This window comes from Paenibacillus sp. YSY-4.3, assembly GCF_054767475.1.
Map to the genome: position 1 here is coordinate 1 of NZ_BAABMC010000007.1, position 57,671 is coordinate 57,671.

53 protein-coding genes, 1 rRNA gene, 3 pseudogenes and 1 riboswitch (1 of these 58 running past the window's edge) are annotated in these 57,671 nt (G+C 43.8%); of the genes and pseudogenes, 29 read left to right on the plus strand and 28 right to left on the minus strand.

What is annotated here, in order from left to right; all coding sequences use genetic code 11:
• Nucleotides 1–2: 2 nt before the first annotated feature.
• Nucleotides 3–119 (plus strand): 5S ribosomal RNA (gene rrf, locus ACYUJT_RS19645).
• 157 nt (nucleotides 120–276) lie between these two features.
• Here rrf and ACYUJT_RS19650 read toward each other — a convergent pair.
• The gene (locus ACYUJT_RS19650; protein ID WP_460325411.1) at nucleotides 277–1,026 is read right to left on the minus strand and encodes a helix-turn-helix domain-containing protein; all 750 of its coding nucleotides are present in this window, start codon (nucleotides 1,024–1,026) and stop codon (nucleotides 277–279) included.
• 351 nt (nucleotides 1,027–1,377) lie between these two features.
• Here ACYUJT_RS19650 and ACYUJT_RS19655 point away from each other — a divergent pair, with 351 nt between their 5' ends.
• The 6 genes and pseudogenes from ACYUJT_RS19655 (at nucleotide 1,378) to ACYUJT_RS19680 (ending at nucleotide 4,798) form a co-directional block, all read left to right on the plus strand.
• Nucleotides 1,378–1,533, plus strand: a complete 156-nt coding sequence (locus ACYUJT_RS19655; RefSeq protein ID WP_460325815.1) for a lanthionine synthetase LanC family protein — start codon at nucleotides 1,378–1,380, stop codon at nucleotides 1,531–1,533.
• Entirely contained in the window at nucleotides 1,464–1,763 is a 300-nt protein-coding gene (locus ACYUJT_RS19660) for a cysteine peptidase family C39 domain-containing protein (RefSeq protein WP_460325413.1), read from the plus strand. Before ACYUJT_RS19655 ends, ACYUJT_RS19660 begins: the two co-directional genes overlap by 70 nt.
• An 88-nt stretch (nucleotides 1,764–1,851) precedes the next feature.
• The gene (locus ACYUJT_RS19665; protein WP_460325415.1) at nucleotides 1,852–2,487 is read left to right on the plus strand and encodes a copper amine oxidase N-terminal domain-containing protein; all 636 of its coding nucleotides are present in this window, start codon (nucleotides 1,852–1,854) and stop codon (nucleotides 2,485–2,487) included.
• Between the two features lie 250 nt (nucleotides 2,488–2,737).
• Entirely contained in the window at nucleotides 2,738–2,968 is a 231-nt protein-coding gene (locus ACYUJT_RS19670; protein ID WP_460325417.1) for an XRE family transcriptional regulator, read from the plus strand.
• A 376-nt stretch (nucleotides 2,969–3,344) separates the two neighbouring features.
• Nucleotides 3,345–4,344, plus strand: a pseudogene (locus ACYUJT_RS19675) (NADP-dependent oxidoreductase).
• Nucleotides 4,345–4,462: 118 nt separating this feature from the next.
• Complete coding sequence (locus tag ACYUJT_RS19680; protein WP_460325419.1) at nucleotides 4,463–4,798, plus strand: DUF1801 domain-containing protein; 336 nt, start codon at nucleotides 4,463–4,465, stop codon at nucleotides 4,796–4,798.
• A 182-nt stretch (nucleotides 4,799–4,980) separates the two neighbouring features.
• On the opposite strand, the gene ACYUJT_RS19685 is transcribed toward ACYUJT_RS19680, so the two are convergent.
• The gene (locus ACYUJT_RS19685) at nucleotides 4,981–6,957 is read right to left on the minus strand and encodes an ATP-dependent DNA helicase (RefSeq protein ID WP_460325421.1); all 1,977 of its coding nucleotides are present in this window, start codon (nucleotides 6,955–6,957) and stop codon (nucleotides 4,981–4,983) included.
• A gap of 175 nt (nucleotides 6,958–7,132) precedes the next feature.
• Between ACYUJT_RS19685 and ACYUJT_RS19690 the strand changes: the two genes are divergently transcribed.
• Both ACYUJT_RS19690 and ACYUJT_RS19695 read left to right on the plus strand, forming a co-directional pair.
• On the plus strand, nucleotides 7,133–7,978 hold the full coding sequence (locus tag ACYUJT_RS19690; RefSeq protein ID WP_460325424.1) for a S1C family serine protease: 846 nt from the start codon (nucleotides 7,133–7,135) through the stop codon (nucleotides 7,976–7,978).
• A gap of 110 nt (nucleotides 7,979–8,088) precedes the next feature.
• Nucleotides 8,089–8,610, plus strand: a complete 522-nt coding sequence (locus tag ACYUJT_RS19695; protein ID WP_460325426.1) for a hypothetical protein — start codon at nucleotides 8,089–8,091, stop codon at nucleotides 8,608–8,610.
• 220 nt (nucleotides 8,611–8,830) lie between these two features.
• Here the strand turns inward: ACYUJT_RS19695 and ACYUJT_RS19700 are convergent, their stop codons facing one another.
• Nucleotides 8,831–10,396, minus strand: a complete 1,566-nt coding sequence (locus ACYUJT_RS19700) for a histidine kinase N-terminal 7TM domain-containing diguanylate cyclase (RefSeq protein WP_460325428.1) — start codon at nucleotides 10,394–10,396, stop codon at nucleotides 8,831–8,833.
• Nucleotides 10,397–10,709: 313 nt separating this feature from the next.
• On the opposite strand from ACYUJT_RS19700, the gene ACYUJT_RS19705 reads away from it, so the two are divergent.
• Together ACYUJT_RS19705 and ACYUJT_RS19710 are read left to right on the plus strand one after the other, a co-directional pair.
• Nucleotides 10,710–11,567, plus strand: a complete 858-nt coding sequence (locus ACYUJT_RS19705) for a S1C family serine protease (protein WP_460325430.1) — start codon at nucleotides 10,710–10,712, stop codon at nucleotides 11,565–11,567.
• 154 nt (nucleotides 11,568–11,721) lie between these two features.
• Nucleotides 11,722–11,994, plus strand: coding sequence for a hypothetical protein (locus ACYUJT_RS19710; protein ID WP_460325432.1), 273 nt, complete (start codon nucleotides 11,722–11,724; stop codon nucleotides 11,992–11,994).
• A 440-nt stretch (nucleotides 11,995–12,434) separates the two neighbouring features.
• On the opposite strand, the gene ACYUJT_RS19715 is transcribed toward ACYUJT_RS19710, so the two are convergent.
• On the minus strand, nucleotides 12,435–12,779 hold the full coding sequence (locus ACYUJT_RS19715) for a winged helix-turn-helix transcriptional regulator (protein ID WP_460325434.1): 345 nt from the start codon (nucleotides 12,777–12,779) through the stop codon (nucleotides 12,435–12,437).
• Nucleotides 12,780–12,874: 95 nt separating this feature from the next.
• On the opposite strand from ACYUJT_RS19715, the gene ACYUJT_RS19720 reads away from it, so the two are divergent.
• The 4 genes and pseudogenes from ACYUJT_RS19720 (at nucleotide 12,875) to ACYUJT_RS19735 (ending at nucleotide 15,998) form a co-directional block, all read left to right on the plus strand.
• Entirely contained in the window at nucleotides 12,875–13,627 is a 753-nt protein-coding gene (locus tag ACYUJT_RS19720) for an MFS transporter (protein ID WP_460325436.1), read from the plus strand.
• A 34-nt stretch (nucleotides 13,628–13,661) separates the two neighbouring features.
• Nucleotides 13,662–14,597, plus strand: a complete 936-nt coding sequence (locus ACYUJT_RS19725; protein WP_460325817.1) for an alpha/beta hydrolase — start codon at nucleotides 13,662–13,664, stop codon at nucleotides 14,595–14,597.
• 331 nt (nucleotides 14,598–14,928) lie between these two features.
• Nucleotides 14,929–15,129: pseudogene (locus tag ACYUJT_RS19730) on the plus strand (low molecular weight phosphatase family protein); the annotation flags it as partial.
• Nucleotides 15,130–15,440: 311 nt separating this feature from the next.
• Nucleotides 15,441–15,998 carry a dihydrofolate reductase family protein gene (locus ACYUJT_RS19735; RefSeq protein WP_460325437.1) on the plus strand — a complete coding sequence of 186 codons (558 nt, stop codon included), beginning with the start codon at nucleotides 15,441–15,443 and terminating at the stop codon, nucleotides 15,996–15,998.
• A gap of 797 nt (nucleotides 15,999–16,795) precedes the next feature.
• On the opposite strand, the gene ACYUJT_RS19740 is transcribed toward ACYUJT_RS19735, so the two are convergent.
• The 3 genes and pseudogenes from ACYUJT_RS19740 to ACYUJT_RS19750 form a co-directional block, all read right to left on the minus strand.
• The gene (locus ACYUJT_RS19740; RefSeq protein ID WP_460325439.1) at nucleotides 16,796–17,356 is read right to left on the minus strand and encodes a pyridoxamine 5'-phosphate oxidase family protein; all 561 of its coding nucleotides are present in this window, start codon (nucleotides 17,354–17,356) and stop codon (nucleotides 16,796–16,798) included.
• A 32-nt stretch (nucleotides 17,357–17,388) separates the two neighbouring features.
• Nucleotides 17,389–17,679: pseudogene (locus ACYUJT_RS19745) on the minus strand (class I SAM-dependent methyltransferase); the annotation flags it as partial.
• 181 nt (nucleotides 17,680–17,860) lie between these two features.
• Nucleotides 17,861–18,772, minus strand: coding sequence for a helix-turn-helix transcriptional regulator (locus ACYUJT_RS19750; RefSeq protein ID WP_460325441.1), 912 nt, complete (start codon nucleotides 18,770–18,772; stop codon nucleotides 17,861–17,863).
• Nucleotides 18,773–18,874: 102 nt separating this feature from the next.
• On the opposite strand from ACYUJT_RS19750, the gene ACYUJT_RS19755 reads away from it, so the two are divergent.
• The 3 genes from ACYUJT_RS19755 (at nucleotide 18,875) to ACYUJT_RS19765 (ending at nucleotide 20,299) form a co-directional block, all read left to right on the plus strand.
• Complete coding sequence (locus ACYUJT_RS19755; protein ID WP_460325443.1) at nucleotides 18,875–19,339, plus strand: VOC family protein; 465 nt, start codon at nucleotides 18,875–18,877, stop codon at nucleotides 19,337–19,339.
• A gap of 106 nt (nucleotides 19,340–19,445) precedes the next feature.
• Nucleotides 19,446–20,015 (plus strand): YdeI/OmpD-associated family protein, encoded by a 570-nt coding sequence (locus ACYUJT_RS19760; protein WP_460325445.1) that lies wholly within the window; start codon nucleotides 19,446–19,448, stop codon nucleotides 20,013–20,015.
• A 20-nt stretch (nucleotides 20,016–20,035) separates the two neighbouring features.
• Entirely contained in the window at nucleotides 20,036–20,299 is a 264-nt protein-coding gene (locus ACYUJT_RS19765) for a hypothetical protein (protein ID WP_460325819.1), read from the plus strand.
• A gap of 17 nt (nucleotides 20,300–20,316) precedes the next feature.
• On the opposite strand, the gene ACYUJT_RS19770 is transcribed toward ACYUJT_RS19765, so the two are convergent.
• The 3 genes from ACYUJT_RS19770 to ACYUJT_RS19780 form a co-directional block, all read right to left on the minus strand.
• Nucleotides 20,317–20,835, minus strand: coding sequence for a GNAT family N-acetyltransferase (locus tag ACYUJT_RS19770; protein WP_460325447.1), 519 nt, complete (start codon nucleotides 20,833–20,835; stop codon nucleotides 20,317–20,319).
• 85 nt (nucleotides 20,836–20,920) lie between these two features.
• Nucleotides 20,921–21,235, minus strand: a complete 315-nt coding sequence (locus tag ACYUJT_RS19775) for a DMT family transporter (RefSeq protein WP_460325449.1) — start codon at nucleotides 21,233–21,235, stop codon at nucleotides 20,921–20,923.
• A gap of 3 nt (nucleotides 21,236–21,238) precedes the next feature.
• A complete protein-coding gene (locus ACYUJT_RS19780) occupies nucleotides 21,239–21,574 on the minus strand; it encodes a DMT family transporter (protein WP_460325451.1) in 336 nt (111 codons plus the stop codon).
• A gap of 101 nt (nucleotides 21,575–21,675) precedes the next feature.
• A riboswitch (guanidine-I (ykkC/yxkD leader) is annotated at nucleotides 21,676–21,774 on the minus strand.
• Between the two features lie 175 nt (nucleotides 21,775–21,949).
• Here ACYUJT_RS19780 and ACYUJT_RS19785 point away from each other — a divergent pair.
• Complete coding sequence (locus tag ACYUJT_RS19785) at nucleotides 21,950–22,954, plus strand: copper amine oxidase N-terminal domain-containing protein (RefSeq protein ID WP_460325453.1); 1,005 nt, start codon at nucleotides 21,950–21,952, stop codon at nucleotides 22,952–22,954.
• Between the two features lie 17 nt (nucleotides 22,955–22,971).
• On the opposite strand, the gene ACYUJT_RS19790 is transcribed toward ACYUJT_RS19785, so the two are convergent.
• Entirely contained in the window at nucleotides 22,972–24,201 is a 1,230-nt protein-coding gene (locus ACYUJT_RS19790) for a copper amine oxidase N-terminal domain-containing protein (RefSeq protein ID WP_460325455.1), read from the minus strand.
• A 236-nt stretch (nucleotides 24,202–24,437) separates the two neighbouring features.
• Here ACYUJT_RS19790 and ACYUJT_RS19795 point away from each other — a divergent pair, with 236 nt between their 5' ends.
• Nucleotides 24,438–27,011 carry a glycosyl hydrolase gene (locus ACYUJT_RS19795; protein WP_460325457.1) on the plus strand — a complete coding sequence of 858 codons (2,574 nt, stop codon included), beginning with the start codon at nucleotides 24,438–24,440 and terminating at the stop codon, nucleotides 27,009–27,011.
• 64 nt (nucleotides 27,012–27,075) lie between these two features.
• On the opposite strand, the gene ACYUJT_RS19800 is transcribed toward ACYUJT_RS19795, so the two are convergent.
• Complete coding sequence (locus tag ACYUJT_RS19800) at nucleotides 27,076–27,513, minus strand: hypothetical protein (protein ID WP_460325459.1); 438 nt, start codon at nucleotides 27,511–27,513, stop codon at nucleotides 27,076–27,078.
• Between the two features lie 422 nt (nucleotides 27,514–27,935).
• On the opposite strand from ACYUJT_RS19800, the gene ACYUJT_RS19805 reads away from it, so the two are divergent.
• The 3 genes from ACYUJT_RS19805 (at nucleotide 27,936) to ACYUJT_RS19815 (ending at nucleotide 31,410) form a co-directional block, all read left to right on the plus strand.
• Entirely contained in the window at nucleotides 27,936–29,510 is a 1,575-nt protein-coding gene (locus ACYUJT_RS19805; RefSeq protein WP_460325461.1) for a S10 family peptidase, read from the plus strand.
• 69 nt (nucleotides 29,511–29,579) lie between these two features.
• Complete coding sequence (locus tag ACYUJT_RS19810; RefSeq protein WP_460325463.1) at nucleotides 29,580–30,281, plus strand: response regulator transcription factor; 702 nt, start codon at nucleotides 29,580–29,582, stop codon at nucleotides 30,279–30,281.
• On the plus strand, nucleotides 30,271–31,410 hold the full coding sequence (locus ACYUJT_RS19815) for a HAMP domain-containing sensor histidine kinase (protein ID WP_460325465.1): 1,140 nt from the start codon (nucleotides 30,271–30,273) through the stop codon (nucleotides 31,408–31,410). The genes ACYUJT_RS19810 and ACYUJT_RS19815 overlap by 11 nt, the downstream gene beginning before the upstream one ends.
• A gap of 136 nt (nucleotides 31,411–31,546) precedes the next feature.
• On the opposite strand, the gene ACYUJT_RS19820 is transcribed toward ACYUJT_RS19815, so the two are convergent.
• The 6 genes from ACYUJT_RS19820 to ACYUJT_RS19845 form a co-directional block, all read right to left on the minus strand.
• Nucleotides 31,547–32,323 (minus strand): ABC transporter permease, encoded by a 777-nt coding sequence (locus tag ACYUJT_RS19820; RefSeq protein WP_460325467.1) that lies wholly within the window; start codon nucleotides 32,321–32,323, stop codon nucleotides 31,547–31,549.
• 23 nt (nucleotides 32,324–32,346) lie between these two features.
• Nucleotides 32,347–33,123, minus strand: coding sequence for an ABC transporter ATP-binding protein (locus tag ACYUJT_RS19825; protein WP_460325469.1), 777 nt, complete (start codon nucleotides 33,121–33,123; stop codon nucleotides 32,347–32,349).
• A gap of 17 nt (nucleotides 33,124–33,140) precedes the next feature.
• Nucleotides 33,141–34,151, minus strand: coding sequence for an ABC transporter substrate-binding protein (locus tag ACYUJT_RS19830; protein WP_460325471.1), 1,011 nt, complete (start codon nucleotides 34,149–34,151; stop codon nucleotides 33,141–33,143).
• Nucleotides 34,148–35,599: an aryl-sulfate sulfotransferase gene (locus tag ACYUJT_RS19835; protein ID WP_460325473.1), complete on the minus strand. Its 1,452-nt coding sequence runs from the start codon at nucleotides 35,597–35,599 to the stop codon at nucleotides 34,148–34,150. Before ACYUJT_RS19835 ends, ACYUJT_RS19830 begins: the two co-directional genes overlap by 4 nt.
• Nucleotides 35,600–35,633: 34 nt before the next feature.
• The gene (locus tag ACYUJT_RS19840) at nucleotides 35,634–36,176 is read right to left on the minus strand and encodes a MarR family winged helix-turn-helix transcriptional regulator (RefSeq protein ID WP_460325475.1); all 543 of its coding nucleotides are present in this window, start codon (nucleotides 36,174–36,176) and stop codon (nucleotides 35,634–35,636) included.
• Between the two features lie 255 nt (nucleotides 36,177–36,431).
• On the minus strand, nucleotides 36,432–37,016 hold the full coding sequence (locus tag ACYUJT_RS19845; protein ID WP_460325477.1) for a TetR/AcrR family transcriptional regulator: 585 nt from the start codon (nucleotides 37,014–37,016) through the stop codon (nucleotides 36,432–36,434).
• A 285-nt stretch (nucleotides 37,017–37,301) separates the two neighbouring features.
• Between ACYUJT_RS19845 and ACYUJT_RS19850 the strand changes: the two genes are divergently transcribed.
• Nucleotides 37,302–38,090 carry an SDR family oxidoreductase gene (locus tag ACYUJT_RS19850; protein WP_460325479.1) on the plus strand — a complete coding sequence of 263 codons (789 nt, stop codon included), beginning with the start codon at nucleotides 37,302–37,304 and terminating at the stop codon, nucleotides 38,088–38,090.
• A gap of 105 nt (nucleotides 38,091–38,195) precedes the next feature.
• Here ACYUJT_RS19850 and ACYUJT_RS19855 read toward each other — a convergent pair whose 3' ends face one another.
• Nucleotides 38,196–39,425, minus strand: a complete 1,230-nt coding sequence (locus ACYUJT_RS19855; RefSeq protein WP_460325481.1) for a cytochrome P450 — start codon at nucleotides 39,423–39,425, stop codon at nucleotides 38,196–38,198.
• 283 nt (nucleotides 39,426–39,708) lie between these two features.
• Here ACYUJT_RS19855 and ACYUJT_RS19860 point away from each other — a divergent pair, with 283 nt between their 5' ends.
• On the plus strand, nucleotides 39,709–41,502 hold the full coding sequence (locus tag ACYUJT_RS19860) for an Ig-like domain-containing protein (RefSeq protein WP_460325483.1): 1,794 nt from the start codon (nucleotides 39,709–39,711) through the stop codon (nucleotides 41,500–41,502).
• Between the two features lie 44 nt (nucleotides 41,503–41,546).
• On the opposite strand, the gene ACYUJT_RS19865 is transcribed toward ACYUJT_RS19860, so the two are convergent.
• The 7 genes from ACYUJT_RS19865 to ACYUJT_RS19895 all read right to left on the minus strand — a co-directional run bounded on the left by ACYUJT_RS19865 (nucleotide 41,547) and on the right by ACYUJT_RS19895 (nucleotide 53,136).
• Nucleotides 41,547–43,532 (minus strand): sucrose-specific PTS transporter subunit IIBC, encoded by a 1,986-nt coding sequence (locus ACYUJT_RS19865; RefSeq protein WP_460325485.1) that lies wholly within the window; start codon nucleotides 43,530–43,532, stop codon nucleotides 41,547–41,549.
• Nucleotides 43,525–44,526, minus strand: a complete 1,002-nt coding sequence (locus ACYUJT_RS19870; RefSeq protein WP_460325487.1) for a carbohydrate kinase family protein — start codon at nucleotides 44,524–44,526, stop codon at nucleotides 43,525–43,527. The genes ACYUJT_RS19865 and ACYUJT_RS19870 overlap by 8 nt, the downstream gene beginning before the upstream one ends.
• 36 nt (nucleotides 44,527–44,562) lie before the next feature.
• A complete protein-coding gene (locus ACYUJT_RS19875; protein ID WP_460325489.1) occupies nucleotides 44,563–46,032 on the minus strand; it encodes a glycoside hydrolase family 32 protein in 1,470 nt (489 codons plus the stop codon).
• Nucleotides 46,033–46,200: 168 nt separating this feature from the next.
• Nucleotides 46,201–47,181, minus strand: a complete 981-nt coding sequence (locus ACYUJT_RS19880) for a LacI family DNA-binding transcriptional regulator (protein ID WP_460325491.1) — start codon at nucleotides 47,179–47,181, stop codon at nucleotides 46,201–46,203.
• Nucleotides 47,182–47,281: 100 nt separating this feature from the next.
• Nucleotides 47,282–48,871, minus strand: a complete 1,590-nt coding sequence (locus ACYUJT_RS19885; protein WP_460325493.1) for an alkaline phosphatase family protein — start codon at nucleotides 48,869–48,871, stop codon at nucleotides 47,282–47,284.
• Between the two features lie 32 nt (nucleotides 48,872–48,903).
• Nucleotides 48,904–49,611: a DUF421 domain-containing protein gene (locus ACYUJT_RS19890; RefSeq protein ID WP_460325495.1), complete on the minus strand. Its 708-nt coding sequence runs from the start codon at nucleotides 49,609–49,611 to the stop codon at nucleotides 48,904–48,906.
• Nucleotides 49,612–49,737: 126 nt separating this feature from the next.
• Nucleotides 49,738–53,136, minus strand: coding sequence for a discoidin domain-containing protein (locus ACYUJT_RS19895; protein WP_460325497.1), 3,399 nt, complete (start codon nucleotides 53,134–53,136; stop codon nucleotides 49,738–49,740).
• A 225-nt stretch (nucleotides 53,137–53,361) separates the two neighbouring features.
• Between ACYUJT_RS19895 and ACYUJT_RS19900 the strand changes: the two genes are divergently transcribed.
• From ACYUJT_RS19900 to ACYUJT_RS19910, 3 genes are all read left to right on the plus strand, one after another.
• Nucleotides 53,362–53,868: a TQO small subunit DoxD gene (locus ACYUJT_RS19900; RefSeq protein ID WP_460325499.1), complete on the plus strand. Its 507-nt coding sequence runs from the start codon at nucleotides 53,362–53,364 to the stop codon at nucleotides 53,866–53,868.
• 86 nt (nucleotides 53,869–53,954) lie between these two features.
• Nucleotides 53,955–54,665, plus strand: coding sequence for a peptidylprolyl isomerase (locus ACYUJT_RS19905; RefSeq protein ID WP_460325501.1), 711 nt, complete (start codon nucleotides 53,955–53,957; stop codon nucleotides 54,663–54,665).
• A 161-nt stretch (nucleotides 54,666–54,826) separates the two neighbouring features.
• Nucleotides 54,827–55,339, plus strand: coding sequence for a DUF3231 family protein (locus tag ACYUJT_RS19910; protein ID WP_460325503.1), 513 nt, complete (start codon nucleotides 54,827–54,829; stop codon nucleotides 55,337–55,339).
• 109 nt (nucleotides 55,340–55,448) lie between these two features.
• Here ACYUJT_RS19910 and ACYUJT_RS19915 read toward each other — a convergent pair whose 3' ends face one another.
• A complete protein-coding gene (locus ACYUJT_RS19915) occupies nucleotides 55,449–56,363 on the minus strand; it encodes a tyrosine-type recombinase/integrase (RefSeq protein ID WP_460325505.1) in 915 nt (304 codons plus the stop codon).
• Between the two features lie 481 nt (nucleotides 56,364–56,844).
• Between ACYUJT_RS19915 and ACYUJT_RS19920 the strand changes: the two genes are divergently transcribed.
• Nucleotides 56,845–57,243 (plus strand): hypothetical protein, encoded by a 399-nt coding sequence (locus ACYUJT_RS19920; RefSeq protein WP_460325507.1) that lies wholly within the window; start codon nucleotides 56,845–56,847, stop codon nucleotides 57,241–57,243.
• 112 nt (nucleotides 57,244–57,355) lie between these two features.
• On the opposite strand, the gene ACYUJT_RS19925 is transcribed toward ACYUJT_RS19920, so the two are convergent.
• Nucleotides 57,356–57,671, minus strand: partial view of a hypothetical protein gene (locus tag ACYUJT_RS19925; protein WP_460325509.1) — the 3' portion only. Its footprint extends 578 nt past the window's final position; only the last 316 of its 894 coding nucleotides appear in the window; its start codon lies beyond the right edge, outside the window; its stop codon occupies nucleotides 57,356–57,358.

Sequence of the window (57,671 nt, forward strand, 5' to 3'; positions counted from 1 at the left end):
TGTTTGGTGGTAATGGCGGAGGGGTTCCACACGTACCCATCTCGAACACGACCGTTAAGCCCTCCAGCGCCGATGGTACTTGGACCGCAGGGTCCTGGGAGAGTAGGACGTCGCCAAGCAGTTTATTAAGCTAATTAGATTATTTGAAAACGACTCTACATGGTGGAGTCGTTTTTGGTATTAATTAATAAATGTTTTATGAGAAAATGGGCAATAGAGACAAAGACAATGTAATCTTTTTACACAGCGGCTAATCACGCGGCATACTGGCTTTTGCTAGAAAGATTGAATCTCCCCTCTGTAATCACGTTCAAACTTCATCATATGGATCATTCTTGAATATTCTAAATCAGTTAATTCCACACCCTTAAAAAACAATCGATAGCTCTTATCAGTAATCTCAACTTTACTCTGTTCAGAAATGCTTTGATTTTCTGATGGACTATATTTCGAAATGTGTACCAAAGAGTCTTTAAACTCACGAATCCAATCATACTTTATATTATAATGAATTAATCGAGACAAGACCCTTAGAGCAATCTTATTTCCACGATATGTGAAGGCATGAATTCTATCTCCTTCATTAAAACCATATTGAGTTTCAATATGCTTAAACCAATCTTCATCAATTTCAATTAGTTCTGTTATGTAGCGGCAGAAATGTTCGTCAAATTTTTCCTTGATAAAATTTAAGAATAATGATCGAAGTGCAGTATTTTTATAATAAATTTCTCTGCAGATATCTAATAACAACTGATGCACCTCATCATCAATTTGTTGCTCTTCAGCAATTTTCCTATATAAATCGATATTTTCGTATCCTCCAACTTCTTTAATCATTTCAATATAAGGAATGTTTAATGCTCGAGCGAGAATTTTCATGTTGTTGTATTCAGGTTTTGACTGGTTTAATTTGTATTTGGAAATCATACTTTTTGTTAACCCCGAATAATTCGATAAATCTGTATAACTCTGAAATCCATTTTCTTTCATTCTAGCTTCTATAAGTGCTCCCAAGTCAGCCATGTGATTTCCCCCTAATTATTGATACATCAAATATAAATGGTTTATAGTGGATTGTCAAAGGGATTCCCCTCGGGATTATCTAAGTTATTAGTTCTATTTTTCCCTAAAAATACATTATCCATTGTTTAATTTAGGTGAGCCTATCAAATGTTTAGTGTGAGAATCTCTATTCCTAACCCATAGGTTGGAAATAAACCAGAATAACAAAGAAAGGACTCCTGTTGGTAATAGAAACTTTCAGGAGTTTTTATCCATAAAGTATGGTTTAGACTTTGTTAATGACAAACCTTCATTGATGATGATGATATAGTAGGACTGCGACATATTCAGCGTGCAGCGTACATTGAATATATCGAAAAAGGTTTAAAGTATGAGCGCGCAAACTATCATGCTGAATTAAAAAATTGGATAACTCCTAACGATACAGCAAAGGTGACATGGTGTCATGGAGCACCGGGCATATTGTTATCTCGACTCCGCTTGGTAGAAAACGGATATTTGCGGTGAGTCTAGGCTTTGATGTTAAAGCTTACCGCATTGAGAGTATTAATCAATTTAAGCAGGTTACTCTACCAGCAATTTTACATTGGAACCAAGTACATTTTGTGGTTCTCGAAAAGATAGATAGAAATTATGCTCATATTGTTGACCCACCCTTCGGGAGGATTAAGCTGTCATTAAAAAACTTCAGCGAGCAATTTACTGAATTTTTGATGACAGTGGATTTAACAGAATAGTCGGCATCTGATGGCTGCCGGTAATTTTATTGCAGGAAAATCCTCCCTCATGTAGAATTTACTTAATACCTACGATGGAGGAGATTGAATGAAGAAAATATCATTTGTAGCACTGATTGCAATAATGGTGTTTGCTATAATACCTATATCAGCATCTGCATTTATGGGGAAAAGAGATGTTGTAGTAGACGGTGTTGCATTATCTGGAGGGGCAATTGACAAGAACAATATTACATTTGTTCCATTTCGAGAATTATTTACTCAATTAGGACTAACAGTTGGATATGATTCGAAAAGTAAAAAAGTAACAGGCACTAAGGGGGAATTGCATGTAACTTTCACGATAGGGAGCAAGAAGGCGAACATAAACGGAGTAAATAAAACACTCCAAGTTGCGCCATTCAATTCAAATGGAAGTGTTTATGTGCCTCTACGCATCGTATCGGAAGCGACAGGCAGTACAGTTGTACATCTAAAGGACGTAGATATTGTACTAGTAAACAGCCCATCTTTTGAGGGACTGATTTATGACTCTCCAAGTGGATCGCTAGAGATCACCAAAGAAGGGGAATTAACTAAAACTAACAATTTAGTTCTGATAGATTTCCTCCGTTTCTTACCAGAAGAAGAAATAGTTTTTATAAAAGACATCTCAAGTGGGACTGACCATGACTATAAAGTAACATTGACGCCAGACGCGGTAATTGAATACATAGAAGATTAGCCATCTCATCTGAAAAGAAAATGAACGAAACAGCTGAAAGGTTAACACAGGACTATGAAGAAAGTCAAAGATAAGTAAGGGATAATGATCTAATCTAAGTCACTCAATCGGGTGGCTTTTTATTGTGACGATACCGAAAAAACATATTGGGGAATCTCATCGTTATGGGGCCCTTTTATGAAGTATATTCATGCTGGCAATGGACAACGCTTAAAGTTAAGTATTATCTTATGCGGGAGGTCATCGCTTCTTGAAATATGAACTAGGACGTTGCTTACTGAATGAACGGTTGATGGAATCCGGAAAGTCAGCGGAATGGCTGGCAAAAGACTTGCTTTTTAAACCGGAACGAGTTTACGACTTTATTGAAAACAAAAGAGTGATGCCACTTAAAATTGCCATATCGATCGCCGATTCCATCGGTTGTGATGTTCGTGCCTTGTATGAATTAATTCCGAACAATAATGAAAGTAATGCCTAACATACCAACCGACGAGATTCATTATAAAAAAGTTTTACCTTTGGGATACATACTCACTGGAGCAAAAATGCCGTCGTTGCATTGATTGGCAACGTATGTATAATGAAGCATTATTTGCCATTGCCAGAAGGTAAGAAAGCCCAATATTATCCTTATTATTCTCTTTCATCTGGCAACGGCTTGGAATCGCACTTGGTGACTCGCCCACCGACAACATTCGATTTAATAGTGATTAACAATTAATCTAATGTTATTTAGATTTAACTTATTTGAACTAACAAGATACGATAATTGTAGAGAACAGATGTAGCAGTTTGCCGGTTGGCAGCTGCTTCATTTGTTTAAACCAATAATCATTTAACGGGAGTGATATTGAATGAAGGCTATAATCATTGAGAAATACGGTAAAAATGTTCCCTTTGTTATGACAGAACAACCAGTACCTCATATCGGTGAACATGATGTATTAGTGGAAATTCATGCAGCCAGTTTAAATCCTATGACTATAAAATTAAGAAAGGTAAAGTAAAACTCCTGTTGAGTTACAAGTTCCCTCTTATCTTAGGGAATGATTTCTCCGGCGTTATAGTTAAGGTTGGCGAACGGGTGAGTGCATTTAAACCTGGTGATGAAGTTTATGGCAGACCACGCAAGAGCCGTATCGGTACATTGGCGGAATACATTGCTGTACACGAGGAAGATATTTGGTTAAAGCCGCAGAATCTTAACTTTGAAGAAGCTGCTTCTATTCCACTGGTCGTACTTACGACTTACCAAGCCTTTACCGATATTTTGGATCTCCAAAAGGGCCAGAAAATTCTGATTCACGCAGGTTCAGGAGGCGTGGGGACGTTCGCCATTCAACTGGCCAAGTTGATGGGAGCTTTTGTTGCAACAACAGCAAGTGATAAAGGGCATGAGCTGGTCAAATCGATGGGCGCCGATCAGATCATTAATTATAAACAAGAAAACTTTGAAGAAATGCTTTCTGGATATGACGCTGTATTTGATACTTTAGGAGGAGCGGCTTTGGAAAAATCGTTCCGTGTCCTGAAGCCAGGTGGACAATCGTATCCATCTCTGGCTTGCCTAACGCGAGATTTGGAAAAGAAGCAAAGTTGGGATGGATGAAAACAGTCATTTTGTCCATCGTGAGCCGTAAGATCACAGCGCTTGAGAAGAAGTACCATACAAGATATCATTTCCTTTTTATGAAACCGAGTGGAACACAATTAAAGGTTTTAAAAGAATTCATTGAAGGAGGCCACATTAAGCCCGTTATTGATAAGGTGTATCATTTGGAAGAGACTGCACAAGCATTCTCGTACCTGCAAGGGGGAAGTGCTAAAGGAAAGGTAGTCATTAAAATAAAGTAACTCCATGCTTACCGGGAATTCCCGAAAAAAAGTTTATCTTATTTCTTGACCAGAATATTCCTGTGATGGTCCATTCAGTCCATGAGAAACGCAATATCCAAATGGGAGGGATAATAAAGTGAATCAGGAAGTTACTGCCTACATTGAAAATCTGCCGAAGTGGCAAGGTGAGGTCAGTTCGATCCTGCGGGACATGGTTCATGAAACGATTCCGGAGGCCGAAGAACGTATTCAATACAAAAAACCTCATTTTCTGAAAAACGGACATTACGCAGCTGTTATTTCGCCTTCAAAGGACGCCATTGCATTCATGATCATGAATGCAAACGGAGTTGATTTTCCGAAGGGATTTGAAGGACCTGCCGAACGAAAGTGGATTAAACTGCGGGAAGGCGACAACCCGGATCTAACCATGCTATCGGGGCTTCTAAAACAGGCATCCAACCCATTATAATGCTAGCCGGTGAGCCAAGGCTTATTACCGCAGAGAAAACCACCCGTTAGACGGGTGGTTTTGATTTTTATGATATCAAGCAAAACACAATGACAAGAACATTGTAGGATGACGTATTACCGAAGAATCATAGAGGTCGAAGAAAATGGGAGGGAGGAGCCAAGTAACATTCCACACATTAACTACAACGATTCTACTTCAAGTATAGCTCCAGCCGGCAATACTGCTACCACTCTATCTTTGACATGCTGATTGAGCAAAACTTCTGCATCCAAGATCGCTGCACTCCCTTGATCCGTCGATGAGCGAATGAGTCTTCCTAATCCTTGCCGTAAGCGAAGCAGCATATATGGCAGGTCTACTTCTTCATATGCTGAATCAGCAGCTTCCCGTTTAGCCATAAATACAGGATCTTCCGGTGGATAAGGCAGTGACCAAATTATAACGTTGGATAATGAAGGCCCCGGTACATCCAGACCCTCCCATAGGCTTGCCGCACAGAGCACGCTTTCTTCTGTATTTTGGAACTCAGCTATGAGACTGCTAATCTCACGGTCACCTTCATACAGCATGGTATAAGATGTGAATGATGGATGGTGCGAAGCGGCTTGCTTAAACTCGCGCAGCTCATTCATTGTTCTGAATAACAATAGAGCTCGTCCTTCGGTACGTTTGATCAGCTTGGCTGCCAGGTCCAGCTTCTTCTCCGCAGCAACCTCACTCCGAATCTCTCCATCTTGCAGAAGTTCACTCGGTGCTAATAGTTTCATCTGCTTCTCATAATCGTACGGAGAGTCCACAGAAAAAGATAAAAATTCGCTGATTCCGAGACTTCCCGCTACATAATCAAAAGATCCATCTACCGATAAGGTTGCTGAAGAGAATACAATCGGCATCTGAAGTCCGAATACCCGTTCCTCCAGCACTTCCTTGACCGTTTGCGGCATAATGGCGAGTGTTGCAGCACCATCCTCATTTTCTTCCGCCCAGCAAATGTAGGTTTCAGGCTCACGGAACAGATGAAGCGCAGTTTGGATCATCTCCAGATGCTCTTCAACGATACGCAGCTTATATTCATCAAGCGTATACAGACCACTCTCAAAGACCAATTCTTCATCAATAGCTTCAATTGTACTTTTCCAGCGATTCAGTTCCTTTAGAAGCTTCTCATCCATTCGGATTCGTTTACGATCTGAACCGGGTATCGCTGTACTTTGCTCTGCTACCAGAGAAAACACAAGCTGACTCTGATCAATAGAATCTTCAATTCGTTCGGCTAGCGTTTCCCTGATCTCTCCGTCTAGAAGACGAGTAATAATCTCTTCATATGCACTATGCTTCAGCTTATAACTGAGGGCATGTTGTGCTGCAGATTCGAGTAAATGTCCTTCGTCAAAGACGACTGAACTATGTTCCGGGAGCAGGGGAAGCTGACCTTCTCTTTTTCTTCCCTCATAGGTCCACACATGCTCCATGTAGTAATCATGGGAACAGATAATAAGGTCAGTAGATTTTCGATAATGGTCCCGAGATAAGGACATGCCGCAGCGATGTCTTTTATCACATACAAAACAGTCCTGAAATGAATCCCAGTTGATCTTATTCCACTGTTCATCATTCAGATGTGGGTAATCCTTACGATCGCCGTAAGGGTAAAAAGATTGCATCGTTCCTGGCGAATGAACAAAATCAGGAAGATTTTCATACACGTCTTCAATAACCGCCGCATCTTCATCCTGAAGACGAACGCCGTCTATTTTTTTGAGACATAGATATTGATCAGGGGATTTACCTAGCCGGGCATCAATCTGTAAATCCAAATAACGGGCAAGCTTAGCTATATCGCCTTCCTGTTTCACAAGCTGTTCAATGAGCGACTCATCTGCACAGGCAATCACTGCAGGTTTGCGTGTATATCTTGCATAGTTAACTGCATAAAGCAGATACACGAGAGTTTTGCCCGTGCCTACTCCTGCTTCTGCAAAAATAGTTTTTTTATCAGCATAAGCTCTTTCCAATTGGTAAGCCATAAATATTTGTTCATCACGGACATCAAATCCATGTTCAGGCAACACATCATAAAAAACATCCGCAACCCAATCGCCGACCTGCTTGACGAACGGTTCTGACGGATCATAGGGGAAAGGATATCGCTCCACGCTTACGCCTCCGACACTATCATATTATTATTAGGAAAACTCAAATTATCTCATGAATAAGTAGGTTTGGCAACTTGTCTTTCTCATAATCCTTTTGTTTCCGATCACAGTCTGTCAACGTTTGGTATAATCATGTTGAATCATTGTATTTATTCTATTTCTCATTAGCAGGGAGGTGTTTTCCATCCGTAACGATGAGCTGAACAATCCCAAAACATCCGCCGATCCAGTAAATGATACCGATGTCCCGTTTGAATGGGAAGAAGAATTTTGGAACCCGGAGGATGACATTGAAGAGGATGAGTTGAATCACCGACCCAAAAGAACATGGATCAAAAAAACAATTATTGTTATGCTGGCCATTCTGCTACTCGGTAATCTAATCGCTTTTATACCACAGATTTATAATCTACTGACACTGCGGTTTTTGAAAAAGGATGCACAGTTATCACAAGATGAACAGATCCAGCAATATAAGCAAGCCGTTGTCAATGTTAGCACCGGCGGTCGGAAAGGTACAGGGTTTAATATCGCTCCAAACGGACTCATTATTACGAATCAACATGTCATGGATGACGACAAGGCTGGCATTATTCAATTTTTAAATGGAAAAACATATCCGGCAGATGTTATCGTAAGTGACAGCGAGATCGATATCTCCATACTTAAAATTAGAGACAATGCGAACAACCTACCTACACTGCAATTGGAAACAGAGATAGCGTATCAAGAGGGCGATCCTATTCATGTCATCGGAAATCCGCTAGCATTCTACCGAATCGCCACTGAAGGCACAGTGCTAGGATTAACCCCATCAGAGAGTCGCCAGCTTCCCATGCTCATGATACAGGCGCCAATTCATAACGGAAACAGCGGCAGCCCTGTTATTAACAATAAGGGGAATGTTATTGCAGTTGTGTATGCCACAACAATTACATCACAAGGGGACCAATCTATCACTGTAGGTCTTGCTATTCCAATTGATTATTTGGAGAAATATGAAAAGATTATGTTTCAATAGTAGTAGGCAGCCGATTTAAGATACTATCACATTAGGTGTTATCATATGAATAGTAGGGAGCCAGATGGGTGTACGAAATCCAGAATCATTTGTGGAAGGAGAAATCTATAATGAACAACTCCAAACAAATGCTACGTGCTATGACAATCACTATGTTGATGTTGCTAGTCGGCTGCAATTCCAGTGTACCAGCTGAAACTATGAACCCCAGCAGTGATTCGAGTTCAACACCGACTTCAACGTTACCTCAAACACCTTCTCAGATACCAAATCCGACGCAAAACGGAGAAACTAAAACTTTCATTTATGGCGGACTCAAACTTGAAGTAACAAATGTCTACGAAGTTAGAACCGAAAGCATGATTGATGGAGGTAATCCATGGGAATACAGTGTTTTTGTCTGTTATCCCGGCGCAAGTGTTACCGTATTAACCGCCGATATGAGTGACGTTAATATCACTGCCGATGGAAAGTCTCATGCAAATTGGGGTGTTCTCTTGGCGTCTGGTGGACGGAAAGATATCGTGGATGACATGAATTCATTTGATGTTACGCCTGAAATACTCGGCATTTATAGCCTTGAGTCGAGCATATATGTATTGAAATTAGAGATGTACAAAAATGACAAATAGGTATCAACTTGAACTGGGAAAACTGCTCTGCCATTGTAAACGGAAAGGGGGGCGAAATAAGATAAGTTTACTTCACCACGGAGTGTTTGGGATAGTTTCATCACCTCCTCGTCAAAGACTCTTGTGCCGAATTCGTTTCGTTTAATAGGGGTGAGAATCCCCTCCTGATGCTTCTCACCTCAGCAAGTATCATTAATGATTTTGATGTATATAAACTGTACTATTCCACAAATTCGTACTTTTCAGTAAAAACCCGTATTTGATTTCGACCAGCTCTTTTGGCAGCATAAAGTGCTTCATCAGCTTTTTGAAGAAGTTGATAGACTGTTTCCTCCCTAGATCCTGTCGTTACGGATACTCCAAAACTGCAGGTAACGGATACAAATCGATCATTTTCACCTAGAGGCTTCTGTTCAATGCAAGATCTAAGGTGATTAGCGAAGTTTTCCCCTTCCACCAGTGTATAACCAGTTAAAGCGAGTACAAATTCTTCACCACCATATCTAGCAAATAGCATGTTTTCTTCCAGCTCAGCCTTACATATTTGAGCTATATGTACTAGCATTTGATCTCCCGTTTGATGCCCATAAGTGTCGTTCACTTTTTTAAAAAAATCAATATCAAATAGAATAATCATAAAAGATGACAAGTCAGCTTTTGCTTTCATTAAGTTTTGCTCACTTTGCTGGAAAAAGGCACGACGATTGTATGTTTGCGTAAGCTCATCATAATAGGCTTGATGCTCTAACTTTTGTTGTAATATATGTAGCTCTGTTATATCCGTAAATATAATTAGTAAGCCACACCTATTATTTGATTGTTGAAGCCTAGAAATACGTAGTTGATAAATATAATTAGCATGATGAATCGTAACATTCAATTTATCTGATATCGTATCTAATTGAACAGGAAATGATTGATCCGTTAGCATATACCAAACTTGATCAAATGGCTGTCCTATCGTTGATCGATCCAATTCACTAAACATGTTTTTACAAGCTTGATTATATTCGATTAATTGATAGGTACCATTAAGCACAATAACACCATCATTCATATTATTAAAGATCGTTTCCTTCGCAATTGGCATAATTGATAACATTCGAGAGGAAGTAATAGACCAGAGGTACAAAACAGAAGAAAACCAAATAACCATGGGTACAGGATCGATCCCATCGGGTGTCACTCCTATGAATAATAAAAAGGCAGTCACTATTGGAAGCAACTGACCGCAAATGAGGGCAAATAATTGAGGCCGATATACACTATCTGTTTCCTTCCAGCGTGAAAGCAGCAATAAGAACGCAGCTAACATACAGCCAAAAACGTAAATATTATGTACAATGAACCATACCCCATATTCAATCTCACTATATGGAGCCCCAAGCACCGAATGGATATCATATATTCTATAGAATATATGATGGGATTCATTTGTTACATTGATGAGTAAAGTAAGACAAGGCATTATAAGTAACGCGATTATTCTTTTTCCCGTTAATTTATAATCCAAATATTGCATGACAAATAATAATCCTAACGGAGGGAAAAATGGCATCCCTGCATACTGTACAATATTCCAAAATCTAAGTTGTTCTAACGAAGTCGATGTTAAGCTAAAGGCATAACCAAAGCAATAAATCATTGAAGTAAATGTATTCCACATGAACAATTTAGCGATACTTGAATAATAATGTCTCCTCCAATAAGTATAGAAAAGTATAGACAAATTCAGAACACCCGAAGTACATACTAATGTTATATATGCCGCTATATCCGAATTCAATAGTTATACCCTCTTTCATATAAGTGAGTATATATTAACATGGTTAACTTAAATTGTTAATGGATTCCTTGAATTATGGACAGGCAAAAGGTTCGGGTTTGTAAGAGCATTCCTATACATATAGAAGCCAAAAATTATTTAGCCAAGGGTGCTTGCAGAATGCGGAAACAGGTGGCATAAAAGCAGCTATGGGGATTATGAAGAGGTTTGGCACCCCGTCTTTCTCATATATACGTATATCCTTTTGTTTCCGATCACAGTCTGTCAACGTTTGGTATAATCTAGTTGAATCATTGTTTTTATTCTATTTCTCATGAGTAGGGAGGTGTTTTCCATCCGTGACGATGAACTGAATCATCCAAAAACATCCGCCGATCCAGTAAATGATACCGATGTACCGTTTGAATGGGAAGAAGAGTTTTGGAACCCGGAGGATGAAATTGAAGAGGATGAGTTGAATCACCGCCCCAAAAGAACATGGATCAAAAAAACAATTATGGTTATGCTGGCCATTCTGCTACTGGGTAATCTCATCGCTTTTATACCACAGATTTATAATCTACTGACACTACGGTTTTTGAAAAAGGATGCACAGTTATCACAAGATGAACAGATCCAGCAATATAAGCAAGCCGTTGTCAATGTTAGTACCGGCGGTCGGAAAGGTACTGGGTTTAATATCGCTCCATACGGACTCATTATTACGAATCAACATGTCATGGATGACGATAAGGCTGGCATTATTCAATTTTTAAATGGAAAAACATATTCGGCAGATGTTATCGTAAGTGACAGCGAGATCGATATCTCTATACTTAAAATTAGAGACAATGCGAACAACCTACCTACACTGCAATTGGAAACAGAGATAGCGTATCAAGAGGGCGATCCTATTCATGTCATCGGAAATCCACTAGCATTCTACCGAATCGCCACTGAAGGTACAGTACTAGGATTAACCCCATCAGAGAGTCGCCAGCTTCCCATGCTGATGATACAGGCGCCAATTCATAACGGAAACAGCGGCAGCCCTGTTATTAACAATAAGGGGAATGTTATTGCAGTTGTGTATGCTACAACAATTACATCGCAGGGGGACCAATCTATCACTGTAGGTCTTGCTATTCCAATTCATTATTTGGAGAATTATGAAAAGATTATGTTTCAATAGTAGTAGGTGGTAGGTAGCTCATCCACATGGATCGGCTGCTTTTGTACAACTAACGAGCAGGATAATTTAAACCCTTCACGAATAAATCCAAGTATGAAATTAATTGCGAAGCTCGCAAATTAATGGAAATAAACAAATGGAATCGGGGTGGAGCATGAAAGCTTTTGATTACATAAGAAGAGCCTATTATAAGCTAAGTTATTACTATCAGAAATCTCAATTCATAGTAATGTCTTTCGTAGTTGCTGGAATAGTTGATTATTTTATTATTTATGAGATTTTCGTTTCATTATCAGGTTTAGTTCCTGTTTTAATGTTAGAAATTGCTCCTGTCTTAATTATCATTTTATCAATATTTATTATTCGAGGAATAGTTAAATATATAAAGAAGATGAAAGAAAACAAACACTTACTATTTTTATTCTGACAAGAAATTATCATATTAAGAAGCGTTGACCATATTTCAAGGAGTGCGAGACATCGTATAACAACATATTCATGCAAAGGTGATACTGTGTTTTCATTGAGTCCATTTTTTGTTCAGATTATCTAGCAGTAATTGGGTTTATCATGCTTTTCATTTGTGGTATGCAAGTGGGGGGATTGAATGAAGAAACTAACAGTTGGATATGATAGGGAGCAGTGGGACTGACAATGACTATAAAGTAACATTGACGCCAGACGCGGTAATTAAATTTTTAGAAGATTAGCCATCTTATCTTCAAAAGGAAATGGACGAAACAGGTGAAAGATTAACACAGGACTATCAAGATAGCCAAAGATAAATAAGGGATAAGGATCTAATCTAAGTCACTCAATCGGGTGACTTTGGATTATGGATTTTGCATCCATAAGCCAGCAACTCTTTTAAGATGAGTTGCTGGCTTTTTCACATTGTAAACGCGAAGCTCCCCATTTTTGAACCCATTTGTCCATTTCTTTCAGCGTCACTTGAAAATCACTGCCTTTCTCTGTTAAAGAGTATTCTACCGTTACAGGGACGGTAGGAAACACTTGACGTAGAACGAGGCCATTTTCTTCTAAATGACGAAGAGTATTCGTTAGAGATTGTGTATTAATAATGGACACATTTCTTCGAAGCTGATTAAACCGCTGCGGTCCATTCAGTAGCTCATCGAGCACGACAAAAGCCCACTTTGCCCCTAGAATCTGAAGTACTTCGCATATATTCGAATGTTTTTTATCAGCCATGCACTCATCTCCCTTACAAAGAGTAAGTAAGTCAAATTGAAATGACAATATCAAAATACATTGCCTTCTTACATTATGTTAATTGCTACCTTATAATGTCAATAAGCTGGATCCATGTTTATTGTATTAATCTCACATGTCGGACGCGACAGAGCGAAAGTAAATACATCGGAAGTATTACACTACTGAATCGAATCAATACCTATCTTCTTGTTTTGGGGATATTTCTTGTGGGCACAGCTGAATTTGTTGTTGCTGGCGTGATTAATTTCATTGCGGAAGATTTACGCATATCAATCGCGGTAGCTGATCAGTTAATCACTGCATTTTCTCTTGCTTTTGCGATAGGGACCCCGATTGTGGTCTCATTTACTTCTCGTATGAAACGCAAACAGTTATTACTATGGTCGCTGGTTGTTTTTATTATCGGCTGCGCAGTTGCTTTTGTTAGCTCGGAGTATGTAATCTTGCTTGTATCCCGAATCATCCTAGGCGTAAGCGCTGGTGTATTTTCTGTCGTAGCGATAAGTACGGTCACCAAGTTAGTTCCTCCCGAAAAAATGGGAGGAGCGATCAGCATGATTTCTCTGGCATTCGGCATGGCGATGACTGCGGGTGTGCCAATTTGGATCGCTATATCCAATCGTTGGAACTGGCAGGTTATCTTCATAATTTTAGGTGTTGCCGGCATATTGGTAATCATTGGCTTGATCCGCTTGCTTCCACAAATCGAAGGGGATGCTGCTGTCTCTTTTTGGCAACAATTCAGCGTACTTAAAAATCCCATTCTGATTGGTGCTTTATGCTTTAACCTTGCACTTTGTATAAGTCATGAGAGAAGTATTTAGAATGCGTTAAAAATAGTTCCTGAGGAGAATGATTATGGAGTTTATAAACAGAGTGGCGCCAGAATTGCGAGAAGCGCTTACAGGCGTTCCCGTTCCACATCTAACCTTACCGGATGACTTGGAATCAGCGAGGAAGATTCCGTATATGCCGCCGTACCGCCCCGAACATGTTCAAATCGTCAGTCGAATGATACCCGGCCCTGCTGGAGAGATAAAAGTGAAAATATATGAGCCGCTTCATAGATCCGCGAACAAGCTTCCCGCGGTACTTTGGATCCATGGTGGCGGTTATGTCTTGGGGCATCCTGATTTCGATGATGCATTATGCGAACGTTTCGTTCTAGATGTGGATTGTGTCGTGGTTTCAGTTGATTACCGACTTGCACCAGAACATCCTTATCCAGCTGCCATCGAAGATTGTTATGCAACGTTATTATGGTTGTCGAACGATTCCAATCTACTGAATATTGATGTGAAACGCATAGCTGTCGCGGGAGCCAGCGCAGGGGGCGGGTTGGCAGCTGCGGTAAGCTTGATGGCTCGCGATAAAGAAGGGCCCTCGATTGCATTCCAAATGCTGCTGTATCCGATGATTGATGATCGTAATATTACGCCATCCAGTCATGAAATTACATCTCACAATGCGGTATGGAATCGATCAAATAACATTGCAGCCTGGAAGATGTATTTGGGTGAACAGACTGTGGAAGTTTCCCCTTACGCTGCTCCAGCCCGTGCGATAAATTTAGCGGGGCTTCCTCCAGCATATACTTGTGTGGGAGAGTTGGACTTGTTTCGGGATGAAACGATTGATTATGTTGCTAGGATGGCGAGAGCCAATGTACCTGTTGAATTCCATTTGTATCCGGGGTGTTTTCACGGTTTTGATGTAATAGCTCCCGCTGCAGATGTTAGCATACACGCAAGCAAGGAGTACATTTCCGCGTTAGCAAGAGCTTTTAAATCTTGACGCGACTTTTCAAGAATTCATTTGATAGTTTGTTTTAAAATGAAGCCAAAATTCCTTATTAAACTAACGTACGATAGTTGAACAACATTTTTAGAAGTATAAAAACCATCATTCAAATAAATGATGGTTTTTGATTTAAGCACAATTATTATCAAGAGAGACAGTCCCTCACGCGCATTTGCGTCTTTTAAGTAACATAGATGTATTCGAGTACTCTATTCGCGCAGATTGCTTCAAAACCGGCGAGTATGATCAAAATAGATGTAGTATTGTCACTATAGAGGTGGAATGGGGAGTATTTGTTCAGATAGAGGTATTTATGGCGGTACTCAGCGCTGATCTGGTCGTTACCTTGTGTGGGGATGCAGCAGATAAATGCCCGATCACACCTCCACAAGTAAGACGTGAGCATTGGGGATTCGATGATCCTGCGAAAGCCCAGGGTACAGACGATGAAAAATGGGCTGTGTTCCAGCGTGTTCGTGATCAGGTAGGGGAACGAATAAAAAAATTTGCTGAAACAGGCGAATAAAAAACAAACAGCCGGGAGGAATCTCGGCTGTTTTTAGAAGGTCTAGGACTGGACATGTGTTGTTCTACAGGGATTATAGGCATAGTGTAGACCAAGAATTAATCCGGATCCCCTGCGGCGAGCAAGGCGAAGAGGGAGCAGGATTACTTATTAACGGTTGGACTGAGAAATAAAGTATTAGACTTACGCCTAATGACTAAGCTAACGGGCAGGATAGTTAAAAGATACCATTTATGTTATATATATATGACACAAGATGACATATTAAAAATCTATAATGGGTGGTAGATCAACGAAAGGAGTAACAAATTATGAAACGAAGAATACTTTTAGATTTAGCAGTTACTTTAGATGGTTTTATTGAAGGGAAGAATGGGGAAGTTGATTGGTGCATCACGGACTCTGACATGGGGTTTATTGATTTCTTAAATCAAATTGATACTATTTTATATGGAAGAAAAAGCTATGATTTATGGGGAGAATTTACTCCAGAAACTGAACTTACTGATACTGAAAAAGAAATGTGGGGATTATATCATAGTAAAGAAAAATATGTGTTTTCCAGGACAAAAAAAGGGACTGATAATAATGCAATATTCATAAATGATAATATTCTTGAAGAAGTAAATAAATTAAAGAATAAGCCTGGTAAAGACATGTGGCTATATGGCGGAGCAAGTCTCATTACAACTTTTATGGATTTAGGGCTTGTTGATGAGTTTAGATTATCAGTGCACCCTGTTATTTTGGGAGAAGGAAAACCTCTGTTTATAGATATAAAACAGAGGTTGAATTTAAAAATGGTTAATACAAGAACATTCTCCTCTGGCGTTGTGCAACTAATCTATCATTTGAATGAGAAAGAATAATATCATCAGGAAATACTTGATAGTAATTGTCACTTCTTCAACTAAACGAAGAACAATAGTTAAACAAAGAAGCGGCAGTCTAAACTTTATTTTCTCGTTTAGGGCTGCCGCAGGTGAAAGGGGTCAGTACCGATGTTAGATCAATGACTCAGTCTAATACTTTACAAACTTATGTTTAAGCAAAGAAATAGTGATGATGATTATAAGATGTCCGTACAGTAAGGGATATGTCTGTTTCTAAGACATGTGTACAAAATACGAGTTTTGTGAATATGTATGTTAAATAATAACTATATCGGCCGCATAATCTTCACATCGGTCGCGCGCTGCTGCTGCTACAGCCGGTATAAGTTTTACAGGGTTACATCCCTACGGTCTTTCCGCCACAGGAACCGCTGAAACATTACAGGCCGAATCAGTATTATCTCCTTCGTCAAATGGATCGTAATATCTCATAATCTATTGTTCTTATTGTCATTAACCGTGAATACTTTGCTAATTGACAAAGCCTCATCATAGTTTTCGGCTGGAGCAGATATTCTAGTATTGTCAAAAGTAATTTGGCCGCTAAATGAGGTGTTTCGAAATATTGGTCGAGATAAAACCCCCTTTATTTTGATTATTGTTGATTAGAACCCACCCCTATTATCCAATACAAACCTTTATTTATTCAAATCGTAACGCTCACTATTTTTGGTGCGCGTTACGGATATGTTTAATGCTATTAATAGATGATTTCAATCGTGTCCGAATGGATTATCTTCGGTAGGTCGGCAGACGCGGTGAGATTCTGCTCCTTATGTCTCTATACGTTTCCCGAGAGACGTCGGCAATTGGTCTAGGCTGCTCATGTTCTTTTCCCGCCAGTAACTGTGCAAGCCTTCTTCGCCTTTTTGCTCCGCCCACCGCCTTAGTGTGTCCCTCTCCTTCTCGTACGCCATGAATGGAACTGAATAACCGCAAGAGGTCTGAACTTTATGTATATCGACCGTGATGATCTGCCGGACTCCAGGTAACGGATCGAACACTCCGTATAACTCCTCCCAGTTGCTGTCCTCCGGGAGAATTACTGTTCCCTTTCCATACAGACGTAAGATGTTCGGCGGCCCCTGAAATGCGCAAAACATGATCGTAATTCGACCGTTCTCCTCGAGATGGGCGCTCGTTTCATTGCCGCTGCCGGTCAAATCTAAATACGCAACCTTAGACTCGGACAAAACCCTAAAACTGTCATATCCCTTCGGCGACAGATTGACATGCCCATTTTCCGACATGGGTGCAGTTCCGACAAAGAATAGATGTTGATTTCGTATAAACGTCATGTGCTCTGGAAGCATGGCTGGAAATTGTTTACCCAATGAAATCCCCTCCGCTAAATACAGTCTTATCGCTTTCTTGCCTGGCCGCAAGAAGCTAAATGTTGTTTTGCTTTTTCGATTTGTTGTTCTGATATATCTACACCCCATAGTTCAGATGCTTTGTGATTCCCCTGATACTGCAAAGATTGACCGTTTCCACAGCCGATCTCCAGCATCTTCTTACCTGAAACATCACCAAAAATTTGACATTTTTCTTCTGAGACAAATGCTCCATATAAAGGGAGCACGATTGCACCTAAAAAGTCATTTCCTTTTGTATCCCAATAAAAGCTGTTTGTTTTATAGACTGCATACTTGTCCATGCCGGCACCCTCCCCCATTGTAAAATCTGCGTATTTGCGCATTATTGGGCTATAGTTCATTTTAACATGATTTACATTTTTCGGATAATCTTTAGCGGTATTTCAAAGATTATATTCACGAGCAGTACTCAAATCACTCGAGAAAATGTTAAGTACAGATTATGATGTCCTTATTGCCTTTTTAAGAATATCTCTCCACCATTTTAATTAAAAAATTACGAAATTCTTCAACATATGTTGTGGGCTCTATGATTTCTAAATTTGTACCGAAGCTTGCTAAAAATTGAAATCCAATACTGTTTTGAGGAACATGGATGGTCGCTAAGAAATAGTCAGAACTATAGTTTTCAAGACTCTTTCGACCGTACCTTTCAATGAATTGATCTTTTATGCTGGGCGAAATTAACGCCTTAATAGCCACTAATTGTGGTTGATAATTTGCTTCATGTTCTTGTTCCAATGCATATTCTCTAGGGTTAAATGTGTTTTCATCCATATGAAGATGATCGATCCTGGATAATTTAAATGTTCTATATCTCTGACGACGTAAACAGAATCCCTTCAAATACCAACTCGTTTCACTAAAATGAAGCTGATATGGCTCGACAATTCTATTCGTCGTGATGCCATTTTTATCAATATAATCAAATGAAACTAACCTACTCTTTAAAATCGATTCTTGGCATATTTTCAAGGTTTGAATAATCTCAGATCTCCCCTTCCAATCATAAAACGATAGCTGGATTGATCCTTTTGGAGACATTGGGCTAATCATGGCTTCTATTTTTTTAATCGTCACTTCAACTTCTTCGCTAATTAGAATTTGTTCCAAGCCGCCAAGCGCAGTCAGTATATTCTCCAAGTCGGAGCTGCTTAAAAGACGTTTATCAACCTTGTATTCCTCCATAATGCCATAGCCACCGTTAATTCCATGGATAGAATAGATCGGGATGTTTGATAAACTCAATGTTTCCATATCACGAAGAATCGTTCTTTTGGAAACGTTAAATAATTGTGCGAATTCTTTTGCTGTAACGACATCTTTTTTCAGCAATATCATGATGATAGATATTAATCTCTCGGGCTTCTCCATGTTTTCCCTTTCTTTATTTGCACTTTATTAATAAAAAGTGACACACGTATGTCACCGCCTATAAATTATACTTCAATTATCACAAGAAGGAGGTATAACTTTATGTCAGCTATTGCATATTTAAATTTTGATGGAATCGCAGAACAAGCGATAGAATTTTATTCGGAGGCATTCAATGCAAACGAGGTAAAAAAGGTAAAATTCAGCGATTTTCCGCAAGATCCAAACTTTCCATTGCCAGAAAATGAATTAAATATGATCATGGAGTCTTCAATCGAATTCGCAGGCGGGAAAATCATGATGTCGGATATTCTCCCTTCGATGAAGAGTGTAACCGGCGAGTTGGTTAAAGGAAACAATATACTGATTAGTATCGTTATTGATGATAAACAGACACTGGAAAATTACTTTTCTAATTTGTCTGTAGGTGGTTATGTTATCATGCCGTTATCAGAAATGCCTTGGTCTTCCTGCTTCGGAATGTTGGCAGATAAGTTTGGTGTTGTTTGGAAATTTAATAGTGACGCAGATAAGTTCCTTGATCAAGTGATTTCTAACAAACAGTAACTCATTAAAAAAGTGGTCTTGCAATTTAAGGCCATTTTTTTAATATTCCTTTTGTAGCAGAGGTACAATACGGAAATATATGTGGGAAAGGTGATATATCTTATCTATGGAGATGGAAAATTTAATTCCAGTAAAATCAAGAGAAGATTTAAGGAATTGGCTGCAGAACAATGGTAAGACTGAAAAGTGTTGCTGGGTCTTGGTTAGTATGACCCCCCTCCCCGATGTGTTGTTATATTTAGACGCGGTCGAAGAAGCTTTATGCTTTGGATGGATCGATGGCGTCAAGAAGAAAACTTCTGATACGGAGCTGGCTCAGAGACTATCTCCTAGAAGTAAAAAAAGTTCATGGACTGAATTAAATAAAGAACGTGTCCGGCGCCTCGAAAAGTTAGGGCTAATGAGAGACGAAGGAAGACGAGTTCTTCCTGATATGGAACACCATTCTTTTAAAATTGATAAAGATATAGAGCAAAGGCTAAAAGAAGAAAGGAAAGTATATGAGAATTTCATGGCATTTCCGGATCTTTATAAAAGAGTTCGCATTGACACGATACAAAGCTATAAGAATCAGCCGGAATTATTTAAGAGCAGATTAGACAAATTCATAACAAACACGAGAGAAAACAAAATGTACGGTCAATGGAACGATAATGGACGTCTGCTGGAATATTAATTGAAGCTTGGTACTCCGTCCTGGGTGGCTTATTTCCAAAGACGTGCCTGAGAATGACACGACTGGCCCTGGACGGTTATGCTGACGAAGCAGATCGACTCTCTGCACAGCTTGATATGATATGGGCGTTATTTCGCCAGCATGGAAGCCTTCGCGTTGTTTCTGCAGCAGCAGAAATCAAGGGCTTGATTTCAAGTCCCAGTCTCCCTCTTCCCTTACTACCACTGAATCAATCGGTCAGGGAGCATTTGAAGTCCATAATTATAGACATCGAATCCGTTTGAAGGATCTTGAGAAATGTTTATATGAGTGTTTTGGCCATGATAAAGTCCGTTTGTTTTTCATCACCCATGTAAAAAGAATGCGATCCCGTTTTAACAAAACCCATTTTCTCATAAAACGCGATAGCATTTTCGTTTTGTTCCCATACGCCTAACCAGATTTTCTTTTTGCTATGCTCTATTGCAACTTCCAAAGCTTTGTTTAACAAGTACTTACCAAGACCGCTTTTTTGAAAATTGTTTTTAATATAAATTCTTTCGATTTCAAGGGAATCATTGCCCATCATTTCAGATTGTGCATCATTGGTATTAACCTTTAAATACCCGGCAATTTCCTCCTCAGAATAAATGAAATAGAATTCTGAAGAGATATTAGACAGTTCTTTTTTCAATTGTTGTAAGTTAAATGCTCTTTCCAAGTAAGCTTTCATATTTTCAGGCGAATTTTGATTTTTAAATGTCTCATTAAAGGTTTCAATACTAATTTCTTGAAGTAATTCTAGGTCTTCACTCGTGCATTTTTTAGTTGTTATAGTCAAAATATTGACCCTCCTGATAAAAGATTAGTAAATTCGATTATTTCCATTTTTTACATATTTCCAGTCCTGCTCTACATATTCCAAATCAGCTGACTAGCTTCAAACCAACAGCAGACCCAAGCACCATGGCAATAAATAAAATACGCAAGAAATTCCTTGGTTCACCATAAAAGATCATTCCGAGAATCGCTCCTCCAGATGCCCCGATTCCTGTCCATACAGCATAAGCCGTTCCCATCGGCAAGGTACTCATTGCCAAAGACAAGAACAAAAAGCTTAATCCAAAGCCTGTAACCAATAAGAGCACTGATATTGCATTTCGATCTTTATTCAACTTATTAATCATCAAGACGCCGAACATTTCAAATAGCCCTGCTAATACAAGAAAAATCCAGTCCATCTGTTAAGCCACCTCCTTCTTCTTATCTTTGCTTAACATTTTCAGCCCAATAACACCCAATAACAGCACTGCAATGAGCACCACCTTTTCCGTTTGAACAGGAGCACTAAATAAAATAATTTCCGCAAGAACAGTACCTGCTGTACCTAAGCCAACGAAAACAGCATATACCGTGCCCACAGGCAGGAATCGAGAAGCCCTGATCATCAAAGTGAAGCTTACGATAATGGCAATTACTGTTGCCCCCCATTCTAAAATTCCGCTGGCATGTTTCAATCCAATGACCCATCCCACCTCAAATACCGCAGCGATAATAACAGACAACCATGTTTTGTTCATTGCTTTAACCCTCCTCCTTAGAATTACGCCACATATAGCATTTATCAAATGCAGCAAAAATATAAAAAAGCCTGAGTGAACAAACTGTTTGTCAACAGTTTATCTCCCAGGCTTTTATCCCTCCGTGGCACAACGAATAAGTTGTGAGTCATCTCTCGGACCAGCCAACATAAAGTCGCGGAACCCTAGATAACGTTTGATTTATTTAATTTCTTTCAAATTATACACAGTTTCTTGTTTTTTTCAACCCCTGCCCGTCAATCCTTACAGAATCGCTTCTTTTTAGAAATAGATAAATTCACTTAATTTGGTTAATTAACTGATAATTGATATAATTTATTAATACTCATATTTCAGACATAGGGGAAGAGAACAATGTTTAAAAGATTATATTTTGTGTTAATAGCTTTCATTACGACAACTCTAATTTCTACATCTGTTAGTGCTAATGGGGCTACTAAAGTGTTTGTAAATACTAAAGAAGTAGTATTGGATCAAAAACCTATCATAAAGAATGGCTTCACTCTTGTGCCGCTTCGATTTATATCTGAATATTTAGGTAATGATGTAAAATGGGATCCGAAAAAGAAAGTTGTTACTATAGCTTACTCTTTCGAAAACATGAACTACACTGTTACCCTGCCAGTTGGACAAAAAACGGCTACTAAAACTTCCAGCTCTTATTTGTATGAAAATAGTAAAAAAGATGTACTTCATGTTCAATCAGATGTACCTAGTCAGATTATTAATGGAAGAACTGTTGTTCCCTTAAGATTTGCAGGTGAATTGCTTGGTATCGATGTCCGCTGGGATTACCCAAACAAAGATATATATATTTCTAGTTTAGGCGTGAACTTCATTCCTTCTGATTTTGAAAAGGATGTTTATGATAAAGAATTGCGTAAGGTGAAAGATTTTGGTAAGCCTACGGTCAATTATGAAAAATTCCTAGCTCTTGATGCGGATCATTTCAACTCCATCGATCTTGATTATCTTTTTGCTAAAAAACCTAGTGTTGACTTATTTGGAGCCCCAGAAGCTTTCCGTGATGGCTTCAATGAAATTATAATATCAGGGCCCATTAGAACAAATTATCTAAATATGATGATATATAAGGGAAAGGATCTCCCCATTTTAAGCTACCCAGATGTTACAGCAGAAAGTACTGCTGCTATTAAAGAAGGCATGACCTATGATGAAGTAGTTAAAATATTTGGTGGTCCTGGAGTATTATCAGGTAAAGGTACTCTCCGAGAAGAATACAAATGGGTATCGTCTACAGAGAAAGGTGAAGCATATATCACATTTGTTAAAGAGGACACTTCTCTTTATGTCACACCTTCTCCATATAGATCGTATTCTTGGGAAAATATTTATTGAGTACCTACCCAAGTTTCTTATTTCATATCCTGCCAGCCTTTAAAGTCGTGAATGGCAAAGCCGGCATAACTCGCGTAGCGTACCAATTTATTATGGGCGGACTGAAGTTCCTGTTCCATCACTTCATTGCTCATGGAATAGAATGAGACCCGCGGCCCCTCTTTGCTTTTAAGCGTTTCTACTGCAACAACAATTTCCTTCTTGAGCGTGGAGGCTTCTATCAGCATGGCCTGCGCATTTTCTACAATTCCATTATTGCCTAACGCATGATTCCGATAATTCATGATGACGAGGCAATCGAACTTCTCCAGCAGCCATGCGCTCATACTGTAAGTCTTCCCGGGGACATGAACCGTATTTAGCCAATACGGAACATCCATTGTAATTTTCAAACCGCTGCCTTTGGTTTCTTTTTCGATCAGTCTCAAATTGTCCATCCAGCTCTCAAGAATCACCTTGTTGCCCTTTGTCCATTCATTAAGCGCATAAGGTTCAATATCGAAATGCAGTCCAGTAAAGCTTGAGTCCGGGCCAACAGAGGTATTATAAGTTTTAACCCATTCGATGAATTTTCGAATATCCTCCTGCCCAGACTCATAGACCCATTCGGGACGCCCTTCAAGTGCTTCTACTAGAATTCCTTCGCTTCTAGCTTTTCGAATAAAGTCCTCATATATCGCTGAATCGATATCCCGATCCACCTGAAGGTAAATAGATGTTACACCCTTCATTTTTACGGAGCTTATAACTTTCGCTTGATCCTCCTTGATGATGTGACTTTCCCATATCCATGTTCCTTTCGGTACATTGGCTACCGAGCTCATAATGCTCACCAGTTTGTGCGTGGGCTGCCACTCCACATTTGCATGCAGGGCTTCACTTATAAAACGTAGCGGAACCATCGTACGGCCGTTTTTGAGTACTGCCGCCCCTTCAAAGTCTACTCTTGTTCCATTCACCAGCGCATGTTGATTGCCAATCACCAAAATAACAGTGTCACGGTTAAGCGAAATCGTGATTTGTTTTAATTTTCCGTCCCATTTCGTAGCAGCTCCGAGCTTGTCGGATACAAAGGCAAGTGGAACCATCGTAAGGTTGGATCTCTGATCGACATATGGGTTCTCGTCCGGAAATTGTACATCACGTCCATCCACGGATACTCGAACTTTAGAAGATGCGTAGCTAGCGGGAATAGACGCAGTTAAACTTAGCATGATAGCTAACGTGCATACAAGCCATTTTCTCATTGGGTGCTTTCCTCATCTTTTTGAATTTGTTCTTTTACTTACTGTGAACGCATGGTCACATAATGAGATTATACGTTATGTAATAATTGGCAACAAGGTCACAAGGTTCGATTGATCGTGTTTTTAATTAATCCACATTTACATAAATTGGTACATATGCTACTATGAAAGCGCATCCATGAATTGATAGATTGTACAATTGTTTTTCATATTTTACACGGAAAGGAAGAAATGACATGACAAATTTGCTTAAAAGAGCAAGCGCAATGTTGCTGGCATTTACTCTTCTCCTTGGATTGATGACAGCGCCCGTTCATGCAAACACCCCACTTTTCACAATTGAAAGCGAAAATGCACAGCTCACCTCCGATCTTCAAGTAGTGACTCAAATTTACGGACAACCCAAGCCCGGCTTCTCTGGGAGCGGATTTGTCTGGATGCAGAATTCCGGCACAATATCCTTTACGGTAACAGTCCCGGAAACCGGCATGTATGCGATCTCCACCCGCTATATGCAGGAGCTCAGTCCTGACGGCAGACTTCAATATTTAACAGTTAACGGCGTTACCAAGGGTTCGTATATGCTGCCCTACACGACCCAGTGGTCGAATTTCGATTTTGGCTTTCATAAGCTGAACCAAGGAAGCAATACCATTGAACTGAAGGCCGGCTGGGGATTCGCTTATTTTGACACCTTCACGGTGGATTATGCCGATCTTGATCCCTTGAATGTACAGCCTGTTCTCACTGATCCCCGGGCCACACCGGAAACTCAAATTTTGATGAATTATTTAACTGAGGTATACGGCAATCATATCATTTCCGGCCAACAGGAGATTTATGGCGGCGGAAATGACGGCAATTATGAATTGGAGTTTGACTGGATCTATAATTTATCCGGAAAGTATCCGGCAATCCGCGGGTTCGATTTTATGAACTATAATCCGTTGTACGGCTGGGAGGATGGCACAACGGATCGGGTCATCGATTGGGTGAATAACCGGGGCGGGATCGCGACAGCTAGCTGGCATATCAATGTCCCCCGAAATTTCACCGCCTATCAGCTCGGGGAGTTTGTGGATTGGAAGGAAGCTACCTACAAGCCGACAGAAACCAATTTCAATACTGCCAAGGCGGTAGTTCCCGGTACTAAAGAATATCAATACGTGATGATGACTATTGCAGATTTGGCGGAACAGCTGCAGATTCTGCAAGATAACAATGTACCGGTTATTTTCCGTCCCTATCATGAGGCGGAGGGCAACGGCGGGTTGAATGGAGAAGGCGCGTGGTTCTGGTGGGCTTCGGCTGGCGCGGAGGTGTATAAGCAGCTGTGGGATCTGCTCTATACCGAGCTTACAGAGACGTACGGCTTACACAACTTGATCTGGACCTACAACAGCTACGTGTATAGCACTTCTCCCGCATGGTATCCCGGCGGCGACCAGGTGGATATTGTCGGCTATGATAAATATAATACAATCTACAACCGCTATGACGGTTTGTCCGGCGTACCGAATGAGGATGCCATTACCTCGATTTTCTATCAGCTTGTAGATTTAACCGGTGGCACGAAAATGGTGGCCATGACGGAGAACGACACCGTCCCAAGTCTGAAAAATCTGACTGAGGAAAAATCGGGATGGCTCTACTTCTGCCCTTGGTATGGCGAGCATCTCATGAGTTCAGCCTTTAATTATCCCGCCACGCTAAAAACACTTTATCAAAGTAATTATGTAATCACGTTGGATGAACTTCCCGATTTAAAGGTTAACAACCCAACCCCAAACGCATCCATCACACCTGCAAACATCGAATTTGACAAGTATGCGCCTAATCAAAGCGACAAAACCATAACCGTGAATTTTAACGACAATACGCTAACCGCTCTACGAGCAGGCGCCAATGTGCTGACCGTGAATCAGGATTATACCTTGAGCGGAAGTACGCTGCTGCTGAAAAAGTCATTTCTGGCCGGACAGCCGGTTGGTGAGCATTCGATCGTCTTTGATTTTAATCAAGGTCAAGACCCTGTATTAAAAGTCAAAATTGTCGATTCAACACCAGGCGCTGCGATTTCGCCTGTGAATGCGGCATTTGATAAAGCGGCGAATCTGCAGCAGGATATTTCTGTAGCCCTTACCTTAAACGGTCGCCAGCTCACTAGCATAACGAACGGAAATGTTACTCTTCAATCGGGCCAGCATTATACGGCATCAAGCGCCGCTGTCGTTCTGAACAAATCCTATCTTTCCACGCTTCCGCTGGGTCAAAATACGATAACCTTTCATTTCAACGGCGGAAATAATGCTGTTCTTACAGTAAATGTAGTGGACAGTAGTGTTCCTGCACCTGCAGGAGACTTGACGATCCAAGCCTTTAACGGCAACACGAGTGCCTCAACCAACGGAATTTCACCCAAATTCAAAGTGGTCAACACCGGTAATTCGGCGATTCAGCTGAGTAATGTTAAACTTCGCTATTACTACACAATTGACGGGGAAAAAGCACAAAGCTTTTGGTGCGACTGGGCCAACATCGGGGGTGCGAATGTAACCAGCAATTTCGTTAAACTCGCGACTCCGGTTGCCGGAGCCGATTATTATCTGGAGATTAGCTTTACGAGCTCAGCTGGAACGCTTAATCCCGGCCAGAGCGCAGAAATTCAAGCTCGGTTCTCCAAAACCGACTGGTCCAATTACAACCAAGCCAACGATTATTCGTTTAAGGCTTCCAGCAGTCAGTTCGTAAACAATGAACAAGTTACCGGGTATATGAACGGTCAGCTTGTATGGGGAATTGAGCCGTAAGAGGCGAAAAAGGGATGGATCAGTGGTTATCCCCTGCTCCATCCCTTTTTTCTTACCGTCAGTATCAATAACCATTATTATCGCCTAGTAGTTTAGCAATGAACCAAGGTTTTATAAGGGGCAATACAGCGGCTGGCTGCATGGCTTTTGTATGATCCACGTCTCTTCCCTTCAGGATTTCAACGTCCCACCCCATATTTATTAAATGTTGCTTGTTCTTTTCCAGTAAACCAATGATATCGACCTTGACGCTCCCGAATTTTTCGCCATACACGATCGTATCTTGTTCCCCGGCAAAAACGAGTTTCGGAACGACTTGTTCCGCCGTCAAGCCTTCGGGGTTTGGATGCGAGAACAAATGACCTTCATAATCGAAAAATAGAACCTGAAACTGATCTGCAAGTCCATGAACCAAACGCTGTCCTAGTTCCGGGTCAACTCCCCACAATTTCAAATTTTCCGCCTCTTCACCGGTGACCGTCTTCTTAGCGACAGGTAGCATGATCGTTTTGCCATGTGGATTTCAAACCAGCCCTGCTTCAATATTCTCCAGTTTGACTATTTGTATCAATCCAATCACTCCTCACACACTTTATAAGACCATCATATAACAATGAAGCAATCTTTCGGTTTATCTCACCTAGAGGCTTGATTTACGAGCAATTTTTCTATTTTATATTATCGAAGCACTTTAAGGTTCAACTTTATGAATTACAAAAATTCAATATGTATACGCTTATACGCCTACACAGTGAGGATACAAGTATAGTAACATAATAATAGTTATGTAAACTTAATGGCGATCCTCTATCCTCAGTACCCTCCTTTTCACAAAAAAATAAGGTTATGTTAAGGTAAAACAATTTTTCAAGAAAGGAACCGCTATTAGGATATAGACATAACAAACGAAAAGGAATGGTATAAATGAACACGAGAAAAAAAGGACATAAATTGCTAATCGCAGGTGTTGTTGCTGCTACATTAATAGCGGGATCAAGTCTACCCTATAATGTGATGGCTAAAAACGTGCAGACTGTTTCAATCTCTAACGTCCCTTCGTATACAAAATATAACTTGACGGATCCAACCCGTTTTGTAACGGATCATGAAGTGACTATTAATGGAGTAAAAATCGCATATCAGGTCACTGCAGGCGAGACTTATCTGTATAACTTGAAAGGCGAACTCACCGCTTCCATGTTCAGTTACTCCTATATTAAAAAGGGAAATGACTCTAATCGTCCCGTTGCGTTCGTATTCAATGGCGGGCCAGGCTCTTCTTCATTATGGTTACACATGGGTATCATTGGTCCTCGCAAAGTAGTGCTCAGTAATGATGTGAATCCTAAGGTAACGCCTCCTTTTAATATCAAAGACAATAACAACAGCCTACTAGATGTAGCTGATCTTGTATTTATAGACCCTGTGGGTACAGGATATAGCCGGGCCGTGGGGGTTGGGGAAAACAAAGATTTCTTCGGTATTGATCAAGATGCGGAAGCCTTTGCACAATTTATTGATCAATGGCTCACAGAACACGGCCGGTGGAACTCGCCCAAATATTTGGTTGGTGAGAGCTATGGCTCGGTCAGAGCTTCTATTCTCCCTAATGCATTAATGGGTGGCCCAACGACTGCAGGGGGTGTATTTAGAGGGATCAGCGTAAACGGGATCATCCTACTTGGCACAACTCTGGGTGGAACCAATCCAGATAAGGAACTAGAGACAGCTTTATCATTACCAAGTATCGCAGCGACGGCCTGGTATCATAACAAATCAGGGTTCCAGAATATGTCACTCGAGGAACTGGACAAGCAAGCCTTCAAATTCGCCAAAGAAGTCTATCATCCAGCAATTGTAAAGGAAGCAAACAAACAGCTTGGCTCCAAAGAACGCAAAGAGATTGTCAGCCAGCTTTCCAAATATACAGGCCTTCCTGAACAAAGTTTCAAGGACAGCATCGCAGTAACTTCTGCCGCTTTCTCCAAACAGATGCTCGCCAAAGAAGGCTCACATATTGGTCTTTATGATAGCAGGTATACCCTTCCTTCCAATGGCGATGGCTATGAACCCGTAGCAGATGATGCCGCAATGGGACAATATACACCAGCTTTCACGGCTGCGTTCCACCAGATGCAAAAAGATGAATTGAAAGTGAGTATGGATACTCCTTATAATTCAATTGTATGGCAAGATTTAAACTTTGCATGGGATACAACCCGTAAAGGTAAGATTCCAAGTCAAGGTTACGCGAATGAATTATCCTCTGCTATGCGAAGAAATGCCGATTTAAAGGTCTTCGTTGCATCGGGTTACTATGATTTGGTGACTACACCAGCATCCGCCAAGAATGCTCTGGACGAGTCGACCGTACCTAAAGATCGAGTCTTTTACAGAAATTATGAATCCGGACATATGCTTTATATAGGCAAGACAGCAGACCAGTTCTCTAAAGACACCCATCGATTTATAGAAAACGGAAACGTGTCAACGGAATAAGTAAAAGTTCATTCCAGTCGCGGGGCTACTCCCCTTCGGCTGGAATTCCACTTTGAAAAGGAGCAGCTAATGAACAATCCTACTGTACTCATTGTAGATGATGATCCTGATATTATTGAGTTAATTACCGTGTATCTTGAGGCTGAACATTTTGGGGTGTTGAGCGCAAATAATGGACAACAAGCGTATCATCTTTTTAACTCGGAATCGGTTGATATTATTTTGTTGGATGTGATGATGCCTGAGATGAATGGATTTCAGTTTATTAAAGAGTTAAGAAAAATGAGTACTACCCCGGTCATATTTTTAACCGCTAAGATTGAAGTGGCCGATAAAATTCTTGGTTTGCAGTTAGGCGCAGACGATTATATCGAAAAACCTTTTAATCCCCTGGAACTAATCGCCCGTATTCATGCAAATTTAAGGCGTACGAATCATATAAACGCTGATCCAGATGTTAAAGATAAGGATATCATTCCGTATGGCAGCATAGAGCTTGACCTCATTGAATGTGTCCTTTATAAGGACAACGATAGAATCCCTTTGACCTCCACAGAATTCAGGGTTTTAAAACTCTTTATGGAATCGCCCGGAAGAGTTTTTACTAAGCAACAAATATGGGAAGCTGGCTGGGATCAAGGATTGATTGTAGAAGACAATAGCATTATGGTATGTATTAGCAAAATCCGTTCAAAATTAGGGAGCGATCAACCCTACATTACAACCATTCGTGGTCTAGGTTACCGTTTGGAGAAGTTGAATGAAAACTAAAAGCCTGCAAAATTTCTTAATGAGGTACTTTGTCATCGCTTTGCTGTTGGTCCTTGTCTCATTTTCTTTGATTATGATGTCTTTAACTTCTTTCCTCAATCTGATTAGGATTCATTTCCCTGAAAACGCACTGGGGCTGACTTTTAAAGTTGAGGTTAACGGAGTGACTAACCCTACTATTTCCTCTATCGTTATTTTTGCATATTTCATTGTACAAGTTCTTATTATTTATTTCGCTTTCAAAAAATTCAGCAAAATGGTGAGTAAACGGATTTCAATTCCTCTGGATAAAGTCACCTACGGATTAAGACAAATCATGCAAGGAGATTTAAGTACACGATTAACTTTCGAAGCAGAAAATGAATTTTCAGAAATCAAAGAAAGTTTTAATTATATGGTGGATAAGCTACAAAAAGCAGAAATAGAGAAGGCTGGTTTTGAAGAGGAACGGTCACATTTGTTTGCCAATATTGCTCATGACTTGAAAACGCCCATTACATCTATTGTAGGCTATTCTCAAGCATTGTCATCCGGCCTTATCGTAAATGAACAAAGTTCTAAGAAACATCTGACAACAATCATGTTGAAATCGAAGCAAATTAACGATCTATTGGATTTAATGTTAGAGTATACGAGATTAGATTCAATTGTGCCTTCTACAAACAAGAACTCTGAAGATATAGCCGAACTAATCAGATTATCTGTTGCCTCCCTGTACACGGATTTTGAAAAAAGGAATTTTAAATTAGATATCGAAACTCCTAAGCAGAGTCACCTATACAGTATAGATAAGTTAGAATTTTCAAGAATAATGAATAATCTATTAACCAATGCCATAACCCATAATCCACCGGGCACAAATTTATTAGTAAAATTAGAAGTAACCGGAGGGTTTAATATTATCATTGCTGATGATGGAACTCCGATCTCCGCTCAAATTAAGGAAAATTTGTTCAAACCTTTTATCATGGGAGACGAATCACGTTCAAAAGGCGGAACGGGACTTGGATTGGCGATTGTGGAAAAGCTCGTGAAACTAAACGGTGGTATTATTGAGCTGGATACAAATTACCCTGGCTATACTAAAGCGTTTGTTCTGACCTTTAAAAATGATGAGACAAAAATCTAAGAATAATGGAATGTGACATAATATTTATTATGTAAACTAAAAATCTATTGAATTTATTTTGAAATCATAGTTCGCAGCAACCTCTCAAGCAGAACAGACGGCTAATGCGCCGTCTGTTTTTGCATTAAGCAATTTATTAGCGCCTCAGCGAACTCGTACTAACAACGCCGTAACGGGACAGCAATTTTCGGCCGAGCAGTGCAACTGCACGATCCGTCAGAAAGCCCATGAATCCCAAGCATATGAGCCCGACAAAAATCCAATCGGTGCGGAAGAACAGCCGCGAATTCCAAATTAAATACCCTACTCCCTCATTGGAAGCGATCATTTCGGCGCCGATAATCGCCATAAACGACGTACCCATTGCCAGGCGAATGCCCGTAAAGATATATGGAACCGTGGCCGGGATGATTACATGAAAGACGATTTGCCATTCCGAAGCGCCCATGCTACGGGCGGAGCGGATTTTATCCTCCTCAACGGATAAGACGCCAGTCAGTGTGTTGAGAATAACGATAAAAAACGTAGCGTACATGATCAGCATGACCTTCGACGTCTCCCCAATGCCAAACCAGACCAGAAATAAGGTGATAAAAGCAATGGGTGGAATGAACCGGATAAAATTGAGAAATGGCTCCGCAAATACCCGGACCGGATTCACTTTCCCAGTGATGATGCCCGCAGGGACGGCGATCAGGCTGCCCAGTGTCCAGCCCAGCAGAACACGGTATGCGCTAATTCCGATATATTGCAGCAGCGTCCCGTCCACCAGCAGCTCATAGCCACCCTGCGCTGTATATAGAGGCCCCGGAAGAATTTCCGGACCGTACACTAGCGATAACAATTGCCAAAGGCCGAGGATCACAATCCAAAAGCAAAACTGCCGCCAAACTTTCTTTAACTTTCCGCTCATGTTGCTTCCCCCGCTTCCTGCATTTATTCGTCAAAATGCGATTGAATCTGATTATAAAGATCGTGAAATTCCGCTGCGCTCATATCCCGGGGATAGCCAAGCGGCACATCATAAATATGCGTAATTTGGGAGGCGGGCCCAGCCGACATAATACCGATGCGCCCCCCGAGCAACAACGCCTCCTGAATATCATGCGTCACAAAAATCACAGTTTTGTCGGTATCCCGCCAAATGTTCACCAGCTCCTTCTGCATCGTGCGGCGGGTCATCGCATCCAGTGCTCCGAACGGTTCATCCATCAGTAGAATGGCCGGATCGTTCGAGAGCACTCTCGCCAGTTGAACCCTCTGCTTCATGCCTCCAGATAGCTCCCGCGGGAACTTGTACTCATGTCCCTTAAGCCCTACGAGCGAAATGAAGCGGTCCGATACTTCCTTCCGGAGGGCAGCGGGAATCCGTTTCATCCGCAGACCGAACTCCACATTCTCCCTTACTGTCAGCCAAGGGAACAAAGAAGAATCCGCCTGCTGGAATACGACCGCCCGATCCTGTCCGGGCCGTTCCACTTCCATTTCACCCACCTTGACTTGGCCGGAGGTTTTCGACACAAAGCCCGCGATCAAGCTGAGGAGGGTCGATTTTCCGCAGCCGCTTGGCCCCAGTAGAACAAAGAACTCGCCCCCCCTGACCACCAGGTTTACGTCCTGAATGATGTAATGAACATCCCCAGCAGCCTGAGGTGCATAGCTCTTATTCAACCCTTCGATATGAATTTCGTTCGGCTTTGGCAATGAACTCATGAATGTCTCCCCCTCTCTTATTCCAACGTTATGACACGATCCGGGAATGCTTTGCGCACCAGTACCAGATTCAATTTATCGTTCAAATCAAAATTCCGCTCAATAATGCCGTTCTCCACCATATATTTTTTTTGCCCAGCCAATCCCTCGTATGCTTGCTGGGTGAATCCGATTTGCCAGGGGTTCTTCGGAAGATCCTTCAAGGTGGCCTCCCTAGGCTGCTTCACTTCGGCATACATGATGTCTGCCGCCTCGTCTGGATGAGCTTGAGCATAGGCAGAAGCTTCGTCCAGCGCCTCCAGAAATCCTACGATACTATTCCCGTGCTCTTGGATCAGCTCATTGGAAGCGATAAGCCCTGTGCCGAGCCGCACCGGGGTTTGCGACATGTCCGCCAGCTCATGCGCCTCTTCGAGCGCCGTAAATTTCTCGTTGAGAACGGCTCCGTAAACCCAAGCTGCGTCGATCTCACCTTTTTTTAGGGCCACATATGCTTCGTCAAACCCGCCTTGACCCACAAGCGTCACCTCGGACAACTGAACGCCGTGTTGCTGTAAATACACATCCCATAGATAAGGGATGAACGTGCCGCGCGAGAAGCTCAGCTTCTTGCCTTTCAAATCTGCCGCGCCGGCAATCTCTTTACGGGCGAACATTTTCCACTCGCTGGCACTCAAATCTGTTGCCGTCCCGGACGAAGCGATAATCGAATAGTCTCCTTTACTGACGGCGTTCAGCAGCGGAAAATCCGCGCCAAAGGCGATGTCGACCTGTTTAATGAATAGGGAGTTGACCCCTTCGGCCGGAGTGGCGAAGTTCACCAGCTCGGCGTCTATGCCGTGTTTCTCAAAAAATCCTTTATTCTTCGCGACGCGAAACACGGTATTTGTGGAAATGTCAGCTATTCTCAGCTTAAGTTTGCTGCCTTTATCTGAACCTGAAGCCGTTTGGCAGGCGCTAAGCAGCGTGCCCGCAAGCAGGATGGTTATAATGGTTAGGCTTAAATCCCGAATGCTGCGTTTATTCATCGCGGGTCCCCCCCTTTCCTCTCCGCCTCGTCTGTCGTAGCCACGCAGAAAGCACCCTCACCGAAGGAAGCAGTTCCTTCGACTTCAACCGCTGTTTCCGAACCTCTCGGTGCGGCGCCGGGCAGACGAAAATCAGCCACGTCAATCAGCGCAATTTCGGTTTCAACTGGCTTCTCTAGCTGCGGCACCCAGTCATAAGGAACACGGTAAGCCCGGTAAACCAAGTTGGAATTGCGTATATTTTTATAAGGGGAAATGTATTCCCATACCAGTTCATGCTCCCGGGTCACTTCGAAAATCCGGCCATCCGCCCCTTCGGTAATTAGTGTATTACCGTTTGGCAGCCGCTGCGCGGAGCTAATATATGGACTGTAGAACCGATACGAATCAAGCGGCGCCTGGAATCCTGCTAAGGTCGGCGTATACTGCCACACGATTTCCAGCGTGACAGGATTAATCTCCAAAATGCGGGAATGGTCGCGGCGCGCCACCTTCAGCCCGTCTGGGGCTTCAGGATTCGGCTTGCCATAGCCGCCCCAGCCGCCGTTGTCGAACACGAGGAGATTGCCCTCTCCCGGCAGGCCTCTAGGGATAAGGTGGGCATGATGCTGGCCGATGATCCAGCCGAGATGCTCCGTTTCCTTGGCAGTGTAATCCGGGCCGAGTTTCCAGACAATTTTACCTGATCGCTTGTCGATAATCGCGATAATATTCGTTTCGCGGGCATCCCAGATCAGATTATCCGGGTGGAAGCGTTCATCGCCGGCATCGTAGTGCTTATTCGGACCCAATACTGATACGGAGTTGATATGCATCCAATCTCCGGCGTGCGTGCCGAATGCCCGGGTATTGGGATCGCGATACAGCGCCGCCTTAGCATCGTCATCGAAGCCCAGCTCATGGAAATGGTCGCTGACCGCCCATTCCCAAATGACGTTCCCCTCCCAGTCCACCTCGATGATCGTATCGTCGAGCAGCTCGGTATCGGAGATTTCGGGGCGGTGCACGTTTTTGTGCGCCAGGATAATCGTGCTGCCGGAGTCGGTTTTCGGTTCAAGCCCCGGCGCATAATAGCCGACTGGATTGCCTTCCCGCTGATAGTCGTGATGCTGGCGTGCCATCCATTGCGCCGGGTGTCCCGGATCCTCGATCCAGGCGTAGCGGTCGAATTTCCAGACGATGTTGCCGTCCCAATCTACCTGGACTAGATTCTTCTCATCCTGGAAGCCGTATTTCGGATCGCGTTCCGATGTGCTGCCTAGGACGTAACCGCCCGGGAACAATTTATTCGGAAAGCCCCGCAGCCCTTTCCATAAATGAACCTCTCTTCCGTTCATATCAATGAGCAGTGCTCCGGTATCGGCAGCCTGGTAAATCGTATAGCCGCTCCATGCTTTTTCCGGCAAAAATACCGTCGTTCCCGTCGGATAAATCGTTGGATGTCCCATATTGCTGTCTCCTTTCGTACACACCAAATAAATTTTAGTAGGAAATAAACCGGTTCGTTCGCTGCAGGCCAGCCTTCGGCTGATTGGCTGCGGCCGTGGCGCTATCGTCCATGGACTTCGTCTGGCGCAAAACTCCTTCCGCGAATCCTTCCAGCCGATCATGCAGGCGCCGGAATAATGAAATTTGAATTTCAAGCTCATCCGGCGTAAATTCGCCGAAGATAGCATCGATCATATATGTCCCTGCTGCCCAGTTGCGCTCGACCATCCTCCTTCCCTCCTCGGTAATATGCAGAGCCACGGATCTACGATCTGCCTCGCTGCGTCTACGAATGGCGTAGCCCAACTTTTCCAGCTTGTCGCATATCGCCGTGATGGCGCCGGACGTAAAATCCAGCTGTTCCGCCAAATCCCCGAGCCGCTGTTCCCCATCCCGCAGAATGGCGTTGAGTATAAGCATGCCGGGAAGGGACACGCCTTCGATTGCAACTTTGTCCCGCTCCTTCACAAATCGCCTGAGCAGCCGGCGAAAATGCCAATCCGCTTCCTCCATCCGATCCCAATCTTTGTTATCCATGACGCTCCTTCCCGATCCAGACCACCGAGCCGCTAGAGCCATACTGGACGCCCCTTCGAGTCGTCAAATACAGAAAGACTCCCGCTTCTCTACCGAATTACACTCGGTATTGAACAGGAGCCTTTGGTGGACCAATCGGCTAATGATTTAGTTTAATCCTAAAATAATAAATAATTAGATAATGAAAAACGACCTATCAGGCTTGCAATTAGATTAAACCAATTAACCCTACCCGTCAAGTGTGAATTTTGCTTTTTATAACAATGCATGATGTTTCCCGTCTTTAGTCAGCTTTAGCACAGACTCGGCCATGAATTCCGGCGAATAAGGAAAATCATTCTGCAGCCACCAGCTTGCTACCGAGAAATGGGCCGCAATGCTATAACGCCAATGAATCTCCGCAGGGACTCCGTCAATGGCTTGATGCACATCTACGACTTGCCCCATCGCTTCTTGGACGATATCGGAGAACAGTTCCATAATATCCAGCTCGTATCCCCTATTCAGAATAACTTTGAAGTAATAGCTCTGTTCTTTCAAATGCCGATAGAAAGCCAGCAGATAGCCGTAACTGATCGTATCCGCGCTGCTGTTGTCGATGCTGGTAGACAGCACGGCTTCTTTCAACGATTGAAATAAATCCTCGACATTTTGTACGAGCAAATCGTATTTATTCTCATAATGCTGATAAAAGGTGGAGCGATTTAGCTTTGCTTTTTTGGTTAAATTTTGGATAGTGATGCTTCGCCACTCTTTTTCATAAAGAAGTTCGAATAGAGCTTCCTTCAGCTGCTCCTTCGATCGGATGCTTCTCTTGTCGTCCCGATAATCAAACGCCATTGTTTAGCTCTCCTTGTTCCTTTGCGTTATGCATTGCTCAAGATGCTGCGATCCCTGAATACTCTATTTATATCATCAAATTTGAACACATAAGGAGTTTCCCTTTCATTCTTTCAAAATTTACATCATAAGGAAATTAATATCAACCGACAGATTGATGGATTCTGTTGGGATACTCTATCGCCACCTTGGCTTCCAACGGGCGAGAACGGGATATAATGAATAATGAATCAGGAAGCTGTAACTAAGCATTGCATACAAATTTAGATCAAGGAGTGTTGGCCTATGAATTTGAATCTTACTGGAAAAAAGGTACTCGTAGCTGCCTCTAGTAAAGGGATCGGGAAAGCGATCGCAGCATGCTTTGCCAGTGAAGGAGCCCATGTTATGCTTTGCTCGCGTCATGAGGAGGATTTGAAGGAAACAGCGGAAGAGATTAGGGGACAGTATGATGCGCAAGTTCACTACAAGGTAACAGATCTTTCCGCGAAGCAGGATATCGAGGAGTTAGTTCAAGCTACTGCCGAGACTTTTGGAGGCTTGGATATTCTAGTTACAAATTCCGGCGGCCCCCCAAGCGGAAGGTTCGAGGATATGGAGGACGATGCCTGGGAGCAGGCCTTTCATCAAAATTTGATGAGTGTCGTCCGGCTTATTCGCTGCTCCCTCCCCTATTTAAAAAGCTCGAACAACGGCCGCATCGTGAATATCACTTCAACTTCAGTGAAGCAGCCTATTGAAGGTCTTATACTTTCCAACACCTACCGTGCGGGTATCGCCGGTCTGGCCAAGACCCTAGCTCATGAGCTGGCTCCTGACGGCATTCTAATTAACACTGTAGCTCCAGGTAGAATTGCGACAGATCGCATCTATCAATTGGATAAGTATCAAGCAGAATCATTGAATACGAATATCGAAGATATTCGCGCCAGAGCAGAGCAGAATATTCCTTTAGGCCGTTACGGCCAGCCGGATGAGCTTGCCAAAGTGGTAGTTTTTCTGGCCTCGACGGCTAATTCCTATACGACAGGTCAGACGGTGCTAGTTGACGGAGGGATGGTCAAGTCATTATAACAACAACATGGAATGATGATGGCAAAAAGGCTAATCCTTCTAAAGGGTTAGCCTTTTTAAAGTTGCATTAATTTTAAATATGAGTCCGCATTAATTGCCTGCTACTCAAGCATAGTAAGCTACGAGCGGCAAGGAGGACAAGGATTGTCCAGCCGCCGAAGGCTGCAGATGATCCTCTAAATGAAACCCGGCCACAGGCTCGATTTTGTTGAACCTTTTAACGAAATGCTCGAGCATGATCGTTGCCTCTAATCTGGCCAGCGGAGCACCCAGACAGAAATGCGGCCCATTGCCGAACGTCAAATGCTTCTTGCTATTATGCCGGCGAATATCCAGTTTAAACGGATCATCGAACATCGCCTCATCGTGGTTGGCTGCGCTCATCCAAGTGATGACGACATCCCCCTTCTTCAGCTCGACCCCCAGAAGGTTGTTATCCTGCTTGACCGTCCGGTCCATCTTGCTAATGTGGAAACGGTAGCGCAGCATCTCTTCTACCGTATTGGGAATTAGTCCGGCATCGTGCCGCAGTTCGCTATATATCGTATCATCATCATATAAAAAAGAGTAAAACGTATTGGCCATCAAATGGCTCGTTGTCTCTATGCCCGCTGCTAAAATGAACATTGTTGTCCGCACGATTTCATCGTCGGTGAAACGATCGCCGTCGACCTCCGCCCCGATCAAATCAGAAATGATATCCTCCTGCAGATGATCGCGTTTATCCAAAACTAAGGGATATAAGAATGAATAATATTCCCGGGCGGCCTTGCCCTTTAATTCATTCACCTCATCCGCGTTCTGCTTGTTTGTCGGCATGAAGAGAATGTCAACCCATTCCTTGAACAGGTTCCGGTGTTCCCACGGCACGCCAAGCAGCTCGGACATCACGATCGTCGGAAGCGGGGACGTCAGACTGCTGACAATATCGACAGGCGTCTTCTCCGGTATCTCGCCAATCAGTTCCTCGGCGATGCCACGAATGCGCGGCTCCCATAATTTCAGGCTGCGGGGAGTAAATGCGCTTGCCAGCAGGGCCCGCCGTTTACGATGTTCAGGGGGATCCACACCAAGATTGAGCTTCTCAGCGATATGGCCTTCTTTCGTATTCGTTCCCACATCAATGATCGTCCTTGTACGCACGCTGGAGAAGTATTCATGATCGCTGAGCACCCGTTTGACGTCGTCGTACCTGAATACATTCCATGAGTTCGTCTCCGGATGATAGCTGACCGGCTCATGCAGCAGCATCTCTTTATACCAGGAATAAGGATTGAATTCATCGGCTTTGGTGCTGAACCTTGTAATCTCTGAAACCGGAATGATTTCTCGCATATGACTTCCTCCTCTTCGATAATACATGATTTTCTAGTTTTTCATGAATCAGACAACTCAATATTTAGTAAAAATTTACATCAAATCCATTCTATTATCAACCGACACATTACTTCGATCTGTTGAAGAACCTCATACCTTCTATAGAAAACTAGCGGAAGAAGCATGTACTCTTTCCTAGCAATATAAGCACTTTGAAGGATATTCACCTTGACCCAATTCCCCTGATAATGGATATGTAAATATATTTTTCCAAATATTCATTGTGAAAGGAGTTTTGCTCGTGGCCAAGGAACTGAATCTAAACAAACTCATGCTGGTTACCCTCGCTATCTTGATGCTTTCGATGGGTTGGCCGAATCAAGGGTACACTGCTGCTTTGGAGGAAGAAGCCCACATTGACTGGTCCCGCATCATAGTAGGCAAACACCCGCTTTATAAAGACGTATCCGGTAAGGCCGCAACCGCTACGTCGGATGGGGGCTATATAGCCGTAGGTGACAAGTATTGCGAAACTCCGGATGAGAACTGCTCTTACGTCGTAAAGCTGAGCAGCAGCGGCGAGATCTTATGGGAAAGAGAAATGGTATATTACGACTATGATTATGAGGAGAATACAGCATTCACGGTCATCGAGACTTCCGATGGCAGCATCCTGGTTGGCGGAGAAATTAGAGATGGCTCCTATGGCCGGCCGCGTTTTGTTCCTTATGTTTTTAGGTTGAGTGCGGATGGAGAGCTATTGTGGCAGAAATATTATTTTCGTATGCCCTACTATCAGCAATCCGCAAGCAGTATTCAAGAAACTTCTGACGGCGATTTTGTAATTACCGGTGGCGGGTGGAATGAATACAGCCCTTCGCCTGCTTATCTCCTTAAAATTGATGCAAATGGGGACGAGCTTTGGTCTAAAACTTATCCCATCGGTTACAGTGGTATGTTCTCCAATATCATATTAACTTCGGATGACGGTGTCATCGTAGCCGGGAGTCGGACACTGGAGGAATATGATCGGGTATCATTACCTTATTTGCTAAAAATAGACCGCAACGGCGAAATCGTCTGGCTGAAAACCGATGAGACAGATTATGTTACATCCACCATCATTACTTCTGAAGACGGGAATTATATTCTGACGAGATATAGCCCAAGTACACAGAGCTATTACCTGCAAAAGATCAACGAAGCCGGGGATATACTCTGGAATAAACCGCTGGATTCACCAGCCATGGATGAGATAGAGAGGATTATTCGAACCCAACCGGTAGATGATGGCTATGTTCTGTTTGTGCAAAATAAACCATCCAGTATCGAAAACGGTAAATCCAGATACCAAATTATTCTACTGGACGAGAATGCTTTTCCTACAAAAAAATATCAGTTTGGCGATTTAGATTTAGGCCTTAGTAAAAATAGCATTACTGCTATTAATCAAGGGCTCCTTTTAACGGGAACAGTTAGAATTTACACCGATGGGGGCTATAGAAATGAAATGCATCTGCTAAAGATATCAGTACCCATGGATGCTCCATCCGATCCAGAATTGGCCAGACTCGAATTTCAGCAACCGGAGCTCGAGCTATCCGTGGGTCAATCCGCCGCCACTGTCGTTAACGCCGTTTATTCCGACGCTTCCGTAACAGACGTGACGTATTCCTCCATGTACGAATCTTATGACCCGAGCATCGCCAGTGTAGATGCATATGGCAATATTACTGGAAACAGTCTGGGCACAACGTGGATTAAAACAGCCTACAAAGGATTAGAAACAAGAATTGCTGTCAAAGTCTCAAATGCAAAAGAACCTGGCCGGTTCTACCTGGATTCTGAGGAATACTCCCTTTCGATTGGAACGGAGCTCGATGTGGCGGCCTACTACGTGAATGAATCCGGTCTCCCCTCCAGGGTCACGCAGGATACCGTGTTTAGTATTGATGATCCCTCTATTGCTACGGTTGATGAGTACGGAAATATTCGAGGAATCAGTCCGGGAATAACTTATATTACCGCCACCTACAACGGCACAACTTACAGAGCAAGCGTCTGGGTTGTCCGTCCGTATGTAAATCATAAATAAATACAACAAAAGACCAACGCATCACAGCGTTGGTCTTTGCCAATTTACTTCGTTGTGAACTGGACGTCCATCACGGCCTCTTTATTGGCTGTTACTGGGCCTTGGCTTGCCTTAACAGTCAGTCCAGCGACCTGCTCCGTTCCCGAAGGAATAATTACGGGAGTAACCGTGGAGAGCCCGGCCTGCTGAATGGCATCGACATCGAACTCAATGAGCAGTTGGCCTGCTTTTACCGTGTCGCCGGTCTGGGCATGGGTTGTAAATCCCTCTCCTTTTAAGGAGACGGTGTTGATTCCGATATGAATCAAGAGCTGCATGCCGCTTTCATGAGCAAGAATGACTGCGTGCTTGCTCTTATTCATGATGTGAGCCACTTCGCCGTCAAACGGGGCGAATACTTTGCCTTCGGACGGTTCAACCGCAAACCCTTCCCCCATATGCTTCTGGGCAAAAGCCGGATCGGGAACCTCTTCCAGGGCCATCAACTTTCCAGAAATGGGCGATGGCATATTCAGCACATCTGTTGAGGAATCCGTAGTCACTTGGCTAGGTTTCGCAGTGACCACCTCGGCAACACTCGAATCGGCTTGCACAACAGCCTGTTCTGAGGAATTCGCCGCCGCAGTAACTCCTGCCATCTCTGCCACCGTTTCATCCTTATAACCAAACAGCCATGTCAATATAAAGGCGATCGCCATGGCAATCAGATTGCACAGGATGTACATAGGAAGCTGTTCATTCAGATAAAGTAGCGTTCCCGGTATAACCGTAATCGCCATTCCTGTCGCAGCCAGACCAGACAACGAGGCCAGGAAGCCGCCGACGGCCCCGCCGATCAAGCCCATAACAAACGGCTTCATATACCGTAAATTGACGCCAAAGATCGCTGGCTCGGTAATCCCTAAGAAAGCGGACAGCGAGGATGGCAATGCGAGAGCTTTCAGCTTGACGTTTTTGGTCTTCAATCCCACCGCTAGGCACGCTGCACCCTGGGCAGCCATGGCGCTGGTGACCAGAGCGTTAAATGGATTGGAGCCGAACTGCTCCAGCAGCTGTATTTCCAAAAAATTAAAAATATGATGAACCCCGGTTACGACAATGATCTGATTAAAGAAGCCGATAACTAAACCTGCGATCCCGAAAGGAAGTCCCAATATAAACGTAGTTCCATGCAGTACCCACTCTTCCAAGGAATGAAACACAGGTCCGACTACAAAAAGTCCAAGGGTAATCATGACCAGCAGCGTGATAAACGGTGTCAAAATCAGATCCAACGCTTCAGGTACGCGTTTGCGCAGCATTTTCTCAAATTTTGCGCCCAGGAGCCCCATGAAAAATGCAGGCAATACGGAGCCCTGATAACCAACTACCGGTATAAAGCCGAACATAATCAAAGCTTCAGCCGAACCGTTGGCCACGCTATAAGCATTTGGAAGCGCGGGATTCACCAGCATTAGCCCTAGGACGATACCCAGAACCGGACTGCCTCCGAATACGCGAAATGCGGACCAAGCCACAAGCGCCGGGAGGAACGCAAACGCGGTATCGGTTAATACCTGCGTAAAGAGCAGGAAATTTGCCGGAATATCAGCAGCCGTCATCCCAAAAATCGACAAAATCTGCTCTTGCGTAAGCAAGCCGCGTAGTCCCATAAATAATCCCGTAGCGACGAGCACCGGAATGATCGGCACGAATACGTCGCCGAACGTGCGGATTGATCTTTGAAATACGTTTCCTTGCTTCTTGCTTTCGCTTTTAATCTCTTCTTTCGTCGTGCCTGTAATTCCGAGATTCTCTACCTCTTCAAAGATGCGGTTTACCGTGCCGGTGCCAAAAATGATCTGGAACTGCCCCGAATTAAAGAAAGCTCCTTTTACCTTATCGATATTCTCTACTGTGCCTTGATCGATTAGGTCTTTATCATGAACCATAATCCGCAGCCTTGTAGCGCAATGCGCGAAGGAAGCGATATTCTCCTTACCGCCAACCGCCTCTATGACCTGTTTGGCAATATCCCGATTTTCAGACATGTGTAATCATCCCCTTGTTGGATTGCATTGCAATAAGTTGTTGTACGTCTCCCTGATTTGGGAGAGCTGGGATTGCGCCTTTGCCCGCAGTTGTCCATGCCCCGCAAGCATTGGCAAACTCAAGAATTTCGTGATGATGTGTACGAAACACCTCTATGATACTGTCCTGAGCCGCTCTTTTCTCCAACAGCTTATATAGTAAGCCGCCGACAAACGCATCTCCGGCTCCAGTCGTGTCTTGCACCTTGACGTTAAATCCTTGTCCCTCATACTTCTCCTCCGCAGAAAGGTAAAGCTCCGCTCCTTCTTTCCCTCTAGTATAAACAACAGCTTTGACATCACCTCGAAACAAGGAAGCTATGGCCTCCTTCGTTGAAGCAATACCCGTCACGAACTCCAGTTCATCCTCGGAAATTTTCAAAATATGAGCGGCCGGAAGGAAGGCTTGAATCGTCTGCCGGCACTCCTCCGGACTTTTCCATAAAGCAAGCCGAACGTTCGGGTCGAAGCTGACGAGCCCTCCCTGTCTTTTTATTGCATGAATCGCTTTCAGATGCGCCTGCTTCATCGGACTTTCCACGAGATCGACCGATCCGAAATGTAAAATATCGTTCGCATCGAAAATATCCGGATTAATTTCATCTTCCGAAAGTAACAGATCGGCCGAGGGACTGCGATAAAAGGAAAAGTCCCTCTCTCCATCTTCCCGCAGCGATACGAACGCTAACCCAGTGTTCGCCTCATCCGTCCGCCGAATGAGATCTGTCCTTACTCCAACATGAGCAAGCTGCTCGATTAAATAGTCCCCGAACGCGTCATTTCCCAGCTTGGTCAGCATGGAGGCATTCCCGCCAAGCTTCGCTACCGAAGCCGCCACGTTGGCTGGCGCGCCTCCAGCCGCACGTTCAAAAGCCTGTACATCCTTCAGCAGACTCCCCTTTTGTAAGGGGATAAAATCAATTAACACTTCGCCGATTGCAAATAACTGTCCCATGCTGTCACCAACCCCGTGTCGTTTTCAAATTGAAAGCTATATTTTCCACAGAGATGCTCGGCATACAGCCGATCCCCCCTGAGCAAAAAAGCCGATCTGCGTACTCTCCGGGCTAGGAAAAATACGGCTTGTAAACACTTCTTCGCCATCGTTGACGAAGATCTCTACGGAAGAGGTGTCCACGAAAAGCTGGAACTTAATGTTCTCCGCTTCCAAATGGCAGCGCCGTACGCTTCCGTATTCCACGGCAACGGGGTAACCGGATAAGGATCTGTCCAAAATGACTTTCTTGGTTGTCCGGTCATACATCAGCACCGTCTTCTCGGTGTCTCCTACCCGAAATTCAATCCCGAACCGCTCGGCGTCCGTATCGGAAAACTCGCATACCAATTCATAGGTGGTTCCTTGAAGTCCGGCAAAGCTCTTCGTCTCATTCTGTAAAACGGCTTCGGCCTTAACCTCTTGTTTGCGCAGCTTCTCCAGCTCCCTGACTGGACGCTGAATGATTTTGCCGCCGCGCAGCGTCAATTCTCTCGGCAGAGTCAGGCAATTGGCCCACCCGTGATTGTCCGTAGGATAGTTGGCATCGGGAAGGCCCATCCAGCCTACGAGAATCCTTCGGCCATCCGCCGCTTCCGTCGTTTGCTGCGCATAGAAATCAAAGCCTCTGTCCAGCTCTTGAAATTCCCCATGCTCTAGCTTCTTTGTCTTTAGATCCAGCGGCTGACCGACAATATAACCGGACTGGAATATATTCTGGTAGTAATCTCCCTTAGAGTCCAGGCCTTGCGGTGAAAACAGCAATATCCCCTGTCCATCCAGTTCAAAGTAATCCGGGCATTCCCACATGTATCCGAAATCAGGCAAGCTTGTAGAGATTTCGCCTTCAAAGCTCCACTCTTGCAAATCCTGAGATTTGTACAACACCGCACAACCAGTACTATTGGCCCGCTGCGCTCCGACGACACAATAAAATTCACCGTTACTGCTCCACACCTTCGGGTCTCTGAAATGATCCGTGTAACCAGCAGGTACCGAGTCGATCACTGGACCGTCTATTTTCGTAATCGTTCCGCTGCTGTCCATGACCGCCAGGTTCTGATAAGGATGTCTGACCCAATGTTCATCCCGCGTATTTCCGGTATACATTAAATACAGCTTGCCGTCTTTGACGATCCCGCTGCCAGAATAAGCCCCGTGGGAATCATGCGGGTCACCAGGCTCAATTCCTATGCCGACATTATGCCAATGCACCAAATCCTTCGATTTCGTGTGATACCAATATTTCATGCCATGAAACGTTCCCAAAGGAAACCATTGATAAAACAGATGATACTCCCCTTGATAAAACGCAAAGCCATTAGGGTCATTCAACAGGCCAAATGGCGGCTGAATATGGTAAGTCTGTCTCCATGGACAGTTCTTAACCTGCATTTGAAGCTGTTCTACTTCTCCAGGCTTCGCCTGATCAAGCTTCCTGTACTTTTCTTCCCTTGATGTTGTCATCGAATGCCTCCATCTCCACTCATCCTTCGAGTGGCAGTAGAACCGGTTCCATTTTTTGTGCGAGAAAGAGGAACCGGTTCCAAAAAATCAATAAAAGATGTTCCATAACTCTAAAGCTAATTGCAATGAATTATGGAACCGGTTCTGTCTCGAATTATAAACACCGGTTTACCGTTTGTCAACGCTTTCTCGCTCAAGGAGCTCGGTATCCAGCATGGTAACTTGTTCCATCTCCTCTTCCCGCACGAGCTTGATCATATTGCGGGCTGCCGCTTGTCCTGCCTCTTTATAAAAATATCGCACCGTAGTCAAAGTAGGATGGATAATTTCCGTCACGTCATATCCTCCAAAACCTGTCACCGACAGATCGGAAGGGATGTCGATTTGCCTTAGGTATGCGGCTTTCATGACTCCGAGCGCAATGTTATCCGTGGCACATACGATAATCGAAGGCGTGCTTTCGTCCAAAATCCGCGATGCAGCGGCCATCGCATCGGTCATTCTAAAGCCTGTTTCATAATAGGAGACTGAGCACGCCGTACCTTCCAGGCTCTTTTTAAAGCCCTCTTTTCTCCGGATGCCCACGGAAACATCCTTCTCCGTCACTCCGAGATAGACCATTTGCCGATGACCCATTTCCAGTACATGGCGTCCTATTTTGTACCCCGCATCAAAGTCATCATGAATCAGGCTGTGCAGTTGAGCATGCTTCTGTCCCACCAATAATATCGGGATTTTGATCTCTTCTGCCGCTTTGAGGTGCTCGTCATTCACTTGGGCGGCCAGTAAAATGATCCCCGAGACCTTCTGTCTGGCAAAATCATAGATCGCTTCGATTTCCCGCTTCATATCCTGGCTCGTATTTGAAATCAGCATTTGGAAATTGGCGCTGCGCAATTCTTCGTCAATGCCCATCAGCGTTTGGGAAGTGGCAAAAGAATCGAGACGAGGCACAACTGTTCCAATGATATTCGTTCTTCTCGCCTTCAAGCTTTGAGCAAATGTATTAGGAACATAATGATGCTCCTTAATGACTTTTTCAATGCGCTGCCGTGTTGCTTGGCTGACCGATCCTCCGTTTAAATAACGGGATACCGTACTCTTGGCAACGCCTGCGATCGCGGCAATATCTGAAATTGTTTTAATCATCGTTACTCCCTTTTTCCATTCCCGGTTTATTCTTCATACCTAGTATACTGTCTTTTTCATCCGCCGGGTAGTTGGTCGGGAGGAGCGCTGATATGACTGCTTACTGCTTCGTCACCAGCTTCATCAGAAAAGGCTTTATATCGACGATACGCAGATTTTCAGGCCGTTCTTCCGTACCGCTGATAATCAACGGCACAAGTGACTCGGCATGTCCAAGAGAGCCGTGGCTTCCTCCGCCCTTGTGGGTCGGCGAATGCTGGTCGGCCAGCTCATAGCCTGGTTTGGCGGTCAACACCAAGTAATCGCCGTCGTGTGAATGCAAGGCCCCGTACAATCTTCGCAGCACATCGGGATACCGCTCGTAATCCAAAGTATGCCGCTCCTGATTTATTTTTAGATCCAATGTTTGCGGTTCCCCTTCCACCGTCCATGTTTGCTTGTAAGGATCGGTCAGTTCCCCGTCCGTTTTGAATCGGAGCTCTTGGGAGGCGCCATCACTAACGCAAATCCATTCTCCATCTCTCCATGCAATGATATCGATGCGTGAATCAGCCCTGATGGCAGCGGCAATATCTCTGGTCTGACGAGCCTTTAGATTGTAGACGTAGGCCATCGTTTCATTCACGGCCAGAACGATTTCCGTCTCGTCCGTCATGGCATCTCCCTGACTGAAGACGTTAAAATTTTGAAGCAAAGGGAACAATTCGATAACTGGATTCTCATTCGCAGGCAAGATCTTAGTCATGCCGCTATCTCCGATAATGACGACGATCGCCTGTTCCAGCGCCTTTTCCAATGAACCGAAGTTTTGTAATAAGGTTTGGAGCTGCTGGTCGGTATCCTTGAGGCTGCTCAGATCGGATGGCCCTTTTTTATGAATCTGCTGATCCATATCTGGCAGGTATATATACAAGAAATCAGGAAGCTTATCTTCCTTGATTAAATAGCTCGCAGTGGATATCGAAAATTCACTATTGATGCCCAGACGGTGAATTAAGCTGCCGGGAAGATCTTCGATCCCTTCCAGCGGATTGGTCAGCGAACCTAATGCCAAAAAGTCCGGACCCATGACCGGGATCGATTCAGGCATAGAAGTTGGCCCATGCATCCAGGCCGGTAGTGATAACGTATGAGGAACGGGGCCGCGATAGATCAGACCGTTAATGCTGCCTGTTTTCTTCCCCGCTCGTGACAATTCTTCATAAATTGTTGGCAGCTCGGGGTTCAGATGACTGCCGTTCAAATGCATCAAGGCATCCGCCATAACCTGATTCACGCCAATCTTCATCACCTCCGTCGGCCCAGTTCCGTAATTGATGAGCTTATTATCTCCGACGGAGTACCAGTTCAGCGCAGGCACATGATGGCGATCCGGATAAGATCCCGTAAGCAGGGAGCTATCGATCGTCACAGACATCGTAGGGAAAGAACTGACCATATCCTTGTAGTATTGACCCCGCTCGATCAAGTATTGAAGTGTTGGAAGCTCCTTTTGCTCTATTCCTCTATCTACGGACTCGGCCATTAAGGAGTCAATGACGAGGAAAATCACTTTTTTGGCACTGTCCCCCGCGTTGGATTTCACTTGCATCAAGTCCTTCTCTTTCGGAGAAGGTTTCTGCTTCCTGCGGGACGACCAAATCGCAATCAGCAGGAAGAGAATGACCAGCACAATCACCGCTTCTAACATGGAGCGACACCAGCCTTTCAAGAGAATAAGAGTCATTTTGCATACTTTTTCATCACCTGTACAACGTCATGATTGTTGACAGTTGCCAGCATCACATCGCGAATACTTGCGTTAGCCCGGGCGATCTGCTCCTCAAGCCATTCGGGATCTTTGCCTATTTCCTGCAGCAGCGTCATTTCGATTTGACCCTCAATGATAATCGGCCTTGTAATGGCAAATGGTTGCGTCTCCATATTCATATCCGCTGGAGTAACCGGCTGGTAAGGAGTATCCATAAAAACGGAGATAATTCCCCCAGGCTCCCATAATGCAAGGGATACCTTTTGAATATCCTCTACTTTTTCTTTGCGCAGCTCAGAGAATAAGAAATCCGCCGAAATTCTGGCTTTCTCTAAATGCTGGAATTGAATTTGTCCGTTTTGAATGAGCGGGATCGGTGCGGGATGCAGAAACCGGTTGAATCGAGGCCATTTCAAGCTTAGCCAGGTCCCTATGACATATAGCACGGTAAGCGTAACTGTAGTAATAAATGATCCCTGCAATCCGAGCCTCTCGTCGGACAGCGGATGTGCAATAATATTTCCGAGGGTTAAAGCGATAATGAAATCAAGAAGTCTCAATTGCGAGATCGAGCGCTGACCCATGAACTTAGCGACTATGAGCAGGAAGACAAAGCTTACACTCCCTCTCAAAATCCATTCCATGGCCGTTAACGATTCTTTGCCTTGAAAAAAATCCAATCCATTCAGCCCTTCCGCTAAAACGAGTTATTTTTTAAGTTCTCCTCACTCGCTGCTCTCTATGCACAAAAAAAGGAAAAGGAGCTCCGAAGAGCTCCTCTCCACCCGCCAAACAAGGCGAAGTAATTATTGGATCAACAAGTTAAAACCATTCAGGATGTAGTACAAATTCGGATATGCGATATTTCTGGTGATGAGGTTATTGAATCTTGCAGAACCATTCCCCGTATAGGAGAAAATAGCTGAGCCCTGATGCGGCCCGGAGAAGCGCGAGGTCGTGACTCCGTCAAGGCCGGTACCGTCTATCGTGATGTTGTTGAAGACAATATTCTCGAATCCTCCGCCATATCCGAATTGGATAGCGTCGCGCTGCGTATTGAGAATATCGATATTGTTGAACGTTACGTTTCTGATCGGATCGGTTGACGCTTCAAGATCGATGGCGCCGCGTTCCCCGTTGTAGAGATCCTTACTTGTGCCGCTATTAATAATGGTTGTGTCCGAGAACACAATTCCGGTGTTGTTCTGGAAATGGTAGCCGGGGAATACGGTATTCATTCTAATCCCGGAACCGCCGACGGTGTCGATGATCAAATTATGATCTGCCTTATGTCCGCTTCCGCCGAAAAAGGCAATGGCCGCTGCGCGCCAGTTATTTTCGATCGTGTTATAGGAGAATGTATTGTTTACTCCCGCTGGCGCTCCATTTACGTTACTCGTCCAGACGGCAAGGCCGTCATCCCCATTGTTGCGTATGCTGCTGTTGCGGACAGTCGAATTGCTGGTACCTTGGGCAAAGTTGATGCCGTCGGCCAAATTGTTTCTGACCCGGCTGTTCTCAATAACCAGTCCATTGGCATAAATGGCGGGAGTATGGGCATAATCCCCTACCCAGAAGCCACATTCAAAGTGCTCCACCCACACATCATGTATTTTGGAATTGGTGCCGAAATTGTCCATGAAGCCTTTGTAGATGGCGTTTTGCCCGTATCGCGACCGCAGATTCGAATTAAGATATACATTGCTGAAGTCAAGCTGGCCTTGAATTCGGAGCGAGATGCCGCCGCCGGCTGCGTTCGGATTCGTGAACTGCAAATTCGTGTGCCAAATACCGGCCCCTGTAATCGTGATATTGCCGATCTTATTACTGACGGATCCGATTTCCCACATGCCGCCAAGATGGAACGTTCCCTCGGGAATGTACAAAGTTTTGCCTGATGCTACCGCCGCTTGCACAGCGGCCTTAAAGGCATCAAGATCATCCTTTCCGTCATTGGCTACGGCACCGTAATCCGTGACGGACACCGCGTTCGCCGGGCGAGGAATCGCCGCAGGAACCGGCTCGATTTCCAGGAAATCAACTCCGTATTCCAGGTTGCCGCTATTACTCTTCTGAATGCGAATCGTATCGCCAGGCTTCAGCGGCGTATCCAGCTTCCAATGTACCTCGTCAAAGCGGAATAGCGGTCGTCCTGAACTAGGTGTATCCCCAGGCATATCGCCGGAAAAATACTGCCAGCTATAATAGGAGCTTAATGGCACGGTTTTCGCTTTGGTGCCGTTAACGTACACATCAAGCGAACCGTTCAGCCCCATGCCGTCCGCAGAGTCCGGCATCGTAAATCGCATAGTCACTCCTGCCCCGCCCTGACCCTGCTTAATCGTCCATTCCAGATACGACCCATTTGCAGGAAGAGCTACGTAACGCTGGCCCGAAGCTTCCGAAGCAGTCATGGACTGGTCGAACGTCGGAGCCGTCTTCAGGATGGCGCCGCCTCCGCGGGTGGCATCATCTGTGTCATACCGGCTATACGGCATGACCGCGCCACGGGCAGCATTTATGGTCAGGTTGGCCGTACTCGTATTATTCGCCTGCTTCGCTTCGTGTTCATTGGCATCCGCGGCAATAGTCGTGACCACGGTATAGCCCCCAATTGCCGCTGTCCACGTTCCCGGAATAGCGACATTGACGGACGCTCCGGGAGCCAACACACCGCTATACGAACCATTAAACGTTTGGACGGCAGCTCCGGCGGCATTTTTGAGCACAACCGTTATTCCGTGGGAGCCGCTTGCCGAAGCGATGCTTCCTTGATTTTTAAGATTAACGTTAAAAGACACAGCATTACCAGCTGCCGGATTGCCCGGTGACCAGGAAACAGTACCTACCAAGTCCGAGCTCGCTGCTTGAGCCACAACCAATGGCGAAGCGCTCGTATAGCTGTTATTCGTTTCATTCTGCTCGATGATCGCGTTGCTCTCGTCGACCTTCGCGTTGACCGCATAGTTACCGGCTGTTTTCGTTCCGGCGTTCAGCGATGCCGTTGCCGAAGCGCCTGCAGCAAGTGCTGCGACCGGAGCAGAGCCAACTAGCTCGTTATTCAAGTAGAAATTCACTGTCGTAGCGGCAGAACCGGCATTGCCGATGTTTTTCACTGCTGCGTTTAACGTGATCGTGCTGCTCTCGTTAGGTGATGACGGTGACCAGGTTAGATCGGTAATCGTCAAATCAGGATTTGACGCCGGTGTGCCGAACACCTGGAATTCGGCAATTTGCCCCGCCGGTGCTCCAGAGTTGGAGGATATGTTCAACTGCAAGCGCTTGACCGTTGCCGTCAGCGGGATCGTCACCGAGTTGCCAGTAGAGGGATTGAAAGTGTAGGCCTGTGCGGATACGAGATTGCTGAAGCTCGCCGTATCCTGGTTATGGCCAAGCACTTGAATCGTCTGCGTTCGCGTGCTCCAAATCGGGTCTGGGTTCAGCTTCAGCACGATGGATGTAACATTGTGATTTGCACCAAGATCCAATGTCAAAGTACTTGGATGCCCTCCCCCTTCCCAATACGTATTTATGTCGTTGTCATTTGCATGGGCAGCCACGTATGTAAACGTGCTCGAGGATGCAGAAATCGGCTTTCCGATCGCAATGTTAGTTCCTGCAGGAGATGTCGGTGTCGGTGTCGGCGTTGGAGATGGTGTTGGTGTCGGACTTGGGGTTGGCGTCGGTGTTGGTGTCGTGCCGCCAGCGCCGTAAATCTCAAATTCAGAGAGCTGTCCTGCGGGCCATACCGTATTGCCTGTGAAATTCAGTCGAACATAACGGGTGCTGGCTGCAGCGAAGCTAATCGTGACCGTATTATTGGTATTCGGATCGAAATCATAACCTGCGGAATTGACGATGTTCGTAAACGACGTTCCATCCGTACTGCCTTGCACATCTAGAGTTTGAGTTCGTTTCTCCCAATTTTGCGGCAGTTTCAGCACAATTTCATCGATGCTCGTATTTTCGGCCAAATCGACCTGGATCCACTGCGGAAATGCATTGTTCGCACTTTCCCAATACGTCCCCTGATTGTTGTCCCTCACATTGTTCGGTTCATAAGTTTGGGTGTGCCCGCTCGCCGTGATGACTTTGCCCAGCGTCAGATTCGGCCCGCCCGCAGCTGAGACGGAGAAATCTGTTCCTGCCGCCATAAACAGGCCCAAAATTAGAATGCTCACCAACAGCAAAAAATTGTTGCGCATTTCATTCCTCCTTATTTATGATATATTTACAGACAATTCCATTATAAGGGGGAAACTGTTTAATTATAATTAGCAATTCTACGAAAAAGATAGGCGTTCTCAAGTTTATCCTACATTTGAAATCAGAATTGGGCTCGCAATTGGGTTTGGGATTAGTCTGTTACATTAAAATTTGAGGCACTGTCTGAGTAGAATGTATTTATCTATGAAAAGGAGTTGAAAGTTATGGCGAAAATTGATTTTTTTATGAGAGAAAGTAAAGCCGGCGCTATTTTTCTATTGCTGATTCGATTTTATTTAGGCTGGAAATGGCTTACGGCCGGCTGGATGAAGCTTACTGCCTCACAACCATTTGATAGCACGGGCTATCTTCAAAACGCCGTAGTCAACTCTAAAGGAGAGAATCCGATTATTCAGGACTGGTGGGGAAATCTATTGGAGTCCACTATCATCCCCCATGTTGAAGTATTTAACTTTCTGGTTCCATGGGGGGAATTTTTAGTCGGGTTAGCATTGCTGCTAGGAATATTCACTGTTGCTGCTGCCTCCGCCGGCATGTTCATGAACCTTTGTTTCTTCCTTTCAGGATCGATTAGTATTATCCCTCAAATGCTTTTATGCGCCTTCCTTATCATCTACGCGGGTAGAAACTCAGAGCGAATCGGCGTAATGTATTTGCTTAGCAGGTATTGGTTTAAGGGCGAAGCCGCAACTCCAGCAAATCCTGACTAGACTCTAAGATTATACAAACTGGAATTTTCAGCGGAATGTCGGTATGATAGAACAAGATTTGTTACAAAGGAGTTGGACCAGCACTTATGAGAAAAAAGCTACTAGTATTCCCAGTCCTCCTTCTGCTGACTGCTATGATCATTGGCGGTTGCGGCAAGGACAAAGAAGCAAAGGAAACGCCAGCAAATCAACAATCATCTGCCGGCAATAGCGCGGAACAATCAACACCGCCAGCGGAACCGGCGCCTGAACCGCAAAAGCAAAAAATGAGCTGGGACAGCCCTCCAGCCATGGAAATTGACACGAATAAGTCGTACACCGCCGAATTTACAACGACGAAGGGGAACTTCACCATCGAGCTGTTCGCGAAAGACGCGCCAAAGACCGTCAATAACTTTGTATTCCTGTCGCGGCAAGGCTTCTACAATGACGTCACCTTCCACCGGATCATCGAAACCTTCATGATTCAATCCGGAGATCCGGAAGGCACTGGTGCCGGAGGCCCTGGGTATCGCTTCGAAGATGAGAAGACGGACTACAAATATGAGCCAGGTATTGTTGCGATGGCCAACGCCGGACCGGATACGAACGGCAGTCAATTTTTCATTTGTACGGGTGAGCACAGTATCGGCCTAAACAATACGCCAAATTACACTATTTTCGGCAAAGTGACTGATGGCATGGATATCGTCCAAGATATTGCCGCCACACCAGTACAGACCAACCCATTCACCGGAGAGTCAAGCTCACCTACAGAAACCGTCCAGATTAAAGAAATCAAGATTACAGAGCAATAAAAGCATGGACATTATAATTAGAACAGGCCCCGTATTCCTTAATAGGAATTGCGAGGCCTGTTTCTGTTTCGCTATTACTTTATATTAAGTAAGGAGAATAAATCATAAGCATGAAGTGAATAATGACGGTGATTATAATAAAAGGAGAGAAAGTAAACGATATGGGTATTTTAAGCGGTAATCCAAAAGACGAACCTATGCATTATGGTGAAATTTTTAGCGTATGGCAAGCATCCATGATCGCTAAAGGCACAATTTCTTGTTACCAGGCCTTCCTCAACCATGCCGGAGACCAGGATCTAAAGAAAATTCTCGAAGCTTTAATTGAACAAGCAAACCTAGAAATTAAAGAATGTGACACCTTACTCACCGATAACGGCATTGCACCCGCACCTGTATTGCCAGAAAGACCCCCAGTTAAGCTTGAGGATATTCCAGCCGGAGCAAGATTTACAGATCCGGAAATTGCCGCAAAAATTGCAGCGGAGAATGCGCTTGGTCTTACAGCCTGCAGTTCGGTCATGGGGCAATCGATCAGAGAAGATATCGGCGCATTATTTGGCAAATATCACCTTACTAAAGCTGCCCTGGGCTTGCGAATTCTTCAAATGCTCAAAGAAAAGGGCTGGCTGATCCCTCCCCCTCTCCAAGTAAAGAGACCTGTCGAAGAATAAATATACTCTGATTGAATAAGATTGAAATCAAAAATCCCACGCAACGTGGGATTTTCTAGTTTGGAACTTAGAATTTAAATTGAACTTCAATACAGCTTATGCTGAATCTTCAAACCTTCGGCACTTCAATCGTCGTCATTGCACTACGCTTCTGCTCGTCATTAATATGTGTATAAATCATCGTCGTCTCGATCGAGGCGTGGCCCAGCAGCTCCTTCACGACACGAATATCTACATTTTTATTCAGCAGCATCGTGGCAAAGGAATGCCTTAGCTTATGGCAGGACAATTTGAGATCGCTCAAATGCGGGTGATCCTGTTTGTAGGCCTCGAACACTTGTTCCGCAATCTTCTGAATTTGGCGAATCGACAGCCTGCGGCCCTTCTGGGATACGAAGAAGGCTTCCTCCTTCGAGCTATACGGCCGAATTCGATCCTCTTCCACCTTAGAGAGATACTCCACCACCAAATCAGGCAGCGGAATCTCATTCCATTTCCGGCCCTTTCCAAGCACTTCGAGTGTTCCCTTCGCTTTTTTGAAATGTGGCAAATTCATCCGATGCACCTCACCTACCCGCAGCCCGCAGTAACCCATCAATAAGAAAATGGCCAGGTTTCTATCGCGATAACGGCCCTCTACATAATCGAGTACCTTCTCTAGCTCATCTTCTTCCAAGTAGACCGGAATTTTATTTTTTTCCGTTTTCGACTTTTTGACCTCCAGCGCAGGGTTCCGAGTGGCCAGCTCAAAATCTATCAACGCCGCATAAAACGAACGGATCGCCGATAACGTACGATTCCTCGTCTTATCGCCAGCTGTTTCCCGCTTCGATACCAAAAAGCTCACAACATTTAATTTCCCGGCCTGCTGCACCGGAAGTTCATCGAGAGAAAGCAAATAATCGTATACTTCCCTCATATATTCTTTTCTAGTTGCTTCGGTATAACCCGACTGCTTCATCCAAATTGTAAATGCTTGAACCGGCTCCGCATAAATTTCTTCTATGTAATATTTTGTAGTCAACGCAATCCCTCTTATGATGTATAAGTTTTTTTACAATTTCTAGCTCATTTTTGCAAAAATCAACTCGATAACTAGCCGTCTTAAAGAAAACAAACCGCTCTAAAACAAAAGTGCGTAAAATACGTGTTTGGCGTACTTATTATAGCACATACGTTCCCTAAAAGAAATGTACGAATCCTGTTTTGTTGTTGTGAATTCTCATTTACACGCGGCTAGCCCTCTCTCGCCGCCCTTATTGTCGGACAAAAACATATATGCCATTCACCCATCCCTCCTTTCAAGCAAAAGAAGTATCCGTTATCTTGATAACTTTTGCACTTTTTGACCCGCATCATCATTGCACTGCAAATAAACCCAAAAAAAATAGGTAATTAGTATTATTTATACTTTATGTAATTTAATGGTAATATAAGGTAACTGGAATATTACTACACTTAATGGATTTAAGATATTAAAAAAATGAAAAGGAAGTGTGCCAACAATGAAAAAAATGTTTGCATCCGTACTTACAACCGCTCTCTTAATTACTGCCGCTGTTCCAGCTTTTGCCCAAGACAGCACTCAAGCTGCTGCATCAGCAGCCGTAAAGGTTGTCAATCCTAAGTCGATTTCTGCTCAGGCTTATTTCTTCGCTAATGTATCTTGGAGAACTGTTCCTGGCGCAACTTCCTATGAGTATTTCGTGTACAAAAACGGCAGCCTGCTTGAGTGGGGGATTCAGGGTGTTTTAGTGAATACTCAAAACAGAGATGTCGGGATGGAGACGGGTAACGCCTACAAAATAGAAATTAGAGCGGTTGGTCCAAACGGCAATCAGCTTGCTTGGGGCACGACGAATACCTTTATCGCAGGCCCCACTTCAATTTCCGTACCTCTGTAGTCTAATGTCAGGCTGCCGGTTACCTCAAACATAACGCAAATAGGCTGCCATATTGGCAGCCTATTTGCGATGGGACTATGTTATTGTGCGTAGAACGCGGTTCTATAAGGATCTATCCACCCAACCTCTGCTGGAGAATTACGGCCAGTTCATCGGCAGTATCCCAAACAATCGGGCGGATATCTTTTATTTTGATAGGAGAATTTTCGGCATGGCTGCTTTTCACCGTCCAGATCACCGGGATCTTCAAACCAAGCGCATATCCCGCGGCAAAATACACCTCAGGAGATTGAGCCGTTAAATCTGCGATAACCAGTTTGCTGTCCGCTATAAGTTCTAATGAGTACTTTTCAGAGCTCTGCGTTTTCGCGTGTGCAAGCAAACGCGGCTGGTAACCGTATTGCTCGATTTTTGGCAGCAGCATTTGC

Bases quoted from the DNA above. Each gene is read 5' to 3' on its own strand.
- ACYUJT_RS19715 (WP_460325434.1), bottom strand. From the start codon at position 12,779: ATGGCTGATAAAAAACATTCGAATATATGCGAAGTACTTCAGATTCTA.
- ACYUJT_RS19825 (WP_460325469.1), bottom strand. From the start codon at position 33,123: ATGAGTTCATTGCCAAAGCCGAACGAAATTCATATCGAAGGGTTGAAT.
- ACYUJT_RS19835 (WP_460325473.1), bottom strand. From the start codon at position 35,599: ATGGGACATCCAACGATTTATCCGACGGGAACGACGGTATTTTTGCCG.
- ACYUJT_RS19875 (WP_460325489.1), bottom strand. From the start codon at position 46,032: ATGACAACATCAAGGGAAGAAAAGTACAGGAAGCTTGATCAGGCGAAG.
- ACYUJT_RS19660 (WP_460325413.1), top strand. From the start codon at position 1,464: ATGGTGTCATGGAGCACCGGGCATATTGTTATCTCGACTCCGCTTGGT.
- ACYUJT_RS19665 (WP_460325415.1), top strand. From the start codon at position 1,852: ATGAAGAAAATATCATTTGTAGCACTGATTGCAATAATGGTGTTTGCT.
- ACYUJT_RS19750 (WP_460325441.1), bottom strand. From the start codon at position 18,772: ATGGAGAAGCCCGAGAGATTAATATCTATCATCATGATATTGCTGAAA.
- ACYUJT_RS19755 (WP_460325443.1), top strand. From the start codon at position 18,875: ATGTCAGCTATTGCATATTTAAATTTTGATGGAATCGCAGAACAAGCG.
- ACYUJT_RS19795 (WP_460325457.1), top strand. From the start codon at position 24,438: ATGACAAATTTGCTTAAAAGAGCAAGCGCAATGTTGCTGGCATTTACT.
- ACYUJT_RS19785 (WP_460325453.1), top strand. From the start codon at position 21,950: ATGTTTAAAAGATTATATTTTGTGTTAATAGCTTTCATTACGACAACT.
- ACYUJT_RS19760 (WP_460325445.1), top strand. From the start codon at position 19,446: ATGGAGATGGAAAATTTAATTCCAGTAAAATCAAGAGAAGATTTAAGG.
- ACYUJT_RS19840 (WP_460325475.1), bottom strand. From the start codon at position 36,176: ATGGATAACAAAGATTGGGATCGGATGGAGGAAGCGGATTGGCATTTT.
- ACYUJT_RS19900 (WP_460325499.1), top strand. From the start codon at position 53,362: ATGGCGAAAATTGATTTTTTTATGAGAGAAAGTAAAGCCGGCGCTATT.
- ACYUJT_RS19865 (WP_460325485.1), bottom strand. From the start codon at position 43,532: ATGTCTGAAAATCGGGATATTGCCAAACAGGTCATAGAGGCGGTTGGC.
- ACYUJT_RS19850 (WP_460325479.1), top strand. From the start codon at position 37,302: ATGAATTTGAATCTTACTGGAAAAAAGGTACTCGTAGCTGCCTCTAGT.
- ACYUJT_RS19805 (WP_460325461.1), top strand. From the start codon at position 27,936: ATGAACACGAGAAAAAAAGGACATAAATTGCTAATCGCAGGTGTTGTT.
- ACYUJT_RS19800 (WP_460325459.1), bottom strand. From the start codon at position 27,513: ATGCTACCTGTCGCTAAGAAGACGGTCACCGGTGAAGAGGCGGAAAAT.
- ACYUJT_RS19895 (WP_460325497.1), bottom strand. From the start codon at position 53,136: ATGCGCAACAATTTTTTGCTGTTGGTGAGCATTCTAATTTTGGGCCTG.
- ACYUJT_RS19870 (WP_460325487.1), bottom strand. From the start codon at position 44,526: ATGGGACAGTTATTTGCAATCGGCGAAGTGTTAATTGATTTTATCCCC.
- ACYUJT_RS19775 (WP_460325449.1), bottom strand. From the start codon at position 21,235: ATGGACTGGATTTTTCTTGTATTAGCAGGGCTATTTGAAATGTTCGGC.
- ACYUJT_RS19855 (WP_460325481.1), bottom strand. From the start codon at position 39,425: ATGCGAGAAATCATTCCGGTTTCAGAGATTACAAGGTTCAGCACCAAA.
- ACYUJT_RS19790 (WP_460325455.1), bottom strand. From the start codon at position 24,201: ATGAGAAAATGGCTTGTATGCACGTTAGCTATCATGCTAAGTTTAACT.
- ACYUJT_RS19820 (WP_460325467.1), bottom strand. From the start codon at position 32,323: ATGAGCGGAAAGTTAAAGAAAGTTTGGCGGCAGTTTTGCTTTTGGATT.
- ACYUJT_RS19720 (WP_460325436.1), top strand. From the start codon at position 12,875: ATGTCAATAAGCTGGATCCATGTTTATTGTATTAATCTCACATGTCGG.
- ACYUJT_RS19780 (WP_460325451.1), bottom strand. From the start codon at position 21,574: ATGAACAAAACATGGTTGTCTGTTATTATCGCTGCGGTATTTGAGGTG.
- ACYUJT_RS19650 (WP_460325411.1), bottom strand. From the start codon at position 1,026: ATGGCTGACTTGGGAGCACTTATAGAAGCTAGAATGAAAGAAAATGGA.
- ACYUJT_RS19725 (WP_460325817.1), top strand. From the start codon at position 13,662: ATGGAGTTTATAAACAGAGTGGCGCCAGAATTGCGAGAAGCGCTTACA.
- ACYUJT_RS19920 (WP_460325507.1), top strand. From the start codon at position 56,845: ATGAAAAAAATGTTTGCATCCGTACTTACAACCGCTCTCTTAATTACT.
- ACYUJT_RS19845 (WP_460325477.1), bottom strand. From the start codon at position 37,016: ATGGCGTTTGATTATCGGGACGACAAGAGAAGCATCCGATCGAAGGAG.
- ACYUJT_RS19735 (WP_460325437.1), top strand. From the start codon at position 15,441: ATGAAACGAAGAATACTTTTAGATTTAGCAGTTACTTTAGATGGTTTT.
- ACYUJT_RS19810 (WP_460325463.1), top strand. From the start codon at position 29,580: ATGAACAATCCTACTGTACTCATTGTAGATGATGATCCTGATATTATT.
- ACYUJT_RS19905 (WP_460325501.1), top strand. From the start codon at position 53,955: ATGAGAAAAAAGCTACTAGTATTCCCAGTCCTCCTTCTGCTGACTGCT.
- ACYUJT_RS19710 (WP_460325432.1), top strand. From the start codon at position 11,722: ATGAAAGCTTTTGATTACATAAGAAGAGCCTATTATAAGCTAAGTTAT.
- ACYUJT_RS19910 (WP_460325503.1), top strand. From the start codon at position 54,827: ATGGGTATTTTAAGCGGTAATCCAAAAGACGAACCTATGCATTATGGT.
- ACYUJT_RS19880 (WP_460325491.1), bottom strand. From the start codon at position 47,181: ATGATTAAAACAATTTCAGATATTGCCGCGATCGCAGGCGTTGCCAAG.
- ACYUJT_RS19885 (WP_460325493.1), bottom strand. From the start codon at position 48,871: ATGTTAGAAGCGGTGATTGTGCTGGTCATTCTCTTCCTGCTGATTGCG.
- ACYUJT_RS19695 (WP_460325426.1), top strand. From the start codon at position 8,089: ATGAACAACTCCAAACAAATGCTACGTGCTATGACAATCACTATGTTG.
- ACYUJT_RS19705 (WP_460325430.1), top strand. From the start codon at position 10,710: ATGAGTAGGGAGGTGTTTTCCATCCGTGACGATGAACTGAATCATCCA.
- ACYUJT_RS19815 (WP_460325465.1), top strand. From the start codon at position 30,271: ATGAAAACTAAAAGCCTGCAAAATTTCTTAATGAGGTACTTTGTCATC.
- ACYUJT_RS19830 (WP_460325471.1), bottom strand. From the start codon at position 34,151: ATGAATAAACGCAGCATTCGGGATTTAAGCCTAACCATTATAACCATC.